The sequence below is a fragment of the Desertivirga xinjiangensis genome (assembly GCF_024436435.1).
Lineage (GTDB): Bacteria > Bacteroidota > Bacteroidia > Sphingobacteriales > Sphingobacteriaceae > Desertivirga > Desertivirga xinjiangensis.
The window spans coordinates 173015-230685 of record NZ_JAFMZP010000002.1 but is presented as its reverse complement, the minus strand read 5'-3'; the positions used below and the strand labels follow the sequence as shown (position 1 = coordinate 230685).

Annotated in this window: 43 protein-coding genes (1 of these 43 cut by a window edge); 7 read left to right on the top strand and 36 right to left on the bottom strand. The window is 41.3% G+C overall.

Annotated elements, in window-relative coordinates; all coding sequences use genetic code 11:
* Positions 1–145 precede the first annotated feature (145 nt).
* Together nirB and nirD are read left to right on the top strand one after the other, a co-directional pair.
* Positions 146–2650 (top strand): nitrite reductase large subunit NirB, encoded by a 2505-nt coding sequence (gene nirB / locus J3P37_RS05790; protein WP_256010100.1) that lies wholly within the window; start codon positions 146–148, stop codon positions 2648–2650.
* Between the two features lie 33 nt (positions 2651–2683).
* The gene (nirD, locus tag J3P37_RS05785; protein ID WP_256010099.1) at positions 2684–3049 is read left to right on the top strand and encodes a nitrite reductase small subunit NirD; all 366 of its coding nucleotides are present in this window, start codon (positions 2684–2686) and stop codon (positions 3047–3049) included.
* 332 nt (positions 3050–3381) lie between these two features.
* On the opposite strand, the gene J3P37_RS05780 is transcribed toward nirD, so the two are convergent.
* From J3P37_RS05780 to J3P37_RS05725, 12 genes are all read right to left on the bottom strand, one after another.
* Complete coding sequence (locus J3P37_RS05780) at positions 3382–5706, bottom strand: chondroitinase-B domain-containing protein (protein ID WP_256010098.1); 2325 nt, start codon at positions 5704–5706, stop codon at positions 3382–3384.
* 49 nt (positions 5707–5755) lie between these two features.
* Complete coding sequence (locus J3P37_RS05775) at positions 5756–7033, bottom strand: hypothetical protein (RefSeq protein WP_256010097.1); 1278 nt, start codon at positions 7031–7033, stop codon at positions 5756–5758.
* Between the two features lie 21 nt (positions 7034–7054).
* Entirely contained in the window at positions 7055–8635 is a 1581-nt protein-coding gene (locus J3P37_RS05770; RefSeq protein WP_256010096.1) for a RagB/SusD family nutrient uptake outer membrane protein, read from the bottom strand.
* 20 nt (positions 8636–8655) lie between these two features.
* Positions 8656–11904 (bottom strand): SusC/RagA family TonB-linked outer membrane protein, encoded by a 3249-nt coding sequence (locus tag J3P37_RS05765; RefSeq protein ID WP_256010095.1) that lies wholly within the window; start codon positions 11902–11904, stop codon positions 8656–8658.
* Positions 11905–12111: 207 nt separating this feature from the next.
* Entirely contained in the window at positions 12112–12864 is a 753-nt protein-coding gene (locus J3P37_RS05760; RefSeq protein WP_256010094.1) for an SDR family NAD(P)-dependent oxidoreductase, read from the bottom strand.
* Between the two features lie 15 nt (positions 12865–12879).
* Positions 12880–14154 (bottom strand): MFS transporter, encoded by a 1275-nt coding sequence (locus tag J3P37_RS05755; protein ID WP_256010093.1) that lies wholly within the window; start codon positions 14152–14154, stop codon positions 12880–12882.
* Between the two features lie 7 nt (positions 14155–14161).
* On the bottom strand, positions 14162–15049 hold the full coding sequence (locus J3P37_RS05750) for an alpha/beta hydrolase (RefSeq protein ID WP_256010092.1): 888 nt from the start codon (positions 15047–15049) through the stop codon (positions 14162–14164).
* 29 nt (positions 15050–15078) lie between these two features.
* Positions 15079–15414: a cupin domain-containing protein gene (locus J3P37_RS05745; protein WP_256010091.1), complete on the bottom strand. Its 336-nt coding sequence runs from the start codon at positions 15412–15414 to the stop codon at positions 15079–15081.
* Between the two features lie 6 nt (positions 15415–15420).
* Positions 15421–17556 (bottom strand): heparinase II/III domain-containing protein, encoded by a 2136-nt coding sequence (locus J3P37_RS05740; protein WP_256010090.1) that lies wholly within the window; start codon positions 17554–17556, stop codon positions 15421–15423.
* 55 nt (positions 17557–17611) lie between these two features.
* On the bottom strand, positions 17612–18349 hold the full coding sequence (locus J3P37_RS05735) for a FadR/GntR family transcriptional regulator (RefSeq protein WP_256010089.1): 738 nt from the start codon (positions 18347–18349) through the stop codon (positions 17612–17614).
* A gap of 70 nt (positions 18350–18419) precedes the next feature.
* On the bottom strand, positions 18420–19751 hold the full coding sequence (locus J3P37_RS05730; RefSeq protein WP_256010088.1) for a polysaccharide lyase 6 family protein: 1332 nt from the start codon (positions 19749–19751) through the stop codon (positions 18420–18422).
* Positions 19752–20110: 359 nt separating this feature from the next.
* Positions 20111–23338 carry a chondroitinase-B domain-containing protein gene (locus J3P37_RS05725; RefSeq protein ID WP_256010087.1) on the bottom strand — a complete coding sequence of 1076 codons (3228 nt, stop codon included), beginning with the start codon at positions 23336–23338 and terminating at the stop codon, positions 20111–20113.
* A 132-nt stretch (positions 23339–23470) separates the two neighbouring features.
* On the opposite strand from J3P37_RS05725, the gene J3P37_RS05720 reads away from it, so the two are divergent.
* A complete protein-coding gene (locus tag J3P37_RS05720; protein ID WP_256010086.1) occupies positions 23471–24058 on the top strand; it encodes a TlpA family protein disulfide reductase in 588 nt (195 codons plus the stop codon).
* Between the two features lie 148 nt (positions 24059–24206).
* Here the strand turns inward: J3P37_RS05720 and ligD are convergent, their stop codons facing one another.
* Complete coding sequence (ligD, locus tag J3P37_RS05715; protein ID WP_256010085.1) at positions 24207–26306, bottom strand: DNA ligase D; 2100 nt, start codon at positions 26304–26306, stop codon at positions 24207–24209.
* Positions 26307–26335: 29 nt separating this feature from the next.
* The gene (locus J3P37_RS05710; protein ID WP_256010084.1) at positions 26336–26515 is read right to left on the bottom strand and encodes a DUF3606 domain-containing protein; all 180 of its coding nucleotides are present in this window, start codon (positions 26513–26515) and stop codon (positions 26336–26338) included.
* Positions 26516–26699: 184 nt separating this feature from the next.
* Between J3P37_RS05710 and J3P37_RS05705 the strand changes: the two genes are divergently transcribed.
* From J3P37_RS05705 to J3P37_RS05690, 4 genes are all read left to right on the top strand, one after another.
* Positions 26700–27677 carry a glycosyltransferase gene (locus J3P37_RS05705; protein WP_256010083.1) on the top strand — a complete coding sequence of 326 codons (978 nt, stop codon included), beginning with the start codon at positions 26700–26702 and terminating at the stop codon, positions 27675–27677.
* Positions 27678–27790: 113 nt separating this feature from the next.
* The gene (locus J3P37_RS05700; RefSeq protein ID WP_256010082.1) at positions 27791–29065 is read left to right on the top strand and encodes a glycosyltransferase family 4 protein; all 1275 of its coding nucleotides are present in this window, start codon (positions 27791–27793) and stop codon (positions 29063–29065) included.
* Positions 29066–29077: 12 nt separating this feature from the next.
* Complete coding sequence (locus J3P37_RS05695) at positions 29078–29674, top strand: D-glycero-alpha-D-manno-heptose-1,7-bisphosphate 7-phosphatase (protein WP_256010081.1); 597 nt, start codon at positions 29078–29080, stop codon at positions 29672–29674.
* A gap of 63 nt (positions 29675–29737) precedes the next feature.
* Positions 29738–30862: a glycosyltransferase family 9 protein gene (locus J3P37_RS05690; protein WP_256010080.1), complete on the top strand. Its 1125-nt coding sequence runs from the start codon at positions 29738–29740 to the stop codon at positions 30860–30862.
* A gap of 183 nt (positions 30863–31045) precedes the next feature.
* Here J3P37_RS05690 and J3P37_RS05685 read toward each other — a convergent pair whose 3' ends face one another.
* The 22 genes from J3P37_RS05685 to J3P37_RS05580 all read right to left on the bottom strand — a co-directional run.
* Entirely contained in the window at positions 31046–32053 is a 1008-nt protein-coding gene (locus J3P37_RS05685; protein WP_256010079.1) for a glycosyltransferase family 9 protein, read from the bottom strand.
* A 3-nt stretch (positions 32054–32056) separates the two neighbouring features.
* Positions 32057–33013, bottom strand: coding sequence for a glycosyltransferase family 2 protein (locus J3P37_RS05680; RefSeq protein WP_256010078.1), 957 nt, complete (start codon positions 33011–33013; stop codon positions 32057–32059).
* 2 nt (positions 33014–33015) lie between these two features.
* Entirely contained in the window at positions 33016–34731 is a 1716-nt protein-coding gene (locus J3P37_RS05675) for a carbamoyltransferase family protein (protein WP_256010077.1), read from the bottom strand.
* A 144-nt stretch (positions 34732–34875) separates the two neighbouring features.
* Positions 34876–35259 carry a helix-turn-helix domain-containing protein gene (locus tag J3P37_RS05670; protein ID WP_256010076.1) on the bottom strand — a complete coding sequence of 128 codons (384 nt, stop codon included), beginning with the start codon at positions 35257–35259 and terminating at the stop codon, positions 34876–34878.
* A gap of 121 nt (positions 35260–35380) precedes the next feature.
* The gene (locus J3P37_RS05665; RefSeq protein WP_256010075.1) at positions 35381–37348 is read right to left on the bottom strand and encodes a polysaccharide biosynthesis protein; all 1968 of its coding nucleotides are present in this window, start codon (positions 37346–37348) and stop codon (positions 35381–35383) included.
* A 75-nt stretch (positions 37349–37423) separates the two neighbouring features.
* The gene (locus J3P37_RS05660; protein ID WP_256010073.1) at positions 37424–38458 is read right to left on the bottom strand and encodes a GNAT family N-acetyltransferase; all 1035 of its coding nucleotides are present in this window, start codon (positions 38456–38458) and stop codon (positions 37424–37426) included.
* Positions 38459–38479: 21 nt separating this feature from the next.
* On the bottom strand, positions 38480–39535 hold the full coding sequence (locus tag J3P37_RS05655) for a GNAT family N-acetyltransferase (protein ID WP_256010072.1): 1056 nt from the start codon (positions 39533–39535) through the stop codon (positions 38480–38482).
* A gap of 98 nt (positions 39536–39633) precedes the next feature.
* Complete coding sequence (locus J3P37_RS05650; protein WP_256010071.1) at positions 39634–40149, bottom strand: GNAT family N-acetyltransferase; 516 nt, start codon at positions 40147–40149, stop codon at positions 39634–39636.
* A complete protein-coding gene (locus J3P37_RS05645; protein WP_256010070.1) occupies positions 40146–41111 on the bottom strand; it encodes a hypothetical protein in 966 nt (321 codons plus the stop codon). The genes J3P37_RS05650 and J3P37_RS05645 overlap by 4 nt, the downstream gene beginning before the upstream one ends.
* 43 nt (positions 41112–41154) lie before the next feature.
* On the bottom strand, positions 41155–42300 hold the full coding sequence (locus J3P37_RS05640; protein ID WP_256010069.1) for a glycosyltransferase family 4 protein: 1146 nt from the start codon (positions 42298–42300) through the stop codon (positions 41155–41157).
* 406 nt (positions 42301–42706) lie between these two features.
* Positions 42707–44065 carry a pectate lyase family protein gene (locus J3P37_RS05635; RefSeq protein WP_256010068.1) on the bottom strand — a complete coding sequence of 453 codons (1359 nt, stop codon included), beginning with the start codon at positions 44063–44065 and terminating at the stop codon, positions 42707–42709.
* A 589-nt stretch (positions 44066–44654) separates the two neighbouring features.
* Complete coding sequence (locus tag J3P37_RS05630) at positions 44655–46373, bottom strand: pectate lyase family protein (protein WP_256010066.1); 1719 nt, start codon at positions 46371–46373, stop codon at positions 44655–44657.
* A gap of 485 nt (positions 46374–46858) precedes the next feature.
* Complete coding sequence (locus tag J3P37_RS05625; RefSeq protein ID WP_256010065.1) at positions 46859–47974, bottom strand: NAD-dependent epimerase; 1116 nt, start codon at positions 47972–47974, stop codon at positions 46859–46861.
* A gap of 56 nt (positions 47975–48030) precedes the next feature.
* Positions 48031–49128 (bottom strand): glycosyltransferase, encoded by a 1098-nt coding sequence (locus tag J3P37_RS05620; protein ID WP_256010064.1) that lies wholly within the window; start codon positions 49126–49128, stop codon positions 48031–48033.
* Positions 49129–49150: 22 nt separating this feature from the next.
* Positions 49151–51037 (bottom strand): asparagine synthase (glutamine-hydrolyzing), encoded by a 1887-nt coding sequence (asnB, locus tag J3P37_RS05615; RefSeq protein ID WP_256010063.1) that lies wholly within the window; start codon positions 51035–51037, stop codon positions 49151–49153.
* A gap of 57 nt (positions 51038–51094) precedes the next feature.
* Positions 51095–52159 (bottom strand): glycosyltransferase, encoded by a 1065-nt coding sequence (locus J3P37_RS05610; protein WP_256010061.1) that lies wholly within the window; start codon positions 52157–52159, stop codon positions 51095–51097.
* A gap of 41 nt (positions 52160–52200) precedes the next feature.
* Positions 52201–52881 carry a class I SAM-dependent methyltransferase gene (locus J3P37_RS05605; RefSeq protein WP_256010060.1) on the bottom strand — a complete coding sequence of 227 codons (681 nt, stop codon included), beginning with the start codon at positions 52879–52881 and terminating at the stop codon, positions 52201–52203.
* Positions 52882–53096: 215 nt separating this feature from the next.
* A complete protein-coding gene (locus J3P37_RS05600) occupies positions 53097–54065 on the bottom strand; it encodes a glycosyltransferase (RefSeq protein ID WP_256010059.1) in 969 nt (322 codons plus the stop codon).
* Entirely contained in the window at positions 54055–55203 is a 1149-nt protein-coding gene (locus tag J3P37_RS05595; protein ID WP_256010058.1) for a glycosyltransferase family 4 protein, read from the bottom strand. The genes J3P37_RS05600 and J3P37_RS05595 overlap by 11 nt, the downstream gene beginning before the upstream one ends.
* A gap of 10 nt (positions 55204–55213) precedes the next feature.
* Positions 55214–55810 (bottom strand): sugar transferase, encoded by a 597-nt coding sequence (locus tag J3P37_RS05590; protein WP_256010057.1) that lies wholly within the window; start codon positions 55808–55810, stop codon positions 55214–55216.
* A 6-nt stretch (positions 55811–55816) separates the two neighbouring features.
* Positions 55817–57064, bottom strand: coding sequence for a DegT/DnrJ/EryC1/StrS family aminotransferase (locus J3P37_RS05585; protein ID WP_256010056.1), 1248 nt, complete (start codon positions 57062–57064; stop codon positions 55817–55819).
* Between the two features lie 49 nt (positions 57065–57113).
* A protein-coding gene (locus J3P37_RS05580) for an O-antigen ligase family protein (protein ID WP_256010055.1) crosses the window boundary here: on the bottom strand, positions 57114–57671 show its 3' portion. It continues 285 nt past the right edge of the window; 558 of the gene's 843 nt are visible here — the last part of the coding sequence; its start codon lies off the right edge, out of view; the stop codon is at positions 57114–57116.

The window sequence follows — 57671 nt, the reverse complement described above, 5'->3', positions numbered from 1 at the left end:
CACAACAAACCTCATTTTATATTGCCAACATCATGAATTTTCTATCTTTTTTAATAAATTTGTTATAAATAATATTAAACAGAAGAAAAAACGCAGCAATCTTCTCTTTAAGATCAAAAAAAAAGGTGCTTTAACAAATTTTATCATGCTAAACGAAAAACCAACAATTATTGTAATCGGAAATGGAATGGTTGGCTATAAGTTTTGCGAAAAACTGGTAGCAAAGACCAATTCCTTTCGATTAGAAGTCTTTGGCGATGAGCCTAGACCGGCGTACGACCGTGTTCATCTGAGTGAATACTTCAGTGGGAAGACAGCTGATGATTTATTGATGAATACTTTAGAATGGTATGCTGAAAACGAAATCAACCTGCATCTAAATGATCCGGTCCAGGAGATCAACCGCGACAATAAAACCGTACATTCCTTAAAAGGAACCGTTTTAAAGTACGATTACCTGGTTTTAGCGACCGGCTCTTCCGCTTTTGTGCCTGACATTCCGGGAGTTGAAAAGGAAGGTGTTTTCGTTTACCGGACAATTGAAGATCTTGAACTGATCAGTGCCTATTCAAAGAACGCCAGAAACGGCGCGGTAATGGGAGGTGGCTTATTGGGACTGGAAGCAGCAAAGGCATTGATAGACCTCGGCATAAAAGACACCCATGTTATTGAATTTGCTCCCCGCCTAATGCCCAGACAAATTGATCAGCCTGGAAGCGCTATGCTGCAAATGAAATTAAAGGAACTAGGCTTACAAATACATCTTAATAAAAGCACTACAGAAATCGCAGGCAATGGCAAGGTCGATGCATTAAATTTCGCTGACGACTCGTCGCTTCCTATTGATATGCTGGTTATATCAGCCGGTATTCGTCCAAGGGATGAACTTGCAAAGCTTGCCGGACTGGAAGTTGGCACCCGCGGCGGTATTGTGGTTAATGAAAGCATGCAAACTTCAGACGAATCGATTTTCGCGATTGGAGAATGCGCTTTATATAATGGAATGATCTACGGCCTGGTTGCCCCGGGATATGAAATGGCCGAAGTGGTGGTCAGCAAGCTTAATGCGGGCGAAAAACAATTCACCGGCTTCGACATGAGCACTAAGCTTAAGTTGATCGGTGTGGATGTTGCCAGCTTTGGAGATCCCTTCATTAATGAACCAGACTGCCGCACCATTGCTCTTGAAGATACAAGTAAAGGAGTTTATAAACGTATCAACATCACCAAAGATGGTAAAACTCTTTTAGGTGGTGTACTTATTGGCGATGCAGAAGACTATAACATGCTTCTGCAAACCGTAAAAAATAACATGGCCCTGCCACCTAACCCTGAGGATCTGATTCTGGGCGCACGTGGCGGTGAAGCTGGAGAAGGTGGCGCTGGTGTGATGAGCCTGCCAGACGATGCATTGATCTGTTCTTGCGAGGCAGTTACTAAAGGCGCAATTTGCTGCAAGGTAAGAGACGAAGGAATCATCACCGCTGACGGCATTAAAAAGGCCACAAAAGCCGGAACAGGTTGCGGAGGTTGCATGCCGATGGTTAAGGACCTGGTAAACGGCACTCTGAAAGAACAGGGAATGTATGTTAAAAATGTTATTTGCGAACATTTTGACTACTCGCGCCAGGAACTTTTGGACATACTGAAGATGAACAATGTAAGAACTTACGATGAAGCACTTGACCATTATGGCAGAGGCGATGGCTGTGAGGTTTGCAAACCGGCCGTAGCAAGCATCCTATCCGGGCTTTGGAATGACCTTATCGTTAAGCAGCAACCTATCCAGGACAGCAACGACCGCTATCTGGCCAATATTCAGAAAGGAGGCACCTATTCTGTAGTTCCCCGAATTCCTGGAGGAGAGATTACTCCGGAAAAATTGATAGTGATCGGACAAGTTGCTCAGAAATACAATTTGTACACTAAAATCACAGGCGGACAGCGCATAGACTTGTTCGGAGCCCATGTAAACGATCTGCCAAATATCTGGGAAGAGTTAGTTGATGCTGGATTTGAAAGCGGACATGCTTATGGCAAGTCCCTTAGAACCGTTAAGAGCTGTGTGGGAAGCACCTGGTGCCGTTTTGGATTGCATGACAGCGTATCCTTTGCCATAGAGGTTGAAGACAGGTACAAGGGAATCCGGTCTCCGCACAAATTAAAAGGAGGCGTAAGTGGTTGTATCAGGGAATGCGCTGAAGCTCAGGCAAAGGATTTTGGAATCATAGCTACAGAAAAAGGCTGGAACTTATATGTCTGTGGAAACGGAGGCTCTAAACCACAGCATGCACAATTGATAGCAGCAGACGTAGATAAAGAAACTTGTATAAAATACCTAGACCGCTTTTTGATGTTCTACATCAAGACCGCTGATCCGCTTACCCGGACTGCAACATGGTTAAATAAAATGGAAGGCGGCTTATCTTACCTAAAAAACGTCATCATTAACGATAGTCTGGGCATTTGTGAGCAGCTGGAAGAAGAAATCCAGGGATTAATTGATACTTACCACTGTGAGTGGAACGAAGTAGTTAAAAATCCCGAATTACGTAAGCGTTTCAGTCACTTTGTTAACGCGCCGGAAGAAAAAGATCCATCTGTGGCTTTTGACACCATGCGTGAACAGGTTAAAGCCAGAGAGTGGTAATTATTTGAATATCTAATTTTTTGAATGAATAACATGGAAATCGAACTAACATCAGATATAAAATGGGTACTTGCTTGTAATGCCAGTGATGTACCGGAAAATGGCGGAGCATGTGTTAAACATGAAGACGAACAGATTGCCGTATTCAACTTCACCCGGAAGAATGAGTGGTTTGCTACCCAAAATCTTTGTCCGCATAAACAGCAAATGGTTTTGTCCAGGGGCATGATCGGCAGCACCGGCGAAAACTGTGAACCAAAGGTAGCTTGCCCTTTCCATAAAAAAACGTTTTCGCTTCACAGCGGCGAATGTCTTAGCGGTGATGATTTTTCTATAAAGACCTACCCGGTAAAGTTGATCGGAGAGAAAGTTTACATCGGGATAAGGTCAACAACTTAAAATTCGCCATTGTTACCATCGTTAAATATCGTTACCCGGCAGAAATGCCGGGTTTTTGTGTTTTATCAGACAGTCTTCGCACAGACGGGGGGCGAAGGAATGTAGGATGACCCTTTATCGACTTACCTGTCCATAGAATTCCGCAGGGTTTCTATGGATTCATCAATAAAAAAGAGTCTCTGACTCGCTGGGCGCCAAGTATTAGGCGGCTAAAGAGTCAGAGACTCCAATTCATGGGAGAATCCGTAGTCCCTCCAACGCAGGCCCTCGCTACAGACGAAGGAAGAAATTTAAGATGACGAAGAAACGAAATCATTATACCTACTTTGCTGCTAAAGATTAAACCCTAATGCTCTGCCTTCAGAAGATTTATTAAGTAATTGAGAATCTTTTTGTAAACTAAAATCAAACCTGTCCGGGTCCTTAAACTTCGGTTCAGTATTGTAGATGTGATTTCCTGTTACCCTGTTATAGAAAGATTCTATTTTCCCTGATTGATACAGATTGCAAAAATCAACCATAAGATCGTCTTTGCCACTTTCCTGGAAATAAACAGAGCGTCCTCCCTGCCCGCTTTTATTGAAAATGCAGTTGGTAATGCTGGCCTGTTGCACGCCCAGCAGGCTAAGCACGGATCCCTGTTCCCGGTTATCTACTTCATTAAAAGTACAGTGGTTTATATTTAATAATGGCCCGGTAGTACTTTCGTCATTCCCCCCGCGGTATAAATTAAGTGCAGAACCCAGAATCCCAGTAAACAGGCAGTTCTCAATCGTTGTAACTTCTGCGTTATAAATGCCTTTGTCATCCTTTTCTGAAGACAAATCCAGAGCTGTTCCTGAGATATTTCTGAAAACAGAGTTCTTTATAGTCAGGCTATCAGCATAGGTACCCTTACTTGCTTTAAAAGCACTAAAGCTGCTCTCATTGAAGTTATAGAATTCACAGTTGTCAACAGCTAACTTATAATGCAGAATCATCGGTTTGGTACTGGTCGTGATGCCGGCCTGGACGTCTGCATAATTCTGGTAACTGCCATTTAATGCTATTCCTTTGACGAGCAAAGCTCCTCCGTTCTCAATACAGATGAAAGATCTCAAGATCTTATCACTCACGTTTACCAATACCGGTTTTTCTTTTAAGCCTTCAGCGGCGATAATGGTGATTGGTTTACTTATAAACAGTTCGGTCTGAAGTGGATAGATGTCTGTTTCCGTTAATACTATCGTATCCCCTGCATCTGCATTGCTAATCAAATGCTCTAGTCTGCCAGCTTCAGCAGCCGGTACTTTAATTCGTTTACCTTTGCGACTCACTGTTTTAGCCGTGGGCTTATACCAACTGGCACCCGTTGCTTGCACTTTTATTAAGGGAAGCTTTGAAGGATCGGCACCTGCTCCGGAAACTGGCTTAGGTATTTCAATTCCTTTAAAACTCTTATTGGTTGCTTTAACATTTTTAAACCCTGGAGGAAGTGTTTGCTGTTTAGCATTGACAACCGCGTTCGCAGTGAAGGAAATGCCGGATTGGTTATGATCTGTGTAAAGCGGCTCAGACGGCCCGGCAATAAGGTTATTTCTGAATTGAACGTTCTCCGGTGCTGCCGTACGTTCAGTATCTTTGCCTGCGCCAAACTCAATACTCTTGCTGTTAACAAATGTATTGTGATGAATATCTGCATCCTTAACCTGGTGATAACGATTAATTACAGAGTTTGGCACCCCGTTCATCACAGCCAGTGCAGAGCGGAAATCATCCCCTTTTAAGTCAATTAAAACATTATTGAATACTTTATGACCAGGATTTATCACACGGATTCCTCCGGTAAAGGGCTTATTGTTGCCCAGGAAAAGGTTTCCTTCTACAACGTTGTTGCTTCCATGACGTAAGACCAGGCTACCTTCGCATTCAAAAAATGTATTGAAGCTAATTTGGTTTTCACCCGATTTGACAGAAACCACTTCCACCTCGCCATTACACCTTTCGAAATAATTATATTTAATATTAGTCCTCGAAGGTGTAAGGGAGTATTTGGATACACCCACACGGATGGTTTCACCCCCATTTGATCCAAGGCGCTGCCTGCCTTTAAAGTAATTGCTGTCAATACTGTGGTAGTTCTGCTGGCTTCGTTCATCAGTTAATTCCACGATCACAGTGGTGCCAAGGTTTAGCTTATCCACGAAAGTGCAGTGGTCCACCCTGTTGTTTTTTCCAAATAAAACCAGCCAATGATCGCTTGTGAATTTTTCAGGTTTGCTGTAATTTTCTATGACAATCCCAGTAAGCCGGCAATTGTTAGCCAGTTTATCATTGCTGGTTCTGAATTCAATAACGTCACCTTTGGCTGCGTAGCCGTTTTTGAAATACAGGTCTTTAATAATCAGGTGTTCCCCGGATAGTTTTAGGGACGAATTTCCTGATAAGATAACAGATCCGGGACTTTGAGCAGAAATCCGTACAGGCTTTTGCGCCGTACCGGTACCGCTTAAAACCAAGTTGGCATCTTTCCATTCGCCACTGGCAAGTATGATCTTATCGCCAGGTTTGGCATTGGCTACAGCAGCTTTGAGCTCTTTGGAGTTGTTGACGATTTTTGTTTGAGCAGCCGCAGCAAATGCCCCAGCTAGTAACAAAATAGTTAAAAAAGGTCTCATTACATCAAAATTAAAAGAGAGACTCAATCGGTCTCTCCTTTCACACTCATTATTTCTTTTGAATCATTATTTCAAACTGCACGGTTGAGGTATTACCCGTAGAAGTAGCTTCACGAATCTTGATCAATGCATTTTTGTAAGTGGAAGGATTTCCAATATCCGGAATGCGGACATATATCAAAGAAGCAGTGGTTAAGTTAAATACAGATGTAGTTCCTGCAGATGCCGGATCAAATCTTGCGGATACTCCGGTTGCTGCCGAAATAGAGTTTGCGGTAAAATAGGCATTGTCCAAATTTGCTATTGTGTTAGCATCAAATTGTGTATACAAATTGTTGATACCTGTAGTACCCTGAACCAACACCCTGAACTTTGTCGCTCTCATTGCCGCAGGATTTTGTATTGTCCAAGAAACTCCGTTACACCTGAAATTTGCCGAGACATTGCCAGTATTAGTCGGGCTATAAAATGTAGGTCCATTACTTGTCGCATAGTAAACAAACGCCATCACAGCTTCGGCTTCATTTAAACTGCAATTACCAAGAGTAATTCCAGATTCGGGAATAAATATGGTATTTGTCCCTGTACCGTGCGCAGTCATGAAGACTTTGTAATACGAGTAAGGAACGTCCAAATCTACTATTACCTCTTCGGGTATGTCGATAGCATCCGTTACTACAATTTTAAGTTTCGAAGCACTCTTGGTATAAGAATAGTTATAGTTCAAATCGTAGGTTTTGGCACCGTTCAGGTTTGTGATGCTCTCCACCAACTCGAAACTTCCCTTATAATTATCATAAATTTCGATCTTCGCAATGCCGCTTTCTGCTTCGATCTTCCCGCTAACCAGTGTTGTACCGCCAGTTGTAACGGGTGTAAGTATAGCTGGAAATCCCGACAATTCGGGTCTTTCCGGCATAAACGAAGATATTCTAAACTGATCTTCCGAAGATGTGTTATCCAAATGCCTCAGCACTACCTTTACACCAGTTGCCTCTTTCATATCAAAAGCCGAAAAGCTCTCGTTGGGAATAGTGAAATTATAGTCGAACTGGTTTTCTTGCGCAGGTTCTTCAGTATGTACTAATACCGGAGGATTTTCCTCTCCTCTCAATAAATAATAATACACCAGTTTAATACCGGATGCCGATTGAATATTACCACTTAATTGTGCTTCAGGCTCGAATTTTTTCGTAGCCAAATTATACACAAAATCACCAAGCGTATAAGTATCGGCCGGTTTAAGCTCTTTCTCCTCTTTGCAGGAAGTCATGATGACCAAGCCTAGCAAAAACACACAAGCTACTTTATTAATAATTCCTTTCATGATAAACCTCCTTTATGGCTTCTAATAACCACTGTTTTGAGCAATTTTAATCTGAGTATTGGTATCAATCTCCCGCTGGGGGATTGGTAATAACAACCGATCCTGTGTTACCAAGCCCTGCAATTGAGCTAGTGTAAGAGTATATTTTCTATAATGAGAATCAAACTCTGAAGCAAAGTAATTCCTGATGTAATCTACAGCTTTGCCCGTGCGTAAAAGGTCAAAAAAGCGCTGGTTTTCGAATGCGAGCTCTAACCTTCTTTCATTGAACAATGCTTCTTCAAACTTATCGTCGGTAATAGCATTTACATCAGACGGATCTGTAGGATATACATAAAATGCTGCATTAAAATCACCAGTACTGAACGTTGTGGCACCGGCCCTTTGCCTGATCTGATTGATTATGGAGACAGAAGTACCGCCAGCCCCGTCAAATCCAATTGCTTCTGCTTTCATTAAAAGGATATCTGCAAAACGCAGCACCGGAAAATCATTCTCAGCATCATCCTCAATCAATACCTGAGATAGGTATTTTTTTGTATAAAGCTGACTAACGTAGGTACCAATATTTACATCCTTTCTCAAATCTTTGTTTCCGGCACCTGGAGTCTTATAGGCCTGACTTAAATTTGTTGATGGGTAACTGTGTCCCCTCCCATCTCCGTTCACCACCGCATTGCCACTGGCAAGAGGAGCAAAATAATTTGCCATCCAGTTTCCCATCCCCAGTCCGCCCGCTTTAAAACGAACGGCGAATAATATTTCTTTATTCATTTCATTACTGATGGCAAATACACTACTGTAAGTAGATTCCAGTCCATAGCCACTATTATCAATAACATCATTAAGCAGCAGAAGTGCCTCTGATTTACGGTCAAGAGTTAAGTAAACTTTAGCCAGCAAACCTTTTACGGCCCAAATAGTCGCACGTCCCATATCGTCTTTATTCATTGATCCGTAGGGCACTCTTTTCAGCTTCGTCTCTGCGGCTTTTAGATCCGCTACGATGAAATTCCAGCAATCCTGAACAGACGACCGGTTAATTTGTCTGGCGTTCTCGGCCTCAAGAGGTTCTGTAATTAAAAACACGCCTCCGTACAGGCGTACCAGGTTAAAGTAATGATAGGCACGCAGAAATAACGCTTCTGCGGCTAACTGGTCACGCTCAGAATCTTTAACTTGCGCCAGTCTTTCTCCAAACTCAACCTGTCCGTTGCTGTATTTCACCCCAAGACTTTTGAGTACATAATTGATACTTCGAATATTTTTATATTCAGCCAGCCAGTAATCATAGACATCGGGATGATTCGTATTTAGTTCGTAGGTGTCAAGATGCAGCAGGAAAACATTCTCCGCAGATGAACTATTGATCACATTCAATTTTAAGTTATCGCTTCGCAGATCTGTAACACGCCATTCACTTCTGAGAGGCTCCTGCAAACCTTTATAACATCCTGTGAGTGCAACATCTACTTCGTTATAATTGTGATAATAATCTTCAACCCTTTCATTAGAAACAGGCTCCACATCTATTATTTTCTGACATGCCGAAAGGCTAAAGCTCAGTATAACTCCTGATATTATATATTTAAATGATTTCATTTGAATCGTCTTTAAGTAGTTTATAAATTCAAATCAACACCAAAGGTGAATGTACGGCCAATTGGAAATGCACCCCGCTGGTAACCACTTATCAGGGGCGAGCTATATTGATTCGTAGTAGTAAGCGCTTCTGGATTAATTCCACGGTAAGTTTTGCCCATTATATAGAGAAGGTTATCGATCGATCCATAAAACCTTAATCCTTTTAAGTTTGCTTTCGCGGCAAATTTCTTTGGCAAAGTATATCCGATAATCACATTTCTGATAGCAGCATAAGACGCATCCTCAATTACATAATCAGTCAGCATCCAATTTTCACCATTGGTATAATAAGGAGTTTTTCCATCCCCTGGATTAGCTGCACTTAACCAACGATTCTCAGTAAACTTTGGATTATATCGTTTATTTTCATTGTAATTGGCATCACCATTTATCACTTTGGCGCCCTGAACTCCCTGCAATAATATATTTAAGTCAAAACTTTTGTACTTAAATGCATTGGTGAGGCCCCAGGTAAAATCTGGAAATGGTGTGCCTAGAATCGTGCGATCCTCAATACTTATAACATTGTCACCGTTCACATCTACAAACTTCAATCCTCCTGCCTGATAGTATCTGGATAACGTTGAAGTTTGACCGTTTGTCTTGGCTTCATCGATTTGAGCTTGAGAAAGCCATACACCGTCGGTTTTATATCCGTAATACTGAATCGCCGGTCCTCCTAAATAAGCAGCATATACTTCTTCACGTTCACCATAATTTAATTGATACTGCTCTCCACCGAGATCCAGTAATTTGTTTCTATTGGCTGAAAGATTAAAAGACGATTTCCATTCAAAATTTCTTTTCGAAAAATTTAATGAGCTAAAATCAAGTTCTATACCCTGATTCCGGACTCGTCCGACATTATTCCAGTGGTCGTAAGAACCACTAAACGACATAGCGGTTTCCTTAAACAATAGGCGGTCGGTAACTTTATTATAGTAATCAAGCGCAACTGTAAACTTACTTTTGTTAAAACCTGCATCGAAACCAATGTTATATTCATAAGTCCTTTCCCAGGTGATACTTCGATTAGAAAGTGTATTACTGTTTGGAGCCAGGCCTGGACTTACAGCACCAGTACCATCGCCAAATGAATAATTACCCGGATATAACAGGTTATAATAAGCGAAGCTCTGGATACGGTTATTACCAGTCGCGCCATAGCTTGCCCTGAGTTTTAAATCGCTAAGCCAATTCACCTGTTGTAAAAAAGACTCCTCTTTTAAGCGCCATCCAGCAGAGACAGAAGGAAACCAACCGTATTGCCTTCCTTTATTAAAATAAGTGCTTCCATCAGATCGCAAACTTGTTGAAAACAAATATTTCCCTTTGTAGTCATAAGTGATCCTACCAAGATAAGAAATCAGCCCAATGGGTTCTTGGGTCGTATTTGTTAGAGATTGGTTAATCTGTGCGGCTTGATTTATAGTTTGAAAGTCTTCATTGGGAAAGTTATACCCATTTATGTTGGATAAGAAAGTTGTCGTCTTTTGAGCAGTATACCCTAATAATCCAGTGAAGTTGTGGTCTTTCTTCTTAAAGGAATAATTCAAAGTGTTCTCCCATAGATAGTCAACTAATTTCCGGGTTCCAAAAGTTGCCTCGTTTACCTGACCGTCATTACGCGAGTCTGTTTGAATAAAGCTGTTATTCTCCTGATATGTGAAATAGCCGCCGATCGAAGTTTTAAAAACCAGGTTAGGCAGAAAATTAACTGAAATATTACCACCACCAAGCATCCTGTATGTATGCGTATTGCGGTCCTCTCGATCCATAATGGTAACAGGGTTATTTGAAGTGGATGACCATGGATCTACGCTACTTCCTGTGAAATAACTTCCATCGGGCATTAAGCCTGCATAACTCAAATCACTGAAGTGCCGTGGTTGTGCATAGTCACCGGCTTTAATATTCGCCCATTGAGGATTCTGATTTACGAATGCGGCAGTAAATTCGTTATGAAACACAGGAATGAACGAGGCGTAGCGGTAGTAGTCAGTGTAATTAACAGGTGGTCTGTTTATCTTGTTATAACTTGGATTTAGGTTCAATCCGAAAGTAACTTTTTTACTTAAGGACCCGTCTATTTTTGCATTGAAGTTTAGCTTGTCATTCTGACTTTCCTTCATTATCCCCTGATCTCTTTGGATGCTGCTTGAGATGTAATACCGAAGGTCTTTTTTACCTCCCGAGATATTGAACTGTACGTTATTAATACTGGCATCCCTCAATCCTTCCTGCTGCCAGTCGGTTGGCGAGCCACTGATCTGGCTTTCAATAATATAGGATGCCTGCTCTCCAGCGCTTATCAGATTTCGCCTGTTAGCTGGCACGGTAGGATCATTAGCCCGTAAAGCAGCCTCATTATATAACATTTGTGCGTAATCTGTAAATGTCATATGCGGATTAAGCTTGTAGGCCTCTTTTATTCCTGTATAGGCTTTTATGGAATACCTAGGCTTGTCCGACCTGCCGCTTTTAGTGGTGATCAGAATCACTCCATTGGCACCCCTGGATCCGTATATCGCAGCAGATGCGGCATCTTTCAACACTTCAATGGAAGCTACATCCTGAGAGTTAACAAATGCCAGCCCGTCGGGTACAGGATATCCGTCCACCACTACAAGAGGTTCAGAGTCTGCACTTATAGAATTTAATCCCCTTACCCTGATCTGTGGTGTTGCGCCTGCTTCAGGATTTACATTCTGGATGTTTACACCTGCTAGTTTACCCACCAGAGCATTGTCTAAACGGGAAGCCGGAATCTCGTCAAGGTTCTGGTTCTCCAGTTTGGTTATAGACCCTGTTAGGTGTGATTTTTTAACAGTACCATAGCCTACTACTACTACCTCATCCAGGGCTTTGGTATCGTCTTCAAGAATAACATTGATGGCTTTACGACGGTTAACTGCAACCTCTCTGGTTTTAAATCCTAGAAAACTCAAAACAAGGGTAGCATTATCGGGAACCTGCTTGAGTGTGTATTGACCCGAGGCATTGGTGGTGGTACCATTTTTAGTACCTTTTACTATCACACTCACTCCAGGCAATGCATCACCTTTTAGGTCTGTTACCTTCCCGGTTACGGTGATATCCTGGGCTAATTTGCTTCCGGCTGCTGTCTTTTCCAGGCCGAATGCTTCTGCGTTCCATTGCAAAACAAGCCCCAGCATAAGCAGAGCGACCCCAGTTTTGCAGGTGGAAGAAAATCCTGGTTTAATCATTACAATTTAATTTATTGGTTATATGATTAATCGCCTGACTACGTTGTCAGGTGGTTATTTGTGGAACTGGTTTATGGTTCCGATATTGGTTGTTTAACGCCTTTATTTCGTTTAATGCAAGGGTGGTTATTCCTCGTATAATTGGCTTAAGTTTTATCCGGATTGACTGTTTATACCCAGACAATCCGGAGGGATTTATTTATTTTTTTAAGAGAAGGCAAGACCTCCGTTAATATCAATGTTATTCCCGCTGATGAAGCTTGAGTCGCTGGAAGCAAGGTAAGCCACCAGGTCTGCAACTTCCTGGGCACTTCCCTCTCTGCGCAGCGCTGTCGCATTGCAAATGTTCTGACGAACCTGAGGTGTACTGTGCACATCATGGAAGGTTGTAGAGATTACTCCCGGAGCCAAAGCGTTTACACGAATGCCCTGCGGACCCAATTCTTTTGCCAGTGAACGAGTGTAGGTCATTACCGCACCCTTCGCCGCTGCATAAACACTTGCTCCCGGACCACCGCCATCACGAGCTGCTAAAGAGGAAAAGTTGATGATGGAACTACCTTCAGGCATGAAAGGCACAACTGCCTTAGAAACCAGGAAAACTGATTTGAAGTTCAGATCAACCAGGAAGTCAAAGAAAGATTCCTCCATTTCTACCAGCTTCTTCCTCCCAACCAGCCCGCCGGCAACGTTAGCAAGAATATGAATTTCTTCTCCGAAAGCCTCTCTAGCTTTAGCAACGAGGTTATTGGCATCGTCAGCTTTAGTCATATCTCCGTAAACAATAATGGATTGGCCGCCTTCTGCTTTGATCAGGTCAGCTGTTTCCTGAGCCTTAGCTTCATCATCAAAATAATTGATCACTACTTTTGCTCCTTCACGGGCTAACTGGCAGGATATAGCTCTGCCTATGTCTCTTGCTCCACCTGTTACAACTGCTACTTTGTTTTTTAAACGCATCTTGATTTATTTAATTTAATTTTTAGAACTCATGAATTTAACTGATAACCAGGCGAGCGGAACTAAAGCCGCTCCCAGTAAAAAGAAGGACACATAACTCGTTTGTGTAATAACAGGCACTGCCCAGGTAGTAAATAAAGTACCTATAACTGCAGCGGTGCCGCCCATACCTGCAACGGTGCCCACATTTTTCCCATTGAAATAATCACTAGGGAGAGTTTGAAGGTTTCCGATAAGAAACTGGAAGCCAAACAGGGTCAGGCCGATTAAGCCCATCGCCAGGTAAGGACGATCCTTTAAAGAATCCAGGTAGAATAGGATGGCTACCAGTCCAAGCATCATTAAAACGGAACCTACTGTAATTGCCTTTTTTCGTGCAACTTCCGGATCTGCTCCTTTTTTGATCAGTTTGGAGGAATAAAAACCACCCAGTAAACTTCCGATAGCGGCGCAGAGGTATGGAAACCATGTAAAGGCACCGATCTGTTTGATATCAAAAAGGAATTGCTCCTTTAAGAACGTTGGAAGCCAGGTTACGAATAACCACCACACCGGATCTATAAAAAAGCGGCCGAGAATAATACCCCAGGTACTTCTGAAGGATAAAAGTTCCTTCCATGACAATGCTGGTGCATTTAAAGCGGCATCCTGTGCTTGTGCGGGTGAAGACAATATGTGCTGTTTCTCTTCTTCCGTGATCCAGGGATGTTTATCGGGATTCGCCTTATTAATAAACAACCAGGGAATCAACCAGATCAAGCCCAGACCACCGATCAGGAAGAAAGTAGCCTTCCAGCCAAACGTCACAAACAATATAGCAATGATCGGCGCAGAGATCACTGATCCAAGGGAGGCTCCTGCACCAAATATTCCTTGAGCAATGGCTCTTTCTTTCGCCGGAAACCACTCAGCGTTACTCTTTGTCGCCCCCGGCCAGTTGCCCGCCTCAAAAAATCCAAGCAGGAACCTGAAAACATTGAAAGAAAAAATAGACTTGGCCATCGCATGTAATGCAATCGAAATGCTCCATCCGGCAATCGAGATTGCCATACCCATGCGTGTGCCAATGGCATCCATTAACTTACCTGTTGATGTTTGACCTATAGCATAGGCTACCATGAAAAATGAAGTAATCAGAGCCAGTGTACTTTTATTATCGACATCACTTATCCCAAACTCATGATAGATATATGGCCACATAATATTGATGGCACTCCTATCAATATAATTGATAACTGTTGCCAGGCCGATCAGGAAAATGATATACCAACGTAAACCTTGTATTTTCATGGTCTTCCTAGTTATGAACGCCTACACTCTTTAGGAATTCCATGATCTTTACGTTCAGCTCTGAATTTTTTTCTTTCGTGAATTTGCCATGAAGACCGCCTTCTACGGTGATGAATTCAGTTTTAACACCAGCCTCTACCAATTTTTTATGAAGTTCCTGTGATTGCTGATAAGGTACAACCGGGTCAGCATCGCCATGTACTATAAATACCGGGGGGCTGTTCTTTGTCACATAAGTGATTGGAGAAACAGAGTTTCTGAAATTAACATCTGAAGCCTTATCACCCAGCCACATTACGGCAGATTTACTGGTAATATTTTTGCCATAAGCCCAATCGCCCACGTCGGTAATTCCGTATTTATCAATTATGGCAGCTACTTTAACATTGTTAACCCCTTTGCAGTTGGTATCGAAGGTATGATTGTTACCGAGCAGGCCGCCCATTAAAGCAAGGTGCCCTCCTGCCGAACCGCCCATGATTACAATCTTGTTGACATCAATATTTAACTCTTTTGCATTCTTGATCAGGTAAATTAAAGCACAACGGGTATCTTCAACCGCAGCAGGCGCTGTGGCAACCTGCGATAAACGATAGCCAATGTTAGCTACAGCATAACCCTTCTTGAAAAAAGTGCTGAAGCCACTTTGCGTGTCCTTGCTTCCTTTATTCCAGCCTCCGCCATGTATATTGATTACCACTGGAGATGGCCCTTTCTCTTTAGGAGGAAGATAAAGATCCATTTTACCGTCCCATCCCTTTACCTGGGTATAGATCACATTGATCTGAGAAGTGTATCCTTGCGGATAAACCACTTTTCTAACTTCCGGCGTCTCCTGCGCTACTGTTACAAATCCCATCCATAACAGGCAGATTAAACTTATTCCCCTTCTCATATTAAATTGGTTTTTAGATGTGTGTTAGCTTATAAAAAATCTTCCCTGTGAGGGCTGAATATATCGATCAGCATGCCTGGTTCCAGACATACGCAACCATGGATCTCATGGGGAGGAATATAATAACCATCACCTTTTCTGATTATTTTCTTTTGTTCGCCGATGGTCATCTCGAAAACGCCGCTTTCCACGTAAGTAACCTGAGAGTGGTAATGCTCATGCAGGGTACCTATCGCACCTGTATCGAACTTCGCTTTTACCAGCATGATCTTGTCGTCATAACCGTAGATCTGCCTTTGTATGCCATTGCCTAAATCCTGCCATGGAGTTTCTGCATCTATTTGAAATAATGTGCCCTGTAACATGTATGTCTATTTTATCTGTATGAAATTATTTTTGTCGTAGTAATTAAGCGTAAGGATGTAGGTCTTATTTTTAACTTTAAAACTGAATGTTGTTTGCTTTGCATCAGAATTCTGAATATTAATAGAGCTCAGTGAACTATTTGCTCCGTTGGTCACTTCAGCAATCGGGTCGGTGCCGCCATGATTTTCTGTGATAGAAATAAAAGTTTGATTAGCCGCTTTTGGCTGCGACAAAATAAAAGCTTTACTTTCAACCAGGTTCATCTCCGGATCATTAGCTCCCAATGAAACAAGCTTAACCTCAATCGGCGCAGCTGATGCAAAAGTGGTGGTGTAAAAGCTATTTGAGTTTAAAACCGTAATATATCCATTTCCTTCAGGGATTTCGTTCTTACTGTTAAGCCAAATATGCTGATAACCGTAATTGTCGCCTAAGGCCTTAAGATTGTCCTTAACTGCTGCGATTTTAAATGATGCGTCAACCATATGGCCTTTATACCAGAATGGCAGGTCATATTGATGTTCAGTTGCTGATTCTGCTTTATATATATCTACTAATAAAGGCTTCTTGAGCTCTTTAATTTTGATTAAAGCTGTTGTCCTCAACATCTGCACTCCAGGGTAAGCATTATTTTCCCTGGCACTTACCACCTGAATGTTATCTGTGGTTTTAAACTCTATCAATTCCGGATGGTGCTTCTCCGCAGCTTTCAGATTCGCTTTAAAGGCGGAAGTCTGATCGACAACGAGTGTATTATGGGCAACAGTTTGTTTTGCCCAGGTATTGTTCTCTTTGAGATAGCCTCCTCCTCCCTTAGTTTCGATATTGATAAATCGTGATGCGCCATAATCAGGGAAAACCTCGGTTCCGTTATCGTAATAGAGAATATTCAGACGGTCAAAATGACCATGACCGAGACCTTGTGAAGCGGCTTTAAACAATACACACTGCTGCTCTTTTAAAGTTCCATAACGTAGGATCCCAAGACCTCCTTCATCGCCGTGCTTTCCATCAGCTATCCATTGAGGCTGGTAACTGAAGTCCTGCGATTTCTTTTCAGCAATATCCCGGGCAACTTTCAACCCGGCATCAGAAACCACTACCTTCTTTTGTTTTTGGGCTATCGACAATAATCCTTTATCCCCTCCCATTTCTGCGTAAGCTATATCTACCGCATAAACTATTTCGTCGCTTTCAAAAGTTTTGCTCTTTATTGCATCGTTGATTGGGAAGAAATGACCGGTGCTGTAGGTTCCCTGGAGTGCAGTGTTGACTGCCTTCTTCAACAAACCGTTCCGGTAATCATAGATCTTCAACTCCGGCTGAAACTGGTTAATTGCTTTAGCAAAGAGGATGAACGGCAATAAAGCATAACGCTGATAATAGAACCCTTCCGTATAATAGCCATCAGGAGAAAACAACTCATTGATCTGTGCTAAAAAACCAGCTTTACCTTTTTTATCAGATCCTTTTAAAGCCATCTCCACATAATCAGGTTTATTTATTACATACCCAGTGAGTCCAACCGCAGCTACAGCCCAGGTTCCATGGTTATGGATCCTGTTAAAAGTTTCGTAGGAATCAACAGTAATATATTTTAGAACCGGTATAAAAAGATGTTCTTCAATTGTCTTACGATCCTTTGCGGGGATTGCATCGAACACCAGGTCGTATCCCTGAATTACATGCACCTGCCATACGCAATCATTCAAGTTTTGCCAAAAGATCCTGCCCGGAGGATTACTCGGATTACTTTTAGGATGGTTTGGCCATCTTTCATATTGCCCCGCATAATTTAATAAGATCTCCCTGACATACTGTGCATATTTCTTGTCCTGGCTTAATTGATAAGCAACGCCGCATGCCAGGATGTTCTGATAATTTTTCTTATGCTGTTCATGCGTAACACCTCCTCCTCCGTCTTTCGGAACCGGAACACTTATCGGAGCTCCAAGCGCCTTATCTGCCTGCTTAAGAACCTCTTTATAGGAATTTTGAAGCAAAGGATATTCCTGCAAGCCTTTTCTCACCGCATCGATATTCTGGCTGGTGAGCATAATATTGGGATGCTTCTGAGCGATAAGGCTTGATGGAAAGTAAAGACAAAACCCAACAATTACCACTTTTTTTAAGTAGTTCATTTCCTATTAGTTAAATTCCAGATTACGCTCTCAGGAGCGCCACTCTACATTTTGATTAGCTATTATTTATGAGCAGTTTCGCGGCAAAATCGGCTCTGCTTATTTGCAAAATTTCATCCAGGTGACCTGCCATGGCATTCTCGGCGGCATCGATATCTCCCGCTTTCAGAGCTTCAAAAATGGCTCTGTGTTCTTCGATCGCCGCCTTTCCCCTGTTATCTCCACAGATCTTGTTCTCCGTAATGTGTTTGATCAGGTCAGGAATAAGGTTAAGGATCATAGATTCTATAACTGAATTTTTTGTGGCCCTGGCAATCATCACATGGAAAAGCATATCCTCTTCCACGGCGCTTTCTCCATTATTTACCTTGGCTTCATAATCATTCATTGCCTGCTCAATGGCCTCTATATCCTCAGAAGACTTCCGCTCTGCGGCGAGTCGCACAGAATCCAGTTCCAGGTAATAACGGGCTTCAACCATAGCACTGAAGTCGTCTTTATTAAATTTGATAATGTCAGTTATCAAGCTGTCGATCACTTTAATACCAAGTCCCGAAACGTACGTACCACTTTGAGGATTGGTTTTTAACAGTCCATAAAATTCAAGTTTAAGGATGGCCTCACGTACATAGCTTCTCCCTACCCCGAATTTTTCTGATAAAGCCCTTTCTGCGGGTAATCTGTCGCCCGGTTTTAATTGACCTGAAACAATGAGTTGCTTGAGCTGACGAATAATTTTGTCTACAGGACTTTCAACCTGTATAGCTTGAATATTATCTATTAGTTCTTTCATGATTGGTCGACCAAATAATTGGTTTACCAAATATGGAGATTTCTTTGTCAATTGCAAAAAATATTTGAAATTAAAATTGGGACTTCTCCTTCCAGGAAGGTCCTACCGACGTGTCTATCCAGAAAGGCGTTTTTGTTTCTCCTTTAAGCTGCCAGATCCCTTCTGCTTTGTGCAGATCCTCAGACATTTTAACAAACCCTGTTTGTAACGAAGCGCCGCTTACCTGGTTATTTTCCAGAACAAGGTTTGTGGGATTATCTGTTTTGACAAGCAGCGAACCCGGATCTATAATATAATTATTCTTAACGCTCAAATTATCAGGTGCAACCTTTAGAAGTGCATCTTTACCAGCACCCAGAACAAAGGCCTCCCGGCAGTTTACGATAATATTTGATTGTACATCTGCGTTCTTTACCTGGAAATATTCATGAAGTTGAGGTTTCTCCAAACTGTTCATTACCGAGATAGCCGCCCTCAGATTCCTTCCTGGCAGGTCTTGCAAGTAGTTATGATGTACCTTATGGTTTTCACCGATGATACGAATACCGCCGGCATTTTTCTTACCGTTACCTAAAAGATAGTTGTAACTAACTTCGTTGTTGTTCCCATGCCTGAACGTTATTGTTCCTTCGCATTCATAAAAGAAATTATTGCTGATGAGATTATGACCTGATTTTATGGATATGATTTCCATTTCTCCATCGCACTTATCAAATATATTGTAAGCGACTTTCGTATAAGAATCATGCATCGACCATGTACTGGTACCTATCCTGATGGTTTCGCCACCGTTAGCTCCCAAAGGAGGGCGCGGTCCGAAATAATTGTGATCTATTTCGTGATAGTTGGGCTTATCATCCAGCCAAACCACCAAGGTTGTTCCCGAATGGCTTTTTCCGGTTAAAGAACAATGATCTAAACGATTATTTCTGCCGTATAAAGAGATCCACTTATAATCTGTTTGCTTATTTTGGGGATTGTAATTTTCGATACTCGTGTTGGTCAAACGGCAATTCGAAGAGTTTTTTGAAAAGATCACGACATCTTCTTTTAAAGAAAAGCCGTCCTTAAAAGCTAATCCGTCTACCATCAGCCAGGTCCCGTCTATTTTCAGATTAGAATTACCGGTTAGGAGCACTTCCCCCCTGGTTTCGGCTAAAAGCAGTATAGGTTTTTGGTGTGTACCCTTCCCCTTAAAATTTATCTGCTGGCTTTGCCAGTTTCCGTTGAGCATGATGACGGTATCACCGGGCAACAAACTTAAAGCATTTAATTCTGATGCATTTTTAACCAGGTATTTAGCAGGTTTCTGATCAACAGATTCAGGTCCACGAGTAAGGGAGGTTAAAAATAATTCGCTTGGCACACGCGACACGCGTGCGCCAGCATATGCGTTAAGCACTATTATAAATGCTAATAATTGACTATGTATAATTTTTTTAAAGATCATTATTCAGGGGCTAATCGTTGAAGCTGTGATTGCAATTTTTTACTTCTGTTCTTCAATTAAAAAATCGTTGAAACGTATCTCTTCATCCCGGAGATAAGAAGGTTCGAGTTGGCTCCGGTACATCCCCCATTTCGGGCGACAGGCCGTGGTTCCTTCTCGCCACAGGTCTACATTGTTCAATTTTTTTTGGTTGACCAAACATAGATAATTAATATGGTCGGCTGATGTCTTTTCGAAATTTGATTAACCGATATCGGCAGACCAACTCATATTGAAACTTTTTAGTGAAACTTATTGTATGAAACAAAAAACTAGTGCACTATTACTACCGAGTTCGATGACGATGTGCCATCAGCCAGTTGAAGTACAAGCTGATATACTCCTGAAGGGATCACTTGAACATCTAAGCTATGGGATACTGATGAAGTTTCTGCTTGAAGCACTGTATTTCCAGACATATTAACAAGCCGGACCTGAGCATTTGGCACATTTGCAGTGCTCATATCAATAGTCAGAATCCTTGATGCCGGATTTGGATAGACCTTAACGGTAGAAGATATTTTAACCACCCGCAAAGGTGAATATTCATATTTCCCGTCGAGATCCAGCATTTTTAAGCGGTAATAATTATTGCCGGTGACCGCATTTGAATGAGAAGTACGGTAGTGTTGTAATTGATCCTGAGCCGGTATAGTAGCAACTCTGATGAACGTCTTACCATCAGTACTCCACTCTACATCATATTGTTTCAGGTTCACCTGGTGGGCCACATTCCATGCAAGATTCACATCATTAAGCTTTCCCGAAGCGGTGAAGCTTAATAAACTCACCGGTAGCACTCCCTGATAACTGTAGTCGAAAGGGACGGCGGCGGGACCGACATATTTTTCACTTAATGCACTTACGACCAATGGAACTGAAGAAAACTCGTCTGCTCCTATGTCTTTGGTGCCGGTACGGGCCTGGCCTTCATAATCTACAGACGCTTCGGAAAAACTGCCTGTGGCCGCATCAATCGCCGGGCTTGTTGCTGACAGGCGCAATACGTGGTAGGCGATATCCTCATTACAATCCCCAGGCTTGGTACATGCAGGCTGAATTAACTGAGGATCTACCGTTCTGATCTGTGCAGCCGTGGCATTTATACCCAGAGATGAACTACCGGTCGGATACATAATATTATTAGAGAACGTAACTCCCGCCAGGGATTGAGTGCTAAATGACTTAATTATAGGCGTCTTATTTTCCACTACAATATTATTTGCAATAAGACAGTTGATTGGATATCTTGGATATTTCCCGTTATTATCGAAACCGATTTCAATGTTAGATTCGTTATTTACGAAGGTATTGAACGCTGCAATCAGGTTTTCAGGCAGGTAATGATCAGCCGTGCTGGTAGACGAATTTGTTACATCTCCATTAGTGATAGTCAAGGCAGCATCCCACTTAGATCCAGTTAAGCCATGAAAATAGTTATTGATCACCTTGTGATCCAGCCCGTAAACACGCACGCCTCCGCAGCCGATAGTGCTGCTTGATGTACTTCCGTCGGAGTTCGATACGGTAAACACCGCCGTCTTGCCTTCACCAAAGAAATGATTTCCTTCAGCTACGCTTCTGAAGCCCTGACGCAAACACAGGGTACCCAGGCAGCGCTGGAAAGTATTAAAACGAATAATATTATCGCAGGATTTAACCGATACGATTTCCGGATCACCGTCACAGTCCTGGAATAAATTATATTCCACCACAGTAAAACCGCTGCTTTTCGACAAGGTGCTCACCCCTATTCTGATACTCTCTTTTTCGTTTGCTGCACGAGGTCCGTTATTCTTGAACAAGTTATAACTTATAGTATCATATTGGGATTGCTGGTTGATGTTGCCATCGAGTAAAATGAACTTTCCGGGATGGGTTTTACCATCAAAAACATTATGATCAACCTTGTTGTGGCCAGATCTGAGGGGTAAAGTACTGCCAAAAGTATCACCGATATAAACCCAGTTGCATGAACCGGTTTCTGTCAGATTAAAACTATTTCCGGTTATGCGTACCCTGCTGCAGTTCAGAACTTTTATTCCCGTCCCAACAGAAGCGTTTTTAAATGAAAATCCTTTTATAGTAACATACTTTAAGCCATCGAGTTCCCATGTGGTATTGCCATTAATAACAGCCTGGCCCTGATTTTTCGCCACGATTAAAATTGGGCGCAGTTCACAGCCAGACCGGTTTATCTTAACACTGCCCATATTGTAAGATCCATCGGCAACCTCTATAATATCTCCCGGATTCATCGCATTCAGAGCATTTTTGAAATCAGTCACAGATGATACCGTTCTGACAACCGAAGGAGTATTGTTCTCTGTGATGTCTGCACCTATGGTAAGGCCTGAAGTTACCGTAAAGACCTTTGAAATCTGAGTACCTGAAAGATCTCCGGTCCAGCCATTAAACTGATAACAAGGTTCATAAGAAACCGTGGCAGTTACCTTTGTTTCTTTATAATATTTTCCATCCGACGACGCCGGTGATAAACTGATACTTCCATTAGCAGGTTGCACCAACATGATGCTAAACTGTGCCGGCGGATTGGCTGTATTAATTGTAACCTCTGCTCCTATTGTCATGTTGGATGTTACTGTGAAAGTCTTAGTAAGCTCTGTTCCCGAAAGGCTGCCTGTCCAACCCGCATTCAGATAACCTTGCGGAACAGTTAAGGTAGCAGTAACCTCATCATTGAGGTTATAGACAGTTTTTGAAGGACTTAAGGTAATTGTTCCGAATTCCGGCTGGGTAAGGGAGATAGTCCGGCTTGTTGATGAGGCTCCGAAAGAAACATCCGGAATAGGGTTGGTTCCTACGTAAAGGTCATCGATGTATACGTCCGAGCTGGCAATTTGTGTGTCTGTTGTCTGATTTATCCGGAGGGAATGATATTCCTTGATGCCGGCTTCCCTGGTACCACTCGCTGTTGGGGTATAGGTTTCTCTAAAGCTAAACTCCGTTTCCGACAATACACCATTGATGGCAACTCTATACTTCTCGGTAGCAAAATCCGCTTTAACGGAGATCCGTGTCCAGGTATCTGCCACCCAGGTTCCGACATTCACACCTGAACCACCATTATAAGCTTTAATTTTATTGTCGGTGGTATATTCAATTACAAAGATTCGTTTGGAGCTGCCCCCGAATAAATCGTAACCGGCTATAGCAATCCCCTTGGTAATAAACGAGACTGGGTTTACCCAGAAGTCGGCGTATATTTCACCTCGTAAACCAGTAACATTGCCTTCAAACGCCTTGTGATTGATAAGCAAGGCACTGTTGTCGGCTTGAAATCGAAGAGACAGGGATCCGGCTTTAGCCTTTGCACTAGTAACAGTTGCGTTGCCGCTACTCAGTATCCAGCTATTTTGACCATGGATACTTCCGGAACTGAACTGAGGAGATTCAAAAGAGGTTTGAACCGCCGTCTGCGCGCGCGGTGACGCATACAGCATACATGTTAGAAAAAATGCGAATAAAAAAGGTTTCATAATGGACTATTTGGTTTACCAATTATTGGTATACCAAATGTAATAATAATCTCTTTATAACAAACATTACATTCAGACATGATAAGATCGTATATAAAAGCGGTATCTTCGCAAAGACATGAAGGAAAAATTATGAGAAAATCGAGCCTTTCATTTTCAAACATCAGTACCATAGCCCTGGTTATCTTCGCACTTCTGATGTTATTCAGTCCGGAAAGTAAGGGATTGGTAATCAATGGCCTGATGAAAATAGGATTATTTCAGGCTGATTTTAAGGAAACTGATGCGCCGCAGCATTCAACTTATGCTTTATCTAACATCAGCTTCAAAGATTCAAATGGGAAAGAAGTAAGTATTGCAAGCTTAAAAGGCAAAGTACTACTGGTTAATTTTTGGGCGACCTGGTGCCCTCCCTGCCGGGCAGAAATGCCGTCTATAGAATCCCTTTATCAAAAATTTAAAGGCAATGATCAGGTAGCGTTTCTTATGGTCGATGTAGACGGTAATTCTAAAACCGCTAAAAAGTCCATGGATAAAAAGAAATATTCTCTGCCTGTGTTTACTCCGGCAAGCTCAATTCCAGAGAGCCTGATGAGCGGAAGTATACCAACTACCCTTATTATTAACAAAAAAGGGGAGCTGGTTTACCGCCATGAGGGAGCTGCTGATTTTAGCAGTGAAAAAGTAGTCGATTATTTCAGGATGCTCTTAAAAGAATAAGTTAAGTAAAAATATTTTTTGCTTTTTTTAAGTGAAAAAGTAGTCGATTACTTCAGGATGCTCTTAAAAGAATAAGTTAAGTAAAAATACTTTTTATGTTTTAAGCGAAAAAGTAGTTGATTATTTAGGGCGCTTCTGAAAGAATAAGCTAACTAAAAAGACTTTTTGCTTTTTTAACAGCAGCTTCAAGGTCTATCCCTTCACCCAACACTCCTTTAAACAGATCTCCTTCTGATTTTAAACGGTCCAAAGAATTGTGTATGGTAAAGTCGCACATGCTGAGTCCTGGCTTTACTTCATCCCAATGCAGGGGCATTGAAACTGTCGCTCCTGGCTTAGGACGTAAGGAATAAGGACCCGCGATGGTTGCACCCGGTCGGTTCTGCAGAAAATCAAGATACATTTTCCCTTTACGGTTAGCGATCATGCGCTCAACGCTGGTGAAGTCCGGGATCTGTTTGTGGACAATATTGGCTATCAGGCGACCGAACATCTGCGATTGATCATAGGTATACTTAGCGGCCAGGGGTATATAAATATGCATTCCTGTTGATCCTGAAGTTTTGCAATAGCAAGGTACATCCAATGCATCAAGCACTCGTTTAACCACTAAAGCTGCTTCAACCACCTGTTCAAAAGTGTTTTTATCCGGATCGAGATCTATAATGCAGTAATCCGGATTATCCGGCGACTTCACTTTTGAAAACCAGGGATTCATTTCTATGCACCCGAGAGAAGCCATCCATAACAAACTTGCTTCGTCTGTTCCCACTAAAAACTCTTTATGTTCACCATCGCTGGTGACATAAGGAAAAGTCTTCACCCATTCTGGCGCCTTGTCTTTGACATTTTTCTGGTAAAAACTGTTGCCATTAATCCCGTTAGGAAAGCGATTTAAAGACTGTGGACGATCTTTTAGATAAGGAAGAATAAACTCGGCAACCTGGTAATAATAATTAAACATGTCCCGTTTGGTGATTCCTTCTTTCGGCCAGTAGAGTTTACTCAGATTGGTAAACTTCAGGGTGCGACCACAGACCTCACGTACCTGGGTTTCATCTTTCGGGTTAAGAAGACTTTTACGCGTTATCCTGGGGGCCGAGATCATTTTCTGCTTTACAATCGCTGCCTCATCGTCTATCACTTCCAAAGTATGTTCGGCGGTTTCGCGCACAACTTCCCGGGCCTTTTTGTCATCACGCATGCCCTCAAAGGAAGGATGCCTGAACACTCCGTCGCTGGTTACTTCTGCAAAACTAACTTCGCACACCAATTCTGGTTTAAGCCAGGTAGCGTTGGCTTTTGGAGGATTAGGTCTGAATCTCGAGGGTTTATTATAGTCCGGAGTTTGCTCAAAAGGGCTATCAGGAACTATGAAAGGCTTAAAGGCTGCCATCATTTCCTTTTGTAACTTATCAGAGAAGCCGGTCCCTACCTTTCCTACATAGCGAAACTTGTTATTCTCGAACACTCCAAGGAGCAGCGAACTAAACAATTTTGATGATCCTTCATTGTTGGTAAAACCTCCTATCACTACTTCCTGACGCTGGTTCACCTTAATTTTCAGCCAGTCCTTAGAACGAAAATCGGGCAGATAAGAGCTATCTTTTCGTTTTGCTATAATGCCTTCCAGCCCCATCTTCTGTGCAGCGTTGAAGAACTCTGTACCGCTGGCATCAAAAACCTTGCTTTGCCTTATCCGGTCGTCGTTAGTTGGCAACACCTGCCTTAGCAGTTCCAGCCGTTTGCTTAACGGCAGTTCCATTAAACTTCTGCCCTCAAGCCAGAGGATGTCGAATACATAAAAGACCAGCTCCCCGTCTGCCTCACTTCTCCAGTTTTGCAGGGCACTAAAATCTGAGGTGCCGTTTTTTTTCAGTACCATAATTTCTCCATCGAGCACGACGTTGATAGTCCAGCTTTGCAACAAGCTGTGTATTGAATAAAACTTTTCATTAAACGACTTGCGATTTCTTGACTGCAGCTCCACTTCGCCGTCACTAATAAAAGCCAATGCACGATAGCCGTCCCACTTAACTTCGTAAAGCCAGTTTTCATCGTCAAAAGGCGCATTTACCAGTGTTGCCAGCATCGGTTTTAAATTCAGCGGCATGGGGGTTTCAGGAGCATCTGCCAGGTATTCTGTTATTGTTTGTGAAGTCTTCGCCTCAGCTGCAGAAATTTTCATCGTGTTAGATGCTTTTGCTTTGGCTGCTGACTGTTTTGTTTTTCCTATCGTTTTTCCCATAGACAACAAAGCCCCTTTCGGGGCTCCTCCTATTTATTTTTCTCCTTAATGTACTTTTCGATATCCTTCCGGTCATTAGAACCGGTAGCTCTCTTCGCTCCGGTTATAGCCTGAACACTAACGTTTAATTTTTCAGCGAGATATTTTACTTCGTACGGCTGGGAAGAGTTCACTTCCCTCCTTTCTGTTTTCGATCCTCTTGTCGCCATAGATATATGTTTTGCTTAATTAACATCAGAGCCTGCATAATGGTTTTAGACCGCGGGAAGTACGTTTTTTTCTTTTAACTGAAACATTAGGAAGCGTTCGTTTGTCAGACACTTACATCTATTTATAATTCTGGTTTATTAATCAGTAATGTAATTTCTTGCAAATTATTGATCTATAAAAATTATGCAGCAAAAAAGACCCCGGATTTTCACATGGCATATCCATGGCAGTTATCTCTTTTATTTATCCCAAGGCAACTATGACATTTTTATTCCTGTAAAAGAAGAAAAAACTGAGGGTTACTATGGCAGGGGCGAAACATTTCCTTTTGGTGCTAACGTTATTGAAGTTCCTGTAAGTCAGGTAAAAGATACAGAATTTGACTGCATCCTTTTTCAAACCAACAAAAATTACCTGGAAGATCAGTTTGAAATTTTATCAGCAGAACAAAGGGAACTTCCAAAAATTTATTTGGAGCATGATCCGCCGCGGCAGCATCCTACAGATACCAGGCACGCAGTAAACGACGCCGACATCCTCCTGGTGCACGTAACCCATTTCAACCGGCTAATGTGGGATAATAATTCTACTCCAACCAAGGTAATCGAGCACGGTGTGAGCACACCGGATATCACCTGCAGCGGTGAACTGGAGAAAGGGATAGTGGTGATCAACAACCTGCCTTCAAGAGGACGTCTTTTAGGCTGGGACATCTTCCAGGAAGTAAAAAAACATGTACCACTAGATCTTATTGGTATGGGAACAGAAGGACACGGACTGGGAGAAGTCTTGCATCCGCAGCTTCCTGAATTTATTAGTAAATACCGTTTCTTTTTTAACCCCATCCGCTATACAAGTCACGGCCTGGCAGTCTGTGAGGCTATGATGCTTGGCATACCCGTGATTGCCATGGCAACTACCGAGATGCCGATTGTTATTCAAAATGACCGCAATGGGTTTATTCATACGGACATAGCAGTGCTCGTTTCCAAGATGAAAGAGTTGCTGAAAAATAAACAGCAGGCTCTCGACATGGGCGCCCAGGGCAGAGCGACTGTCTTAAACCGCTATAATATTAAACGCTTTATTGAAGATTGGGAAGAAACTTTTAAACAGGTGATCGCCCGTAAAGAAAGTATGCAGAACTTAATTATGATCTGAAGATCATCTCAGTAATTAAGATATCATAAATAGACAAATGAAATATCACGAGTCATCCTTCAAAACGGGATGTTATGCACGTGACAGCTTCATTGTTCGTAAAAAAAATACCTATGAAGAAGAAAATTGCATTTATCAGTGAGCATGCCTCCCCCCTGGCAACACTTGGTGGTGTAGATAGTGGCGGACAGAATGTTTATGTTGCCGAACTGGCCAAACATCTGGCAAGTGCCGGCTATCAAATTGATATTTTTACAAGAAGGGAGGATCAAAACCAGTCGTACATAACGAATTGGCTGCCGGGTATCCGGGTAATACATATTGAAGCTGGTCCTGCGACCTGCGTTGCCAAGGAAGAGCTACTGCAGTATATGCCGCAGTTCACTAAAAACATGTCATCGTTCATCAGGACAGAGCAAATCAATTATGAAGTAATTCACGCAAATTTCTGGATGTCGGGCCTCGTTGCCTGCGATTTGAAAGAGATCTTCGATATCCCTTTTGTAATAACCTTTCATGCATTAGGTTATGTACGCAAGCTCTACCAGAAGGATGTGGACAAATTTCCAGCCTGTCGTATCGATGTTGAAAAGCATGTTGCGGCTAATGCGGATGTGATCATAGCGGAATGTCCGCAGGACCGGGAGGACCTTATCAACTATTACGGTGCTAATGCTCAAAAGATCACGATCATTCCATGCGGATTCAGCAAGAAAGAGTTTTACCCTGTCAATAAAACTGAAGCGCGGAAGCAACTGGGCCTGGATCCGGATGCAAACATTATCCTTCAGCTGGGGCGGATGGTTCCCCGAAAGGGAATTGACAATGTGATCAGAGCTGCGGCAAAACTGAAAAACGGCAATAAACCTTTGCAGCTGTTAATTGTTGGGGGAGACACCGATATTCCTGATCCGGAAAAAAGCCCGGAATTGAAAAGACTGATGGATATTGCCCGCAAAGAAAATATACTAAACAGTGTGCATTTTACCGGAAGAAAAAATAGATCTGAGCTGAAATATTATTATTCTGCCGCTGATATTTTTATCACAACTCCCTGGTATGAACCCTTTGGAATAACACCACTTGAATCGATGGCTTGCGGCACGCCGGTGATCGGGTCGGACGTTGGTGGAATAAAATATAGCGTAGCGCCGGGAGAAACGGGATTTTTGGTAGAACCAGACAACCCACAGGCCCTGGCTGATAAAATCGACTTTTTGTTGAACGATAACCAGCTCTTGTCAAGCATGCAGCACAATTCCATTGAACGTGTAAATAAACAATTTACCTGGGCAAGGGTTGCTTCTATGGCTGCAGCCCTTTACGAACAATTAGGTGCTGCTGTTGCGCATCCGGCAGTAAGGCACAGGCAGCAAACAGCCGCTTAAAATTAGCGAGAGATGCGTAAGGCTGTTTTTTTGGATAAGGACGGCACACTTATTAAGGACGTTCCTTATAATGTTAAACCCGAACTGATCACTTTGGAGGATAATTGTATTGAAGGATTGCAGGCACTGCAACAGAATGACTTCCTTTTAATTATTGTATCTAACCAGGCCGGAGTGGCTCATGGCTTTTTTAGGGAAGAAGATCTTTCAGGCGTAAAAAGCAGGATTGAGAACCTGCTGGGCGGCCATTCGGTTTATCTGAATGGCTTTTACTATTGTCCTAATCACCCTGAGGGAGCTGTTGAGCGTTACCGGCTTGACTGCGGCAATAGAAAGCCGGCACCCGGTATGTTGCTGCAGGCAGCAGAAGAATTAAATATAGATCTCTCCTCCTCCTGGATGCTGGGAGATATTTTACATGATGTGGAGGCCGGCAACAGGGCCGGATGTAAAAGTATTTTAATTAACAACGGCAATGAAACTGAATGGCTTTGGAATGAAGTGAACCATCCCCAGTTTATGGCCGACAATATAAACCAGGCTGCAGAATTTATTCTGAACAGCCAAGCAAAAAACCTTCATGAGCGGAAACTCACATACCGAGGATGAAAGTGGTTTGAAGGTTCTTTGTGGCCATGTAAGAACAGTTAAACTTTCACAAAAAAAATTATTATGGAAAGCCAATGGAACAACTGTAAGAACATTTTATGTATCCGGCCCGACAATATGGGCGATTTACTGATGAGCACGCCTGCAATCCGGGCACTGAAAGAGTTTACCGGAGCGAAGATCACTGTTCTCACTTCGGCTATGGCGGAAGGCATTGCCAGGCACATTCCAGAAATTGATGAGCTTATTGTTTGCAATCTTCCCTGGGTTAAACTGGCCAACACCCTGGGACCTGAACATTTTTTTGATATTATCAGGGAGATAAAAAGTAAAGAATTTGATGCGGCAGTTGTATTTTCGGTATACAGCCAAAATCCCTTGCCCGCCGTTATGCTGGCGTATCTTGCAGAGATCCCCTTACGTCTGGCCTATTGCAGGGAAAATCCCTATGATCTCCTCACGCACTGGGTTCCTGATAGAGAGCCGTATTCCGTTATTAAACACCAGGTAAAACGCGACCTGGACCTGGTGGCAACTGTGGGAGCCGTGCCTTCGAATGATAAACTATCACTGGAGGTATCAGCAAATGCAAGTATCACGGTGATGCTGGAGGAAGCCGGTGTAGATACCGCTTTGCCCTGGATCATTCTTCATGCCGGCGTAAGCGAGAAAAAGCGTGAGTACCCTTTTGATCTTTGGGTAGAAACCGCGCAAAGGCTGATCGAGGAGTTTGGATACCAGGTATTACTGACCGGCGGACCGGCGGAAAAAGAACTGACCGATCAGTTACAGCTGGCTATAGGAGAACGGTCATTTTCTATGGGAGGATACTTTTCTTTAATAGAACTGGTAGCATTGATTAACAAGGCTCCGCTCCTTATCTCGGTAAATACCGGCACGGTTCATATAGCAGCTGCAGTGAACACGCCGGTTATTGTTCTATATGCGCTTACTAATCCGCAACACTTTCCCTGGAAAGCTGTGGGAAAGGTGTTGCCGTATAGCATTCCTGAAGATCTGCACAGCAAAAACGAAGTGATACGCTATGTGAATCAGAAGTATTTCTCTTCGACTTTTAACATGGTATATCCTTTTGAAATTATTAACGCGGCCAAGGATATCTTAAACGACAGCCTTGATGAAATTCCGGAGATTCATGACGAGTGGCTTGCCGCTTCCTCAGATTAATTGGGTCGCGCCTGTCTGCTAAATAGAATCCATATTCATTTCTTCGTCATACTGAACTTGTTTCAGGACCTCTTGCCCAGGCATGTCCTTCATGATATCTCAAGAGGTGCCGAACCCTGAACTTGATTCAGGGTCGGCATGACAATGCGCATAATGACACCCTGCATAAATTGAAACCCATCCTTAAGAAGAAAGGCTGATTACTTTTCCATTTACCAAATCCCGAAGCCAGCCTGCTACCTTATCAAAATCCGGTTCCTGGGTCCAGTCAATAACGTAATGTAACTCCCTGTTGATTGGAGCCCAGCGTCCTGGTTCTCCATCCATGCTTATCACAATACTTTTTGTTTTGAAGGCAGACGCCATGTGCGATACCCCTGTGCAATTAGAAATAAGCGCATAAGCATTCTTAAGTAAGACTCCAACAGCCCCTAAGCTGGTTCTGCCTACAACCATAAGCGGCTCATTCTTCATGTGCGCTCTTACCGCCTCCGCTATGCTGAGTTCTTCTTTGGTACCTGTTATCACAGGAGTGAAGCCATGTTCGTAACAATGATCTGCAAGAGCAGCGAAATGCTCCACCGGCCATTGGCGCCATGCTCCCCTTGAACCAGGATGGATACAAATATAGCGCTGAGGTTCAAGAGGCAAATCCAGGTTATCAAATTCACCCTTATCACTTTCTGTTAAGGGGAACTCGAGGTAATTACCCTGGGATGGAATTCCCAGATGGTTCATTAAAAGCAAGTGTCTGTTGATTTCTGAGCCCTGATCGGGATATTCCAGGAAAAGTTCATTCTTCGGATAATAATGTCCTTCGATGTAAAAACCTGAAGTATATTTTGCCCCGAACAGCTCCACCATCGGATTTATTACAGAACCATTTCCCTGCATTTGCAAAGCAAGGTCAAAGTTTTCAGCTTGCACAGCAGCCAGAAAAGCTGTAAACTCAGCCGGATTTAAATCCTGCTCCGGAAGCCCCGGATAGCCCGGGAAGTGTATAAAACTGTCAAAATAATCAGGGAAGCGCTCTAATAATGATTTAGCCCAGGGCAAACTGCATAATGTGATCTCTGCTGCAGGATAAGCCCGTCGCAACGCTCTTACAGCCGGTATGGCACATAACATATCTCCTAGCTGAAGAGCCCTGAATATGATGATCTTTTTTATTTCTTCTGAAGGTAAACGCATAAATCAAATAAATAAGACACGGTACTTTAAAGAACCGTAAAACTGCCAGTAAACAGACAGGAACGGTATAAAAATAGAAGTTACTATCATCTCAGTTACATGGTCGAACCTTCTCGACGTAGCGCTGAGTCTTTTTATAGTAAACATTCCAACGAAAAACAACCAGGCCCAGAAACAAAGCTTGGCGAGCAATATTGATCCGGTAAGCAGACCTCCCAGCATACCGGCAAAAGTCAGAATTATTGCATAATAGTTCCATGGAGCTTTTGCTGCTATTTTAGATTGGTACAGCGAAGGATATTTTTTATAGAGCAATGCATTATACATTCCTTTCCTTTGCTCCCTGAGACTAACACCCCAGACTGCCGGCCTCACAGGATGAACTACCTCGGCTTCAATCTTCATAAGCGGTATATTGTGGATCAGGAACTTAAAATGTAGATCGCTATCCTCTCGCCAGGCTTGTTCAAAACGCTCATCAAACCCTCCTACCCGTATTAGAGCTTCCTTTGAACAGGCACAATTGGCCGTAATGAAATCCGCCCGTTCCAGATTGGCCGTATTCAGTTCATAATCGGTTGGCTTTTTTGAGATGGGAACTATAACCTTTCCTGAGTAAGCTATTTCTTTTTCCCCCTGGTAGCGGCTCCAGATTAGTTCAAGCCAGTTGGAGGCAGGCAGGCAATCATCGTCTGTAAAGGCTACCAACAGGCCACTGGCTTTAAGCCAGCCGAGATTTCTTGCAGCAGCGGGGCCTTTCTTTTTTTCCAGATGAAGGTAAATAATGTCCCCTGTAAAACTGGAAATAAGTCGCTGGGTTTCTTCATCCGGACCGTCGCTCACCACGATCACTTCATAGTCGCTATCCTTAAATGTTTGAGCATTTAAGGATAACAAGCATTTTTTCAATAGCTCAACGCGTTTAAAAGTTGGAATGACAACAGAAATCTTTTTTTCCATGATTACTTCTCTATCAAGAAGGAACCGATTACTAAAGCATCGAAGGGTGAGGTCCAGAAGCATTCGATCGCATCACGCGGAGAGCAAACGATAGGTTTCCCAAGCGTGTTAAAGGATGTGTTTACGAGAACAGGCACACCCGTTTTTGCTTTGAAGGCTTTTAACAAATCGTAATACCTGGGATGTTGATCCTTATTTACAGTTTGTATCCGGGCGGTTCCGTCGGTATGCCTTACGGCAGGAATCAAATGGGCCTTTTCCGGTTTCACATCATAAATAAACAGCATGTAAGGTGAATATTTTGCATTTTCAAACCACTCAGGAGCATCTTCTTCTAAAACCACCGGCGCCACCGGACGGAAGTCTTCACGATCTTTCACTTCGTTAAGGCGCGACTGCATTTCATCACTTATTGGGGAAGCTAAAATAGAACGGCTTCCCAGTGCCCTGGGGCCATATTCCATCCTGCCCTGGTACCAGCCTATAATCTTATTTTGAGATAGTATTTCTGCTGTTTCCTCGGCAATATTTTGCAGACGTTTGTACGGAACTTTAGCCCAGCCCAGAAACTTTTCAATTTCACCATCAGAGTAATCGGGTCCCCAGTAGGCATGTTCCATTTCAAAATCTTTAACCTGGCTGTTCCGCTCGCGTGCATCCACCCATTCTGCAGCGCCAAGGGCGGTTCCCGAATCGCCTGCCGCTGGTTGCACCCACACATTTTTAAAGGGACTCCGGTCTCTTATACGAGCGTTTAAGACGCAATTAAGAGCTACGCCGCCTGCCATACAAAGGTTTTCCTGCTTCGTTTCCCCATGCAGCCTGTTTACCAACTCCAATACACTTTCTTCCAGAACTAACTGCAGGGAGTGTGCTATATTAAAATGATGTGCTGTAAATTCCTCATGTCTTAGCCGGGCAGGGCCAAAGCGCTCCTCAAAACGCTGGCTGCCAATAGAGTATTGCAATCCAGGACCGATATTGATCATTTCGCGAAAATCATTAACAAATTCGGGCTTTCCATAGGAGGCGAGTGCCATCACTTTATATTCGTCGGATGAATGCAGGAAGCCCAGGTGCGATGTAACCTGTTCATACAGCAGCCCCAGGGAATGTGGCATATTAACCTGATCAATCCTCTCGATATTGTTATTTCTTCCGATATTGTAAGTGGTAGTTGCTTTTTCTCCCCGACCATCAAGCGTTAATACAGCAGCCTCAGTAAAAGGCGAGGGAAAATAAGCGCTTGCTGCATGCGAAAGGTGATGTTCAACAAAGTGCCATTTGAAATCATTTACAGAAGCCCCTTTGAACCTCAACTGAAGGTGATGAGGATAACCATCCACCAGTTGTCGCGGTGCGTTTACAATAGAAGACAGGAACAACGGGTCCCAGGGATTAAGCCAATACTTTGAAAGTTCAGAATCCTCTTCCAATGGAATTTCGATAGAGGCGTTTCCAGAGTATTTTTCACCCAGCAGCAAATGGGGATCAAAAGAATATGCCACATGATCAACATCGCTGAGATGTATTCCCGCCACTTTAAGGCAATAGTCGATAGCGTGAAAAGGTAGTTCCCAGGTCGAAAAAGGCACTGGCCTTTTTCCATGTTTAATGTGAGTAAAACGTTCGTCTTCTGCGGCGGCAAGCAAAATGCCGTCTTTTATAATACATGCAGCGGAATCGTGAAATGCTGCATTTATACCAAGTGTATACATGAAATTCAGTTAAAGGGTCGATGTCTATTTACCTGCTTATAACCGATGAGACTAATAAATGGTTTCCTCAATTAAACATTCACAAAAAAACCCGGAACGAGAGAGTTCCGGGTTTGAGAAAAATAGGTCGGGAAATAAAACACTTTAGAGATGCTTTCGAGGCGGATGCTCTCCCTTCGACGTATCATGAGACAAAACCTCATTATATTTTTCCAGAAGATATATGTATTTATTCTTCCAGTAGCTCACGGTTTTAGATTCCAGAGCCTTATCGGGAACTACCATATCGTCTGGGCCTCCCATTTTTGTTTGTTCTTCTTTGATAACTTTTGGCAGCTCGATTGAAAAGTCGTACGCCAACACAGTACATATCCTGTGTAAAATATAAGGCCGGATTGATTTCTGCTTGAACCAGTTGTATACTGAACGCCTGTTTACGTGCATTTTTCTTGCGACTTCACTAATACTTAACTGGTTTACACGAATTAATTCTTCAATCAATTCCCCTACGTGCATATCTGAATTCATCTTTTAGACATAAATTAAATGTTCATTATTTGAGTTAATAATGGCCAAAAGATGATTCAAAAAGTGTTTTATGCTTTTTAAGTGGCTATCTGAAGGCCAGTTCTTTGAAAAGATTTGCGTATTAATGATACACTTCTGCTACAGAATCAAGTTCCTCAAACCGGGAGTTATTGCTTCTGTATTCCGGGATGATTTCTTTCATCTTCCTTACCACTTCAACTTCGTTTCCAGCCTCGTTTAAGCTCAATAGGTCGTGGATCTTTTCCTGAATAAAAATGAATGGATACACAATTACACTGGAGATCTTGATTTTGTGATGATGAGTAGGGATATTAAATTCTTCCTTATTTAAGAGTTCTTCGTATAACTTTTCTCCCGGCCTTAGTCCCGTATATTCCAGATGGATATCCTTATCGGGTACTAAACCCGCAAGCTTTATCATATTACGGGCCAGATCGGCAATGCGGATTGGTTTTCCCATGTCAAAGATAAAAATTTCACCTCCCTGCCCCATGGCCCCGGCTTCCAGTACCAGCTGAACTGATTCAGGAATGGTCATAAAGTAACGCGTAATATCAGGATGAGTAACAGTTACTGGCCCTCCCCGTTCGATCTGGGCTTTGAAACGAGGAATTACCGATCCGTTTGAGCCCAGGACATTCCCAAAACGAGTGGTGATGAAACGGGTATGTGTATTTCTGTTCTCTGGCATATAAAAACCCGAATCTTCAAGCAATTTTTCGTGCGAAGTCTTGTTAAACGAACTGTTTAAGGACTGTATATACATCTCTGCCAGACGCTTTGACGCCCCCATTACATTGGTTGGGTTTACCGCTTTATCAGTAGAGATCATAATGAACTTTTCTACTAAAAACTCCATTGACAGATCTGCGATATTTTTCGTACCCATAACGTTCGATAAGATCGCTTCCCTCGGGTTGTTCTCCATCATGGGGACATGTTTGTAAGCTGCAGCATGAAACACTATTTGAGGTTGATAAGCTGTAAAAATGCTGCGCATGCTTGTCAGGTTCTGGATATTGGCAATACATACCTTAACCTTAGCTGCCATCTGATTATCTTCCAGTTCAAGCTGCAGTTCATGCAAAGGGCTTTCCGCCTGATCGCATAAGATTATAAGCCTGGGATTATAGCTTAACACCTGTCTGACTATTTCGGACCCTATTGAACCGGCGGCACCGGTAACAAGTACTGTTTTCCCCGAAAGCTGTTTAATAATATTCTGTTTTATCAGAACTATTGGCTCCCTCTGCAGGAGGTCTTCAATTTTCAGATCTTTAATCTGATTAACACTAAGCTGACCGTTTAACCATTTATCGGCCGGAGGAACGGTCAATACCTTAATTCCAAGTTCTATACATTCTTCTACAGCCTGTTTCTGACCGTGTTTACTCAGGCTGTTACTCATCACGATGAGTTCGTTAACTTTATGTTTTTCCTTCAGGGCGGCAATCGCATAGAAGTTATATACCTGTTTCTGTTCAATTTCTTTCCCAACCTTATCTATATCACTATCCACAAAACCCACAACCTTATACTTGATCTGTGGATGGTTTTCCAGTGCCTGTTTAAGCAATACCGATGACCGGCCCGAGCCATATATCAGGATCGTTTTGAACTCCTGTTTTTCTTCACTCTTTAAGACGTTAAAAATATTCTTTACCCCAAGGCGCAACATGACCAGTACCGTTGAAGATAAAAAAAAGTTTAGTATGACGGCCTCCATTAATTGGGGCCATACAATATGGATGTTTGCTTTAACCACCAACTGTACCAGGATCCAATAAATAACATTACAGGTTAATACAGCAGAAAAGATGCGCAGTATATCTTCCGTATTCGAATACCGGATTATACCGTTGTGAACCCTTTTCGTCATAAAAACACTGATCGAGACGGCGGAAAACAATCCGAGATAGGGTAAAAAATTCGCAGGGAACATATCGGTGTATGTTACCCGGCTTGTCATTAAAAAGGACATAGAAAAAGCCCAGCAAACTATTACCTGGTCTATCAATAAAATAAGCCAGCGGGAATGCACTTTTTCGCGGAGTAGTGTTTTTTTCATGGTAGATGAAATTATGGAGCGTTTCTGAATAGATGTTTTGAGATAGCTTTATTATGGTAAAAAACGGCGCATCAATTAATCGGATGTCTGCTTTGACCGGTAAAGCGGAAAAAAATCAGAGCTTTTGTTACTGATCCCATTTTGGGCGACAAGCGAGTCGTAGGCAGATTCGTTTGCAACATACCCCCAGCTGTTATAGCTTAAGAACAGATCAGAAAAACTAGCCTTCCATGCAAAGAGTGAATCTTCCTTGAAGCCCAATCCGCCTCCCAAATGGCAATATTTCATGCCGGCGTTCCGGGCCATTACGCTTATTTCGTCAACTAAAAGCTTGGCTGGCGAGTCCGCCAGATATTCAGTCTTAGTAGCAATGAGATGCACCTGCACTATTCCATTGGTGCAGGTTATGATAGCACCGGCGATGGCTCTATCACCATCGTATACAAGCATCAACTTGCAATCAAAATCACCAGCCTTAAGCAGATCTGAGAAATATTGAAAGCTAAAGAGATAGCTGCTTGCTGCATTTATTCTCTTCATATTTTCGAGGTAGATCTCTCTGAAAACCAGCATCTCATTTAAGCCCCGGGCTTCTTTTATCTGGTATCCTTTACGCCTCGTTTTCCTGATATAGTATTTAACGTTCTTATTATACTTCTCTCTTTGCTCTTCGAGGGGTACAGAGAGGTCGATGGCGACAGTTTTTCCTTTGATGCATACCCCGCCAAATTTCTCCATTAGTTTTTCCTGGTATAGAAAAGGATGAAGCCTGGTGAATACAGAAATATATTTGCGGTTCCGGAGATGATCAGAAAAGGAACCTTTAAAATTTTCCAGGAAGGTTTCATCCAGATCATCAAACTTTTTATTTGAAAACGGACCAGCGTACCCATATACAGAGGTTAGGTCGAACAGGTTTGAATTTGGAATTGCACGCCTGAGTAAAGGAAAGGCGATAAAATCGTCACCTTCCTGGTAAACAAAAAGCATCGGCTCACCACTTTTATCCAAAGAATGATAATCCCAGGTATGGTAGAAATCATAATGTGCAGACCTGCGCACATACCCTTTCCATTCTTCTTTTTGATCAATAGTAATTTCAAAAATCATAGGTAGATATTAGATCTTAGGTTAATTGACTGAATTGATAATACTTTTACTTGCCTCACTCCTATACAGTGGGAAAAAATCTATATTGTCGTTAAGGTCTATCCCTTTTTCTTCAACCAGTGAATTATAGGCAGCCTGGTCGACCACATAACGCCAGCTATTGTAGTTTAAAAAGAGGTTTGAGAAACCGCTTTTCCATTTGAATAATGAATCGTCCTTAAATCCCAAACCACCTCCCAGGTGATAGTATTTCATGCCCAGTTTACGGCCAATTACGCTGATCTCATCAACCAGTAATTTAGTTGGCGATTCTTTTAAATACTCCGTTCGGGTGCCAATCAGATGCCCTTCAACAATGTCGCTGGTGCAAGTGATGATCGTTCCGCAGATCGGTAAGTTTCCGGCATAAACAATCAATAGCCGGCTGTCGAATTCGGTTGACTGTAAAAGGTCAATAAAATACTGCTCGTTAAACAGATAATAATCGGTAGCCCCTATACGCTTCATATTTTCGGTATAGATGTCTATGAAGACCCGTATGTCTTCTATTGTTTTGCTCTCTTTTATGTGGTAACCCTTTCTCCAAAGTTGTTTAATGGAAGCATATACAGTTTCCCTGTATTTTGAACGCTGCACTTCGATCGGAACAGTAAGATCAATAGCCACGGTACGGCCGTTTTCAAACACTCCGCCAAACTTGTCGATAAGCGACTGTTGTTTCATAAATGGATGAAGGCGTGAAAACACGGAGACTATACGTCCATTCTTGAGGAAGCTAAGAAACTCCCTTTTGAAGTTCTCCATCAGGTCATCATCCATATTTTCAAAGCCTGGATTAGAAACAGGCCCAGGGTATCCGTATACTGACGTAAGATCAGAGTATTGCGAGTTGTCAATTTTTCTTTTTATCATTGGAAAAGCAATAAATTTCTCTGCTTCTTCGTAAACGAAAAGTATTGGATCACCGCTAGTATCGAGAGAATGATAATGCCAGGTATGGTAAAAATCATGCTCAGCAGATCTCCGGATATAGCTTACCCATTCTTGCTTTTGATGAATCGTGATTATTTGTGTCATAAATTTTATGTAGGAGATTTATTGATGCAGGTTTAACCTCAAAAATTTCGAGCATTTTGTTAAACCCGATGTATACACTGGCGACGACCCGCGAAAGTTTAAATCCGAGAATAGATATGGGATAGTACTTTTTTATACATTTTCCGGGTCAGCACCATTTCAAAAAAGATCTCGCCTTCACCCATCTGTTGAAAATGCATTTTACGATAGATCTCTATCGCGGCATGGTTTTCCTTGTTGACACTAAGGGTAACACTGTCTAACATCAGATTTTCGAAAGCATGTTGCAGAGTAAGAGCAGTCGCTTGTTTTCCAATACCTTTACCCCAATACTGCTGGTCGCCAATAAAAATATGGAACTGGGCATTTTTATTCTTTACCTGGATTAGCTGCACATTGCCGATGTACTGACCCGTAGTCTTCAGGCAAATGGCAAATCTATATTCATCGTCGCGTGCCAGACAGGCTGCAAGCCATTCCCTTTCTATTTCGGGAGTGATAACTTTGTCGGGCCTTGCACCTGTGTATTTCCAGACTTCCGGATTATTTCGCCATTGATACGAAACTTCTGAATCGCATAGAACCAGCGGCCGTATATAAACTGCGTATTTCATAGTAATTGATTAAGGACATTTACAATACGTGTCATGTGATCGAGATTATAGCGGTGATCAATTGGCAGAGCTATGATATTGTCTGCAAGCTGATACTCCAGCATTTCAGGGCTGGTCCATTCAAGGACATTTGGCCAATAAGTAGCCACAAAGATTTTATTTTCTATTAGTTGCTTCTTTAACCCAGGCTTTGCTATCAGCAGTGGATAAACTAAAGGCGATAAGTTGTCGCGAACATCAATAGGAAGCTCATTATAATCTGCCAAAAAATAGTGGAGAAAATGGAAATTAGCATGGCGTTTAAGCTTACATTCGTCATAATCTATTCCGGACAATATTTTCCTGGTTAAAGGAGACATTTGCCTTATCGGTGCATAGCATAACACGTTGTTATTAGCTATATAGTCGCCATAGCCATCCTCTATACCCAGATCAATACTTTTAATCAAATGTGAAAACCTGCCGGCGGAAAAATCGTCCTGAATGTCTAATCTTTTGTTGCTATTGAGTTGCAAATAAGCGCCATCCGGAACACCGAAAAACTTCCTGCAGGAATAAAAAGTATCAATTCCTTGCAGTGGCTCAGAAAAGAATGCTTGAGAATTGTCTATGATTAGGTTCCTTACCATTTCAGAAAGCCGCCGGACCGTTTCTTGCTTGATACCGAAATAGTTGGTATACACGAGGCATTCGGCGGGACCGATATCAAAGTCCAGGACTGGATCAAGATGGCGGTCAACATGATAATACTTAAGTTCAAGACCGAGCTTTTTAACCGGCTCAAGCATTACTTCGCAAGTAAAATAGGGAAGATAAATTCCTGTATATCCTTTAATGCTAAGAATGTACTCCAGAGAGTTGCGTCCTGTATTCAATTTTAACAGCGAGGGATAATATTCATTTCCGGCAGGCAATTGCAATTCAATATATCCGCCAATAGGAAGAGCGTTGGATACTAACATATAAAAGGTTGTTAAGAAAAGGGAGAATACGATGGGAGATTCCTTACCCTTCAAGAACTTGTAACATCTGAGCGTTCACTTTATGAACATCAAATCTTTCTTCGGCATATTTTCTACCATTTAAGCCGAACTGGATAATATCGACTTTATTTGTGATGAAATGTTCCATCTTCGATGCCAGGGCTCTGGCATCCTTAACTGGCACGAGATAACCATTGATATCGTTTAAAGAAGGATTTACTGTTTCTTTGCAGCCTACCGAATCGCTGGTAATTATTGCCCTGCCCATAGCCATTGCTTCGAGAACGCAACGCGGTATACCTTCACCATAATACGAGGGAAGCACCACTACAGAGGATTCCTGAATATAGGGTCTGATATCAGTGACAGGTTCTACGTATTCAACTACCTCGCCCGACTTTAATTGTGAGTAGAGCTCTTTACTAATTGCATCAATATTGTCGTCATAATGCCCAATCAATGTAAAACGAACTTGTGGGTATTTTCCTTTAAGCTGTTTTGCCGCCTCGCAAAATTCGTTAACTCCTTTGGCATTGATTAATCGGGAAACCATCAGGAAATTGATGCAGGAGGTATTAGGCTTGACATATCTATAGTGACTGAGGTCCACCCCCGAACCGTTTACAATAAACGCTTTGTTCCTGGCATTGATTATCTTAGAATTTAACAGAGTATCATAGTCATCTTTGTTCTGAAGGATAACTTTTATCCGGTTTTTGGTAGTGAGGCTAGCCTTCAATAATTGCCGGGTGATACTTTTTATAAGGTATTTTTTTGACCCTGTATTTAAAAAATTATAACCCAGACCGGTAAGCATGGGGGTGATGCTTTTAACTTTACACATTTTGGCAACCATCGAACCGTAGATCACTGGTTTAAAAGCATAAGGAAAAAAAACATCAGGCTTATTAACCTTTATCGTACGGTACAAATTCGTAATATATTTAAGGTCTGACCAAATGGAAACGTTACTGCTGTTGAGATCGTTTTCATAAATGCCTACCCCCAAACTCTTTAGCTTATCCCGGATATGGGCATGAGTAATGGTTGGCGTAAACACTGCTACGTCGTTATTAATTAGCAGAGCTTCAATTAATTTTCCGCGAAAGTCCAGCAAAGACCGGGATGAATCGCACGCGATGAGTACTTTCCTTTTTTTAGGTTCCATGGTAGATAGGGGAATATCGGTGAATAATTGCCGAACTATGAATAGTTAAACTTTTCCTGTAGAAGATAGCTTACCGAGCATCGGGCAACATATTGCATTATAATTCACACGTCAGTTGCCATGTTTAGAAATGAATTTTACTAATGTGGAGGCAACCTGCCCGTGGGCTGAAGTCATTGTTTGACGCTAACTAGAATACATATTAGCAGTGTTATCTTCCACTAGTATCCAGCGTCAATATTTGCTTTATCTGGCAAGGTGGCTGAAGGGGCGACGCTTCAAGGTTTATGCATTGAAAATTAAAGCGTTCAAAAGAAAAAAACAAATACACAAGTCGTTAATCCACCCACAAGGATGACTTAATGGCTTATGTATTTGCTAATTGAATATGTTCTATTATGCGTTTTTATTTTGGACCTACGCCGTTCATTACTACGGAAGGTACGTTAGCTGCCGCAATAACTTCTGAAGTATAGCTATATGGAGGCAACCAGGTAGATGAAGAAGAAGTGATCCTGTTTGCTCCGCAACTTTTGAATATGTTTGTGCTTGCACCACTTACATAACCAGCTGTGCCACCTACATCTGTTTTAAGAGGAGCATTGGTTCCTTCAAAGTAATTGTTGTCGGTACGAACTGTTCCTCCCATGGCAACTGCTACACCGTATCCACTTCCATTTTTGATATAGTTATTGAATACATGGACATTACCAAACCTAATTCGTGGCTGTCTTTCTGCAATGTTATATAGGTAGTTCTTATACAGCGTTACACGTAAATGACCACGATCCGAAGTTGTTCCGTCTCCGCCGCCGATTAATATCGCCTTGTTGGTATCATGCAGCTTGTTCCAGGATACTGTTATATAATCTGATCCTTTTGTGATATCTATCAAGCCATCGTAATAATCCCAATTGCTCATTTTGCTGGCCGACATTTCACAATGATCTATCCAGATGTGGTGTGAATTCTTGATATTAACACAATCATTATCATCTGTCCCAGCCACTACATTCTGGATCTTCAAATTTTGAATTATTACATTCGATATATTAAAAATCTTAAATCCTACTCCATTCATTACGGCACCTTTAAGTCCAACAATGGTTTTGTTTGATTTAAGGGTTACGCTTCCTGTTCCGGTGATCGTACCAGATATTTGGATGATCATTGGGGAAGAAGAAGATGCTGCACTCTTTAGAGCCGACAGGCTGGTTACCGTTACTGTTTGACCGCCCTGACCTCCCGTGGTTTTTCCATCAACATTGGCATATCCTATAATACCAGTGCTAGGTGTTGGTGTCGGAGTCGGTGCAGGCGTTGGTGTTGTAGGAATTGACACGGAACTACCTGCTCCTGCACTTCCAATGGTATAAGTATATTTACGCCCGTTTGTACGTGGGTTTGTATTATCAGAAGCTGAAAAATACAACTCATTTCCCCAATGACTGAATCTTCCTTTACCAAGATTCTTTATATCCGCATGCGACGAGTGTGCCGGGCCCAACTCTTTACCATTCTCATAAATCTTGAGGATAGATTGAGTTGGTTTCGAAGAGTTGTCTCCGGGAGTGCTGAAATTCTTGTATACGACATAAGAATTTCCGCTTTTTAATGATACACTGTTAACGTCTATGGCGATAATAGCCGGTGACGTCGGTACTGCTGAGATGGTGCTAGCAGGTAAGGTCTCTAGATTAAAATCATTGTCTGACTCTTTCTGGCACTGACTAAATAAAAAGATAGTGGATAATAATAAGCTCATTGGTAGCCTACCTCTAAAATTAACTTTGCTCTTCATACTGTTTTAAAAATTTATACCCTTGTAACGGCCCTTTTACAATAAAGGATACGCGGGTACACAGTTGGAAAGCTCGGTAAATTTATATAATCAAATTAACAATGCTTTATGCGATTTAACTTACAAACAAATGCACAAACTATAAATCAACCGGATTAACTGCAATAAGCAATTTCACTTAAAATAATTCTTCCGGTGTGGTAAGCAGAGCGATAAATTAATTTAGATTTATGGTAACATAATCAAAGGTATTTTAGATATCGTAAAATAAGTTCACAGATTTTCTTAAAAATTTCACTATACAGAAAAGCTATTGTCACAAGAAGATCATTAAACTATCATAAGAACATCATCTTCTAAATCTTTAAATCTATTGTTATTTTTTTCTACATAAACCCAGCATTTTTTGGAACGATTTTTTGGGGTTAAAGTGGATTGAAAACTAGTCAAATTTTAACTCCCTTTAACACTTGTTATAAACGCATAAATAAGGGCTAGTACTAGCCCTTATTTATGCGTTAGATATTTGATGAATGTTGAAAGCCCGATTTTTTTATTTTGGACCTACACCATTCATTATTACTGAAGGTACGTTAGCTGCCGCAATAACTTCTGAATTATAACTGTATGGAGGCAACCAGGTAGATGCAGAAGAAGTGATTCGGTTTGCTCCACAACTTTTGAATATGTTTGTGCTTGCACCACTTACATAACCAGCTGTGCCACCTACATCTGTTTTAAGAGGCGCATTGGTTCCTTCAAAGTAATTGTTGTCGGTACGAACTGTTCCTCCCATGGCAACTGCTACACCGTATCCACTTCCATTTTTAATATAGTTATTGAATACATGGACATTACCAAACCTGATTCGTGGCTGTCTTTCTGCAATGTTATATAAGTAGTTCTTATACAGAGTTACACGTAGATGACCACGATCCGAAGTTGTTCCGTCTCCGCCGCCGATTAATATCGCCTTGTTGGTATCATGCAGCTTGTTCCAGGATACTGTTATATAATCTGATCCTTTTGTGATATCTATCAAGCCATCGTAATAATCCCAATTGCTCATTTTGCTAGCCGACATTTCACAATGATCTATCCAGATGTGGTGTGAATTCTTGATATTAACACAATCATTATCATCTGTCCCAGCCACTACATTCTGGATCTTCAAATTTTGAATTATTACATTCGATATATTAAAAATCTTAAATCCTACTCCATTCATTACGGCACCTTTAAGTCCAACAATGGTTTTGTTTGATTTAAGTGTTACGCTTCCTGTTCCGGTGATCGTACCAGATATCTGGATGATCATTGGGGAAGAAGAAGATGCTGCACTCTTTAGAGCCGACAGGCTGGTTACTGTTACTGTTTGACCGCCCTGACCTCCCGTGGTTTTCCCATCAACATTGGCATATCCTATAATACCAGTGCTAGGTGTTGGTGTCGGAGTCGGTACAGGCGTTGGTGTAGGTATAGGTGTCGGAGTACCAGTTGCACTTCCAATAGTATAAGTATACTTACGTCCGTTTGTATGTGGGTTTGTATTATCAGATGCTGAAAAATACAGCTCATTTCCCCAGTGACTAAACCTTCCCTTACCCAGGTTTTTTACATCCCTATGCAAAGAGTGTGCTGGGCCCAACTCTTTACCATTCTCATAAATCTTGAGGATAGACTGGGTTCTCTTTGATTCGCTATCGCCTGGAGTTTTAAAATCCTCATAAATTACATAAGAATACCCTCCCATTGACGACGCATCAGAAACGTTTAGCGAGAGTGGTTGGCTTGGCGTAGGTGCAGGAGTCGGTGTAGGTGTAGGTGTAGGTTCACTTGCTATACTTCCGACACTATAGGTGTACTTACGACCGTTTGTACGTGGGTTTGTATTATCAGACGCTGAAAAATACAGTTCATTTCCCCAATGACTAAACCTTCCTTTACCGGAAATTTTTACGTCCCGGTGCAAAGAATGTGCTGGGCCCAACTCTTTACCATTCTCATAGATCTTGAGGATAGACTGAGTTTTCTTTGCATCAGTATCTCCAGGAGTTTTAAAATCCTTATAGATCACATAAGAATATCCTCCTTTTGATGACGCTGCAGCAACATCTAGTGAAAATGTTTGCGAACTTACTGCCGAAATGGAATTTACTGTTACCTCCGGAACCAAGTCATTTTGCTCTTTCTGACATTGGCTGAATAAGATAACTGTTGAAAATAGCAGACCTTTTGCTAATCCGTTTTTAAGCTTTAATGTTCTCTTCATACTGTTTTAAAAATTTACACCCCTGTAACGCATTTCACAGCGAATAGGATACGGGGTGAATCAGTATGAAAGAACGATTAATTTGCGTATTAAGCCAGGTATCTCATTCCAAAAAAAATTACGCTTAGACAAAAAAGATATATTTTAAACTTTCGACAGACGCCATCTATTATCACTTTAAGAAATAAGCTACTTTACAAAAGAAAACCCTTCGATTAATATTGAGTTTTTTATTTCCAGAATTTTTTTGAAGATTTCAGTGCATTAAACTAAAAGCGTAAAAAAATTTCTCACGTTTGGCACAATTCAAACTCTCTTGGATACGGAAAATGCCATCAAGATGTCACAAAAACGCTATATGATTGTCACATTTGATCACCACAATCTCATTCTTGGAAAAGTGTTGTGAATTTGGAACGATTTTATTTTAAATAAAAACCGAAAAGTGAGCGGTAAAACAGTCAAGTTTTCCTCAGTAGAGGACACTAGCGAGTCACTGGTAATTCGTTAAGTATTGGTATGTTGATTTCTCTAAGTTTAGTCTCGATTTCGTCGAAATTGTAGAAGTCTTTATACCATTTTACGAAACTTTTAATTCCCTCTTTTACAGAGACTTTAGGTTGATAACCAAGCGATTTGAGATCACTTATATCTGCCCAGGTTTTTGATACGTCACCATCTTGCATCGTAAGAAACTTCTTTTTAGCTATAATACCGAGGTTTTTCTCTATTTCCGTAATAAAGTCCATAAGCCTGACGGGCTCTCCACGACCGATATTGTATATACGATAAGGACTATTTGAGGACGACGGATCAGGGGCCGCAGCGTTCCAATCTTCATTTCTTTGTGCCGGATTATCAATTACTTTCACTATTCCATCAATAATATCATCGATATAAGTAAAATCACGCTTCATGTCTCCCCCGTTAAATACTTCTATTGGTTTGTCATCTAACATAGCCTTCGTAAACAGAAACATCGCCATGTCAGGCCTGCCCCACGGTCCGTAGACTGTGAAAAATCTGAGGGCAGTGGTTGGTAAATTAAAAAGATGACTATAGGAATGAGCCATAAGCTCATTGCTTTTTTTGGAAGCAGCGTATAATGATATCGGATGGTCGACATTATCATTGGCCGAGAAAGGCATTTTTGAGTTCAATCCATATACACTTGATGAACTTGCATAAAGTAGATGTTTAATGTGATGATGACGGGCACATTCCAGGAGATTGATGAAACCATTGATGTTTGATTCAATATACGACCGTGGATTAACCAGGCTGTATCTTACGCCAGCCTGAGCTGCCAGATTACAAACCGAGTCGAAATTATGCATTTTAAAAAGGTCATCCAGTGCTTCGGCATCTGTTAAATCCAACTTCACGAACTGGTAGTTTGGGTATTCAACACTCCTTACAGTCTGACCATAAACTATTTTATTTTTGAGTATGCCTGTTTCGCGCAATCTGGCATACTTTAGATTTACATCATAGTAATCATTAATGTTGTCAATGCCCACAACTTCATCTCCCCGTTCCAACAATTGCTTTACTAAATGAAAACCAATAAAACCTGCGCTTCCGGTTACTAATACTTTCATAAGATAGATGTTATAAGTTAATTATTAATCAGTTTTTAATAGATACAATTTAAGTTCTAAACAGAGGCGTTTAACCTCGCCTTTCCATTTTTTGAATAATCACTAATAATGTCAGACCAATCGCTCATCACCTTCGCTTCGGAGAAATTACTTTCGATATAGTTTCGACCCCTCCTTCCCAAAGCAATACGGTTATCCTCACTCATATGCATAACCTGCACCATCTTATCGGCCAAATCCTGCTGGTTAGCAGGTTCAAAAAGAAGTCCGGCATTAGCTCCTTGTAATAATTCAATATTGCCATCAATGGCAGATGCCACAACAGGTTTTCTATAAGCCATGGCTTCTAAAATAGCGTTAGGCATTCCCTCCATGAATGACGAAAGAACGAATGCTTCAGCCCTTCTAAGATATTCAGAAGCATTGGGCTTAAATCCGAGCAAACGAACATGGTTTTCAATTCCAAGGTCCTTAATAACTTTAAACGGCCAAACTTCATCGTTTAAATTTCCTATAATATCTACTCTGAACTTATATTGTTTCAACAGGGCGATCGCTTTGAATAAAGTTAGATAATCTTTATTCCACTTAAAATGTGCTATACAAATCCAAACGAAGATTCCGCTAGAATTTACATTATTCTGGCATTGGAGTTCGGGCAAAAAGATTCCATTATTGATAACGATGCCTAGTTTTCGAACCAGATTCCTGTTCTCAAAGTTTAATTTTGATGCATGAGAATTATACACCACTTTATCGTCCAGGACAGCGGTAAGCCTAAATGGTATATTCCATTTTTTAGGAAGCACCGAAGTTCTGATGCTGGAAATTAAATTAAACTTAAAACGAATTTTCAGTATTCTAGCAAAAATGATGGCTATAAACATAAAAGCAATAGTCACGTCTGGTTTAAATGCTTTCACGGCCTTATACAATAACATGCAATTGGATATTGAATGTGTTTTCCAGTTTTTGAGAAATACAACCCGCAGCCCCTCCTCCTCAAAATTTGTGTTAAACCCGTTTATTGGTTTCAGAGAAATAATCATAACGTCGTTATTTTGAAACTTTAAAAACCGGGCTATCTTCAAAAGCTGAGTTTCGGCGCCACCCTTCCACATACCCGGGGTTAGAAATAGTATTTTTGTGCTCATAATGGTAGGATAATAATATAGTCTAGTCTGTTGATCCTGGCGACCTGTCCTTTAGGGATCCCACAGCGTTCAAAGAGATTCGATGGAAGTGTTCTGTCTTATTCTGGTTATTAAGCCATTGGCTCAAGACCAGAAGCTTCCAGATCTGTGGATACCTGTTCCATTTCCCCGTCATATGTTCATTAATGATCTCCTGACTTCTCCTGATGTTTATGCCGGGAATTTGTTTTAACTTGGCCGCAGAAAGATTGTCTAACACATATTCTTTCAGCTCGTTTCGAAACCATTCTGCAAACGGCATGGTGAATCCCGCTTTTGGCCTGTCGAATAGGCGGGCTGAGAGGTGCTCAAAGAGAATATCCTTCAATATTCTCTTTTGTATGTTACCTTTATACTTGAAACTTGTAGGCAAGCTTCTTCCAAATTCGATAATACGGTAGTCCATTAAAGGAGACCTTGCCTCAAGAGAAAAGGCCATAGAAGCCCGGTCAACCTTAGTGTTTATATCATCGTTCAGATAAGTTTTAATATCAAAGTCAGAGACTGTTTCCATCAACGGCTTATTTGAATTTGAGAGGAGATGTATAAAAGGACCATCGGCGCCGCATTTCGGCATATCTATCCAACTGTTATCAAGCCCTCCAAACATTTTCACATAAAGCGATTGGATATTTTCAATGTTTATTGCTTTTGCAACCAACTTATGTTTGTACAGTGGTGATAAGCTGATCAAACTGGATATATATTTACGTACAAATTGCGGAGATCTGAACAGATAATTTCTGGATCTTATCCATTTATATCTTTCATAACCCAGAAAGACCTCGTCACCACCATCGCCACTGAGGGCTACTGTTACGTGCTGTTTTGTATGTTTACTTAATAACATACTTGGAATGGCGCTTGAATCTGCAAATGGTTCATCATAGTACAATGAAAAATTCCTGATAAGATCCATAGCCTGGCTATAGTTACACTCAATGGTGTGATGATCTGTTCCAAGACAATTTGCTACTTTTGCCGCGTGAATACTTTCATCAAAGCCTTTTTCATTAAATTTCATTGAAAAGGTTTTGACGTTCGAGACTATTTTTGTAGCCACTGTAGCTACTAGCGAAGAGTCAATTCCACCCGACAGAAAAACTCCAAGCGGCACGTCAGCATGCATCCTTAGTTTTACCGCATCAAACAAGAGATTATTTAATATGTGTTTTGCCTTCCCGTAGTCGCCTGTAAAACGCTTTTTCCAGCTATAGTCAAGATCCCAGTACTTTTCCGTTTCAAAAGACCGGTTAGTTAAAGAATAAGTGAATGTGTGTCCGGCTGGCACTTTCCTTATCTGAGTCCAAACAGACCTGGGTTCAGGAATATAACCCCACTTTAAATATTCATAAATAGCTTGTGTATCTAATGTAAAATTGCGTGCCAGAGTAATTTGTGAGGGCTGACTAGCAAACTCAAACTCTCCACCAGCCAAGCTATAATAAAGTGGTTTTTTTCCGAGCCTGTCGCGCCCTCCGAAGAGCGTTTTCTTTTGTGAATCATAGATAACAAAAGCGAACATGCCATTGAAATAATTTACGCAGGCCCTGCCATACTCAAGAAACGCAGCACATATCACTTCCGTGTCCGCAGCGGTTGTAAACCGGTAACCTTTCTTAACAAGGTCACTTTTAATGTCCTGGTAATTATAGATCTCACCATTAAAAACTATATGTAGATGTAAATAAGAAAATGGCTGATCTGATCGATGATCCAGATCAATGATTGCTAACCTGTTATGACCCAATACAAGATCGTCTATATAAAGAGATCCCGAGTAATCTGGGCCCCGGAAATTTATTTTATCCAGTTTTTCAGCTAGTATCGCCTCATTATATTTAATTGTTGAACCGAATATACCACACATAAGAAATTATTATTTAGATTTAGTCGTTCAAAGAACTGGAACTGGTAGACCCCATTTTTAGTTATGGGTCATCAGACTTTCATACCTGTCGGTAATTTTGTCAAGGGCACATTGTTCAAACACATCGTTTTTTATAGCTGTAGCGTCCCACTTTTTTGAGCATGCAGCCACTATGGCATTTTTAAAGCCTTGTACGTCGTCCTGTTCTAGCATAAACCCATTAAAATCATCACGGATGATACGGGATATGCCACCGACCTTAAATGCAACAACTGGTATACCGACCGACAAGGCTTCTAGCACAACGTTTGGAAAGCCCTCTGTGAATGAACTCAAGACTAAGAGATCATGTTGTGCGATGAGGCCAACTACATTGGATTGCTGGCCTAATAATCTAACACGATTTTGTAAGTTCAGACTTCTCAACCTTTCTTCGGTGTCCGATCTTAATGCCCCATCACCTACTATTGTTAAGGAATAGTGATCAGGCAATGAGTGTAAAATATGCAATAAACGACTTATTCCCTTCTCGGGAGATAGCCGGGCAACCAGTATAAGTTTTTTAGCGGTTGCTTTCAGGTTTCCTATACCTTTAATATCAGTAAAAATCACAGGATTTGGAATTACGACTAATTTGTTGGACCTGACACGAAACTCTGTTCTCACAGATTGTTCCATTTCCTCTGATTGACAGACAACCTTATCAAATCTAGCATAGCAAAAACGAGTGAAGAAATTATAAAATCTGGCTTTACTGCCCCTGTATTTTCGAATTTGTGAGGGAATATTTGAGGCCCTTGCAATTAGATTTGGAACAGATACGAAAAACGATACGAGTGCAACCAGGATATTAATATGGTCCACAGTCGAAAAAACAGTGTCGGGACGTTCTCTTCGCAACAATTTACGAAGTTTAAAAAAAGAAAGCGAAGCTTTTGTGGTACCAAGATCAATTATAGTGACGCCTTCCAGCTCATTAGAAAAACATTTTTTATTTGGGTTTAGAAGGACAATGGATACATCATACATTTTTTTGTCAAACCCCTGGGATAATAGCCAAAAGACCCTTTCGGCACCTCCCGCACTGAGAGAACTGAGAATAAAGAAAATTTTTCTTTTCATTTTTTGTATGCTGGTTGAAAAAAATATATAACTTAATCAGCTTAACGCTTTTCGGCTGCACCAATTAGGATATACTTATAGTTTTGAGGTAAGAGCTTTTCAATGACGGTGTCAACTCTTCCGAAAAAGCTCCTTTGTTGTTCATTCCTGCCAAAACATCCAAGAAATCCCACAGTAGTATACCTAAGGTTGGAGAAAGATGAGAAAACGTCACCTATCTCATTCATCTTCAGATAATTCCAATTTCTGGTTCCATATTTCTTCCGAAAGAATTTATGAACTAATGTAGCTTCCATATTTTCGGCAAACAGCAAAACGCCACCAGGTTTCAACGCTTTATATATTTCTTCGGCAATCTTCTTCTTTAGCTCATTTTTTTCCATTCCACAGATCCCTCCAAGTATTGATTTAAAAACAATAAGATCAAACTGGCCTTCAAACGGAATATTTGTTGCATCAACAGAAGCGTAGCTAATTTCCTCAGAACAATTGTATTTTCCATGCAGCCATTCCGCTTCTTTTTTAGGGCCGCGAAGATCGGTGCACAATACGTTATTTTTATTTAAAGCTAACCAAAGCGACAATCCTCCTTTACTCGCTCCCAGTTCAAGGCATCGAAAATTCCTATTTTGTAAATCAATATGCTTTTCCCAAAAAGAAATCGCTTTTGACCAATTGACCACATCCCAGCCAATTACATCGCTTAATGTATAGTTTTTCATTACAGTGATTTGTTTTTCAAAGACAATGAAGCTATCATGAGCATTGATTGTTTCCACTTTCTAGCGGCTGCTCATGATGGTTTTATTACAGTGATTTATTTTTTAAGGCAGTGAAGCTATCATGAGCATTGTTTGTTTCTGCTTTTTAGCGGCTGCGCATGATGGTTTAGTTTATTTGTTAATTCTATATAGCAATGATGCAACTGACTTGTACATCACCTAATTGCCAGGATTGGCCTGATAATATTTGGTGGAATCAAATAAATTAAGACTAGAAATAAATATTTTAGATAGTTATTTATAGAATTCTTCTCTCTAAATGCCTTGAAAATATATTTGTATGATACTCTAATGTTCCAACTATTGAAGTAAGCTGCATTTCCGAGACTTTTCCAATACTCTGCCATGTAATTAGGGCGCTGTACTAATTTGCTATTTGTTAAATACACTTTAACCTGATCGAGCTCCAGATTTGCGAGTTCTATATTTTTATGTTCAGAATATGATAAGCGCAGTGCATTATTAAATGAATCTTTAGCTACCTTTCTTCTAGTAGTGGCTACGGGACCGGTTCGGTATAAATATAGCGGCTGATTTAATACATGAACTAACGCACCATTGCTTAAAAAGCGCAACCACAACTCACCGTCCTGAACATAATAGTATCTAGTATCGTATAATCCCACTTCTTCAAGCTTTTTTCTTTTAATAAATGCACTTCCATGTGGAAAGATAGCCCTACGGTTCAATAAAACAGATCGAAAATTTTTCTGCCTGGAATAGCTGCTATTAAGAAAAACAATTTGGCCTGTAATATCAATAACATAGCAATCAGATCCGATAACATCAACCTCTGGATGTGCTAAAGCGTACTTTAGCTGAAGAGAAAGCCGGTCGACCGACGAAATATCATCTGCATCCTGACGGGCAATATAGTGCCCTTTAGCTATCTGTATCCCTTTATTTAACGAGGCTGCAAGACCCAGATTTTGTTCATTTTGTATGAATCTAATCCTGGAATCTTTAGACGCATATGTTTGACAAATGGCAACCGAATTATCTGTAGAGCCATCATCAATAATGATAAATTCAAAGTTTTCAAAGGTTTGGTTAAGAATGGAAAGTATGGCATTTTCCAGATATTGCCCGGAATCATACACCGACATAAGAACACTAATTAACATAATTATGGCTATTAAGTGGGAAAAGCACATGTTTCATACTCAGATGAGCTGCATAGAACATAAGCTCCTTATTGATATTTTCAGTCATATCGCAATTCTCATTTACCCAGGCAACTGCATTATCTCCAAGGTTTCTAAGTTTCGTTTCACTTTCAAACAAACTGTTTATTTGTTTGCTAATATCTGTCGCGTCTTCGGTGACCAGCAAGCCGTTTTCTTTATGCATAATACATTCTCTTATTCCTGGAACTTCTGTTCCTATACAAGGTAATCCACATGCCATGGCTTCCAATAACACCTTAGGACTACCCTCATATTTGGAAAAGATCACAAAGCATTTCGAACTGTTATAATACTCAGGCAGATCTACATTGTCTACCCGCTCCTTCCACTCAATCTTTTCGTTGCTTTTGATACATTTTTTAATCAAAGGAGCAAGCGATCCTTTCCCTATAATTAACGTCCGCAGTTTAACAGTATTCAGGACAGTGGTAAGCAATTGGATGTTTTTCTGTGCTTCAAAACGACCTATAAATATTAAGTCAAACTTTTTCTCTCTCTCCAACGGCTTGAACCTTTCCAGGTCTATTGTATTGCGCATGCTAAGTATTTTCTCTGGACGGATACCATAGAACCTGATAATAAATGAAACGGCTTCGGGAGAGGTTGCGACAATTAAGTCCCCGTATTTGAATGCTATAAACTCTTTAATTTTCTGCAGCCAACCTATTTGCTGAAAATGAGAATAATAATATCCCATTCTTATAACTAAAGGTACATTCAAAACAGTTTTAAGAAGTAATCCAAAGCCAGCTGCAGCAAACTGATTTGTTTTAATTAAGGCAACACGATTATATAATTGTCTGAATAAGATAAGCGAGCACAGATTATATATAAAATTCTGAAGCTTGTAGGGAATTCCTGCGGGAATCCAGGCGGGCATCTGCAATAGTTTAACCTGGGGATAATTCTCAATATATTTTGAATCGTGCCTTCCATAGCTGAAAATAATCAACTTGAGGTTTCCTTTGGTGCATAATGCGTTGTAATAATTTAGTTCCCTTGACAAGTGACCCAACTCACTCCATCTCTGAAGGCTCATATTAGGTGTCATTAGCAGTAACAAACTATCTTTCATATTCTATTGATTACTTCTTAACAATTTTCCGAAGTGTAAGGCAAATTATTTTAAGATCAATCCATAAGTCGTGATGTTCGATATAGCTAAGGTTTTTCGCAAGCTTTGCAGGAAGCAGCTCCTGAACATAAAATACTTCGGGATCGCTATATTGAGCCAAAAGCTCACTTTCATTGCAGAATTGGATGGACGCCCAGTCTGTAATACCTGGTTTCACCTCAAAAACTCTTTGCTGAGTAGGATTATAAAGATCAGCATAACGTTTTACTTCGGGACGCGGTCCGACAAGACTCATATCGCCCTTAAGAACATTTAATAATTGAGGCAGCTCATCCAGTTTATATTTGCGCAGCCAATATCCCACTCGGGTCACACGAGCATCGCGATCTCCAATGGTTAGCAGTCCGAGTTTACTGGCGTTTGATTCCATCGTTCTGAATTTGAGAAGATCAAAATCAACTTTATTACGGCCAACTCTTCTCTGCCTGAAAAGCACAGCTCCTTTTGAGTCTATAATGATCGCAGCAGATATAATTATAAATACAGGAAACAGAAAAAGGAGTGCCAAAAAGGAAATTACAATATCAAAAGTACGTTTTGTAACCATATAGATCTATACTGTATAAACTGGTTCAACCATACTGTCCAGACCTACTTCTGCAACAACAGCTTCAATTACGGACTGAATGATAAAATCACTTTGTTCATTTGTTAGCTGTGGATATATTGGCAGGGAGATTTCCGAGGAGTATTGTTTATAAGCATTAGGATAGTCTTTAATATTATACCCAAGGTCGTTAAACAATGTAAGCATTGGCAAAGGGATAAAATGAACGTTTACTACGATACCTTTAGCCATGAGCCGCTCAATGATTCTGTCTCTTTGTAACTCGATTATGTTTTTTATCCTTAATGGGAACAAATGATAGGACGACTCCCTATCTTTATCTTTTAGAACAGGAGGAATAAACCAATCGAATAACCTGAAAGATTCATCGTATTTCAAAGCAATCGCCTTTCGGAGAGCGAGCAAGTCCTCCTTGTATTTAACGATCTGCGCTAGCCCGATTGCTGCACAAATATCGGGCATATTAATTTTCAGGCCGGGATAGAGTATATCATATCGCCATCCCGCCCCATTATTTTTTAGAAAAGCATCTTTATTTTGGCCGTTTAAAGAAAAGATTTTGAGAAAATTATATTCACTTGCAGTATCAAAAGCCTCAGGTAAATTAAGGCAGACACAACCGCCTTCAGCTGTCGTAATATTTTTAACTGCATGAAAGGAAAATATTCCTATATCTGACATGAGAATGGACGCCCGGTCCCCATAAGAAGCCCCAATAGAATGAGCAGCATCCGCAATCAATAATATCCTTCCTAATCTTTGCTGTTTTTCTGAACTTGCAGTAAAGAGACTTTGAATGACAGGATCTGTAATAATAGATTTAATCACCTGATATTCACACGGCAAACCAGCAATATCTACTCCAATAATTGCTTTGGTACGGGGGGTTATGGCTTTCATTATTTCAGCGGGATCTATAGTAAAATCATCGTTAATGTCTACCATAACAGGTGTAGCGCCACAATGCATCACACTTAGGGCCGTTGCACAGTAGGTGTAGGCAGGCACAATTACCTCATCTCCTTCTTTGATTCCGAACCACTTAAGCATTAAAAGAGCGCCTGAAGACCAGGAATTAACACATATTGCCGCCTTTGAGTCCGTCAACTTTACTATCTCTTGTTCCAGAGCTTTTACTTTCGGACCTGTGGTAATCCAATTTGACTGTAGTGTATCAAGGACCTGATCTATTACACTTTGATCAATAAACGGGGGTGAGAAGGGAATTTTCATAGTTTCGAAGTTAGATGAGAAATAAAAAGTAAAGGAAGGAACCTCTCAGTTACCTTATACCCTGGAGCCTTGCAAGGTGGAGAACACCGAAATAAAGAAACAGTGTAGGCCCACTTCCGCCAAGTAGCCAGTCATTATGGAAAAAAGAATTGAGAGATATAGCAAATAGGGAAAAACATAGGGAAACCAGCAAGGCGTTTTCTGGTTTTCGAACCTGCCCTGCGATAAGCCAGAATATCCTGATAATTCTCTGATAAAATAATAGAAGAAAAATTAAACCGGGAACAATTCCCAAATAAGTAATAAACATAAGGTAAGCATTGTGGGATGTAACCAGGCCGGATTCTCCCAACTTAAAGGTCGGGTTGTATCTGGCTACCTGCTCCCATGTCTTGCCTGTCCAGGTTAAACCTAGTGGATTATCTGCAATGATCTTTAGATTTTCAACAGCCAAACCACTGCGATTTTCTTTGACATGCTTTTCATTTTTGGCAAAAATGTTTTGTTTCCGGCCGCCTGCCAGGTTTTGAATAGAGGAACTCAAAAGCATAACAACCGAAAATAAAGCAGCGAAGATAATGACCGTTTTAATCCTGTAAAATAACAC

Coding starts and splice junctions, on each gene's coding strand:
- J3P37_RS05630 (WP_256010066.1), bottom strand. CDS start 46,373: ATGAAGAGAACATTAAAGCTTAAAAACGGATTAGCAAAAGGTCTGCTA.
- nirD (WP_256010099.1), top strand. CDS start 2,684: ATGGAAATCGAACTAACATCAGATATAAAATGGGTACTTGCTTGTAAT.
- J3P37_RS05610 (WP_256010061.1), bottom strand. CDS start 52,159: ATGAAAAGAAAAATTTTCTTTATTCTCAGTTCTCTCAGTGCGGGAGGT.
- J3P37_RS05625 (WP_256010065.1), bottom strand. CDS start 47,974: ATGAAAGTATTAGTAACCGGAAGCGCAGGTTTTATTGGTTTTCATTTA.
- J3P37_RS05605 (WP_256010060.1), bottom strand. CDS start 52,881: ATGAAAAACTATACATTAAGCGATGTAATTGGCTGGGATGTGGTCAAT.
- J3P37_RS05765 (WP_256010095.1), bottom strand. CDS start 11,904: ATGATTAAACCAGGATTTTCTTCCACCTGCAAAACTGGGGTCGCTCTG.
- J3P37_RS05620 (WP_256010064.1), bottom strand. CDS start 49,128: ATGAGCACAAAAATACTATTTCTAACCCCGGGTATGTGGAAGGGTGGC.
- J3P37_RS05755 (WP_256010093.1), bottom strand. CDS start 14,154: ATGAAAATACAAGGTTTACGTTGGTATATCATTTTCCTGATCGGCCTG.
- J3P37_RS05735 (WP_256010089.1), bottom strand. CDS start 18,349: ATGAAAGAACTAATAGATAATATTCAAGCTATACAGGTTGAAAGTCCT.
- J3P37_RS05680 (WP_256010078.1), bottom strand. CDS start 33,013: ATGGAAAAAAAGATTTCTGTTGTCATTCCAACTTTTAAACGCGTTGAG.
- J3P37_RS05705 (WP_256010083.1), top strand. CDS start 26,700: ATGCAGCAAAAAAGACCCCGGATTTTCACATGGCATATCCATGGCAGT.
- J3P37_RS05685 (WP_256010079.1), bottom strand. CDS start 32,053: ATGCGTTTACCTTCAGAAGAAATAAAAAAGATCATCATATTCAGGGCT.
- J3P37_RS05700 (WP_256010082.1), top strand. CDS start 27,791: ATGAAGAAGAAAATTGCATTTATCAGTGAGCATGCCTCCCCCCTGGCA.
- J3P37_RS05710 (WP_256010084.1), bottom strand. CDS start 26,515: ATGGCGACAAGAGGATCGAAAACAGAAAGGAGGGAAGTGAACTCTTCC.
- J3P37_RS05635 (WP_256010068.1), bottom strand. CDS start 44,065: ATGAGCTTATTATTATCCACTATCTTTTTATTTAGTCAGTGCCAGAAA.
- J3P37_RS05725 (WP_256010087.1), bottom strand. CDS start 23,338: ATGAAACCTTTTTTATTCGCATTTTTTCTAACATGTATGCTGTATGCG.
- J3P37_RS05640 (WP_256010069.1), bottom strand. CDS start 42,300: ATGGAACCTAAAAAAAGGAAAGTACTCATCGCGTGCGATTCATCCCGG.
- J3P37_RS05690 (WP_256010080.1), top strand. CDS start 29,738: ATGGAAAGCCAATGGAACAACTGTAAGAACATTTTATGTATCCGGCCC.
- J3P37_RS05745 (WP_256010091.1), bottom strand. CDS start 15,414: ATGTTACAGGGCACATTATTTCAAATAGATGCAGAAACTCCATGGCAG.
- J3P37_RS05750 (WP_256010092.1), bottom strand. CDS start 15,049: ATGAGAAGGGGAATAAGTTTAATCTGCCTGTTATGGATGGGATTTGTA.
- J3P37_RS05760 (WP_256010094.1), bottom strand. CDS start 12,864: ATGCGTTTAAAAAACAAAGTAGCAGTTGTAACAGGTGGAGCAAGAGAC.
- ligD (WP_256010085.1), bottom strand. CDS start 26,306: ATGGGAAAAACGATAGGAAAAACAAAACAGTCAGCAGCCAAAGCAAAA.
- J3P37_RS05600 (WP_256010059.1), bottom strand. CDS start 54,065: ATGTTAATTAGTGTTCTTATGTCGGTGTATGATTCCGGGCAATATCTG.
- J3P37_RS05720 (WP_256010086.1), top strand. CDS start 23,471: ATGAGAAAATCGAGCCTTTCATTTTCAAACATCAGTACCATAGCCCTG.
- J3P37_RS05770 (WP_256010096.1), bottom strand. CDS start 8,635: ATGAAATCATTTAAATATATAATATCAGGAGTTATACTGAGCTTTAGC.
- J3P37_RS05660 (WP_256010073.1), bottom strand. CDS start 38,458: ATGATTTTTGAAATTACTATTGATCAAAAAGAAGAATGGAAAGGGTAT.
- J3P37_RS05695 (WP_256010081.1), top strand. CDS start 29,078: ATGCGTAAGGCTGTTTTTTTGGATAAGGACGGCACACTTATTAAGGAC.
- J3P37_RS05780 (WP_256010098.1), bottom strand. CDS start 5,706: ATGAGACCTTTTTTAACTATTTTGTTACTAGCTGGGGCATTTGCTGCG.
- J3P37_RS05655 (WP_256010072.1), bottom strand. CDS start 39,535: ATGACACAAATAATCACGATTCATCAAAAGCAAGAATGGGTAAGCTAT.
- J3P37_RS05665 (WP_256010075.1), bottom strand. CDS start 37,348: ATGAAAAAAACACTACTCCGCGAAAAAGTGCATTCCCGCTGGCTTATT.
- asnB (WP_256010063.1), bottom strand. CDS start 51,037: ATGTGTGGTATATTCGGTTCAACAATTAAATATAATGAGGCGATACTA.
- J3P37_RS05775 (WP_256010097.1), bottom strand. CDS start 7,033: ATGAAAGGAATTATTAATAAAGTAGCTTGTGTGTTTTTGCTAGGCTTG.
- J3P37_RS05670 (WP_256010076.1), bottom strand. CDS start 35,259: ATGAATTCAGATATGCACGTAGGGGAATTGATTGAAGAATTAATTCGT.
- J3P37_RS05675 (WP_256010077.1), bottom strand. CDS start 34,731: ATGTATACACTTGGTATAAATGCAGCATTTCACGATTCCGCTGCATGT.
- J3P37_RS05740 (WP_256010090.1), bottom strand. CDS start 17,556: ATGAACTACTTAAAAAAAGTGGTAATTGTTGGGTTTTGTCTTTACTTT.
- J3P37_RS05645 (WP_256010070.1), bottom strand. CDS start 41,111: ATGTTAGTATCCAACGCTCTTCCTATTGGCGGATATATTGAATTGCAA.
- J3P37_RS05585 (WP_256010056.1), bottom strand. CDS start 57,064: ATGAAAATTCCCTTCTCACCCCCGTTTATTGATCAAAGTGTAATAGAT.
- J3P37_RS05590 (WP_256010057.1), bottom strand. CDS start 55,810: ATGGTTACAAAACGTACTTTTGATATTGTAATTTCCTTTTTGGCACTC.
- J3P37_RS05595 (WP_256010058.1), bottom strand. CDS start 55,203: ATGAAAGATAGTTTGTTACTGCTAATGACACCTAATATGAGCCTTCAG.
- nirB (WP_256010100.1), top strand. CDS start 146: ATGCTAAACGAAAAACCAACAATTATTGTAATCGGAAATGGAATGGTT.
- J3P37_RS05650 (WP_256010071.1), bottom strand. CDS start 40,149: ATGAAATACGCAGTTTATATACGGCCGCTGGTTCTATGCGATTCAGAA.